Consider the following 57,671-nt stretch of genomic DNA (forward strand, 5'->3'; position numbering starts at 1 on the left):
TGCTCGTTCTTCATCAGACAATCTGTGTGAGCACTGCACATAACACGTATCTCTTAGGTAAGGAGGTGATCCAACCGCAGGTTCCCCTACGGTTACCTTGTTACGACTTCACCCCAGTCATGAATCACAAAGTGGTAAGCGCCCTCCCGAAGGTTAAGCTACCTACTTCTTTTGCAACCCACTCCCATGGTGTGACGGGCGGTGTGTACAAGGCCCGGGAACGTATTCACCGTAGCATTCTGATCTACGATTACTAGCGATTCCGACTTCATGGAGTCGAGTTGCAGACTCCAATCCGGACTACGACAGACTTTATGAGTTCCGCTTGCTCTCGCGAGGTCGCTTCTCTTTGTATCTGCCATTGTAGCACGTGTGTAGCCCTACTCGTAAGGGCCATGATGACTTGACGTCATCCCCACCTTCCTCCGGTTTATCACCGGCAGTCTCCTTTGAGTTCCCGCCATTACGCGCTGGCAACAAAGGATAAGGGTTGCGCTCGTTGCGGGACTTAACCCAACATTTCACAACACGAGCTGACGACAGCCATGCAGCACCTGTCTCAGCGTTCCCGAAGGCACTCCTCTATCTCTAAAGGATTCGCTGGATGTCAAGAGTAGGTAAGGTTCTTCGCGTTGCATCGAATTAAACCACATGCTCCACCGCTTGTGCGGGCCCCCGTCAATTCATTTGAGTTTTAACCTTGCGGCCGTACTCCCCAGGCGGTCGATTTAACGCGTTAGCTCCAGAAGCCACGGTTCAAGACCACAACCTCTAAATCGACATCGTTTACAGCGTGGACTACCAGGGTATCTAATCCTGTTTGCTCCCCACGCTTTCGCACCTGAGCGTCAGTCTTTGTCCAGGGGGCCGCCTTCGCCACCGGTATTCCTCCACATCTCTACGCATTTCACCGCTACACGTGGAATTCTACCCCCCTCTACAAGACTCTAGCCAACCAGTTTCAGATGCAATTCCCAAGTTAAGCTCGGGGCTTTCACATCTGACTTAATTGACCGCCTGCGTGCGCTTTACGCCCAGTAATTCCGATTAACGCTTGCACCCTCCGTATTACCGCGGCTGCTGGCACGGAGTTAGCCGGTGCTTCTTCTGCGGGTAACGTCAATTGATAAAGGTATTAACTTTATCACCTTCCTCCCCGCTGAAAGTACTTTACAACCCTAAGGCCTTCTTCATACACGCGGCATGGCTGCATCAGGCTTGCGCCCATTGTGCAATATTCCCCACTGCTGCCTCCCGTAGGAGTCTGGGCCGTGTCTCAGTCCCAGTGTGGCTGATCATCCTCTCAGACCAGCTAGAGATCGTCGCCTAGGTGAGCCATTACCTCACCTACTAGCTAATCCCATATGGGTTCATCCGATAGCGCAAGGTCCGAAGAGCCCCTGCTTTGGTCCGTAGACGTCATGCGGTATTAGCCACCGTTTCCAGTAGTTATCCCCCTCTATCGGGCAGATCCCCATACATTACTCACCCGTCCGCCGCTCGTCAGCAAGAAAGCAAGCTTTCTTCTGTTACCGCTCGACTTGCATGTGTTAGGCCTGCCGCCAGCGTTCAATCTGAGCCATGATCAAACTCTTCAATTAAAAGTGTTTGATGCTCAAAGAAATCGAAAACTTAGCTATTCATAAATGAATTTACTTTTGTTGTTCACTCTTCAAGACTTGATACATCTAATATTTTAGAAGATATCGTCTCTGCGAGTGCCCACACAGATTGTCTGATAATTTGTTAAAGAGCAGTGCAACATTCGCTGCCGTTTCCGGTCTTCTGCGTTGTTGCGAGGAGGTGCATTCTACATCTTCCTCATTTCGTGTCAAGCGTTTATTTTCAAGGCTTCACACTTTTTTCTTTGTTCTCTCAGTCAGTTCGCTTAGCGCCCTGTTCCGTGACAACGAGGACGCATTATAGGGAGTTTTCTGAGGCTGGCAATAGTTTTTTTAAAAAAAATGATCGTTTGTTGGTAAATTAAACGAAGTGCTTATTTTTTGTGGCTTTTTAACCATTTTGGCAAGTCTGTAAGGCTATCAAGAACAAAATCTGCACACTCTTGTGCCTCTTTTGTTATCTCTTTTCCTGTACGAACTAGAATTTTATGACCTACACCTGCATTTTTTGCTGCCAACATATCTTCTTTTTTATCACCAACCATATAAGAAGAAGCCATATCGATATTCAATTGTGCTTTAGCATCCATAAACATACCAGAGGCAGGTTTACGACAATCACAAGCTTTCTTAAATTCTTTTACAGTTGCATCAGGATGATGAGGGCAATAATAGATACCATCTAAATCAACGCCTCTATCAGCTAAAGACCAATCCATCCATTCTGTTAAGTGTAAAAATTGATCTTCACTATAATAGCCTCGGCCAATACCTGATTGATTGGTTACTAATACTAAGGCATAGCCCATAGCTTTTAATTCAGCCATTGCCTCAATAACGCCATCAATAAATTCAAAGTTATCAATTTCAGATACATAACCATGGTCTATATTAATAGTTCCATCGCGATCTAAGAAAATCGCAGAAATCCCCTTACTCACAGCACATTACTCCATTTAGATATTTTTATTAGTATCGCATGTTTTTTCTTATATAGAGAATGATATCCACGGCTTTCTTTCTTTATTAGCCTTCTACTCTTTTTTATTGACTTAGCCGTCTAGACGCCTTAACATCTATTTTAACTCGGGCAGAATAGTCTTTATGTCCCATATCTACTTATATAAAGAAAAACATGATTAAACTGACGAATATAAACAAAGTATTTAAGCAGGGAGAGCGTTCTATACACGCGCTATCAAATATAAACCTGCACGTGCCACAAGGGCAGATTTTTGGTGTTATCGGATCGTCAGGAGCGGGTAAAAGTACACTTATACGTTGCGTAAATATGTTAGAGAAACCAACTTCAGGTGAAGTATTGGTCGATGGACGAGATCTCACAAAGTTATCAGATAAAGAATTAACGAAAGCACGCCGTGGTATTGGCATGATTTTCCAGCATTTCAATTTACTGTCCTCACGTACCGTATTTGATAATGTCGCATTACCATTAGAGCTTGATAATACGCCTCGTGCTGAGATCAATAAGCGTGTTAATGAATTACTGGAATTAGTAGGTCTGTCTGATAAGAAAGAGTATTACCCCGCTAACTTATCTGGTGGACAAAAACAACGTGTTGCAATTGCACGAGCATTAGCAAACTCACCAAACGTTTTATTATGTGATGAAGCTACCAGCGCACTAGATCCAGCAACAACACGTTCTATTTTAGAGTTACTGAAAGACATTAACCGTCGTTTAGGCCTCACCATTTTATTAATCACTCATGAAATGGATGTTGTAAAACGTATTTGTGACCAAGTTGCCGTTATTAGTGGTGGTGAATTAGTTGAAAGTGATGCTGTTAGTGCGGTTTTCTCTCACCCTAAAACGCCTGTTTCTCAAGCTTTTATTCAATCGACATTACAATTAGATATTCCTGAAGACTATAAAGAGCGCATGAAACCAGAGTGGGAAGAAGGTTTATTCCCATTATTAAAACTTGAATTTAACGGCCAATCTGTCGATGCACCATTAATGTCTATTGTTGCACGTCGTTTTGACGCTGATATTAATATTTTAAGTTCTCAAATGGACTATGCCGGTGGCGTGAAATTTGGCGTGATGTTAGCTGAACTACACGGTAAGAATGGTAACACTGAAAAATCGATTGCGTTTTTAGAAGAGCATCATGTGAAAGTAGAGGTTCTCGGTTATGTCTGAAGGAATGATTTATTTATTAATTAGTGGGATCTGGGAAACCTTAGTCATGACCTTTGTTTCAGGCTTCTTTGGTTTTGTTATCGGCTTACCATTGGGTGTTTTACTTTATGTCACGCGTCCTGAACAAATTATGGCAAATCCACCTGCCTACCGTATTATTTCAGCACTCGTCAATATTTTTAGGGCAATCCCTTTTATTATCTTATTAGTATGGATGATCCCTTTTACACGTATGGTTGTCGGGACTTCAATTGGCTTGCAAGCAGCCATTGTGCCATTAACCGTTGGAGCAGCGCCATTTATTGCACGTATGGTCGAAAATACGCTGTTAGAAATCCCTCAGGGATTAATTGAAGCCTCCCGCTCTATGGGGGCAACACCAATGCAAATTATTAAAAAGATTTTATTACCCGAATCTTTACCTGGCTTGATTAATGCGGCAACCATTACTTTAATTACATTAGTGGGTTACTCCGCAATGGGAGGTGCTGTTGGTGCCGGTGGTTTAGGTCAAATTGGCTACCAATATGGTTACGTTGGCTATAATGCAACAGTTATGAATACAGTCATTGTTCTACTCGTTATTCTTGTTTTTATCATTCAGTTTTTCGGCGATCGCTTAGTAAAGCTGACAACACATAAATAAATAGATTGAAGGTTTCTATTATTAATAACGAAGCCTTTTAATTAACAGATCAAATAAGGGTAAATGTATGTCGTTGAAATTTAAATCACTCGCAGTTGTAAGTGCTTTAGTTGGTGCATTAGCGTTAGCTGGTTGTGGTGAAAAAGAAAAAGATCCAAACCATATCCGTGTCGGTGTTATTTCAGGCTCTGAACAACAAGTCGCAGAAGTAGCAAAACAAGTCGCTAAAGATAAATATGGTCTTGACGTAGAACTCGTCACTTTCAATGACTTTGTCATGCCTAATGAATCATTAAGTCGTGGTGATATCGACATTAATGCATTCCAACATAAACCTTATTTAGACCAACAAATTAAAGATCGCAATTACAAAATAACAGCTGTAGGAAATACTTTTATTTATCCTATCGCGGGTTATTCTAAAAAGATTACAGATTTAGCCGATTTACCTGATGAAGCACAAGTGGCTATTCCTAATGATCCAACAAACTTAGGTCGCTCACTGCTCTTATTAGAAAAAGTTGGGCTAATTAAATTAAAAGATGGCGTAGGTCTGTTACCTACCAAGCTTGATATTATTGAAAACCCTAAAAAATTACAATTAGTTGAATTAGAAGCACCACAATTACCTCGCTCATTAGATGATCAAAAAATCTACTTAGCGGTAATTAACACTACTTATGCAAGCCAAGTTAATTTAACACCAGCAAAAGACGGTATTTTTGTTGAAGATAAAGACTCACCATACGTAAATATCATTGTTGCTCGTGAAGATAATAAAGATAGTGAGAATGTGAAGAAATTTATTCAAGCCTATCAAACTGATGAAGTGGATAGTGCTGCCAATAAAATTTTTAACGGTGGTGCGGTAAAAGGCTGGTAATACGTTAATATTTAACTTAATTATAAAAAAGGCGGACATTTGTTCGCCTTTCTCTTTTTTACTTGGCTAATTTGCATTAAATTAGAGCCGTTTAATTTTTGTATAGACAATAATAAAGAGGATATGACCCATGCACATGCGCTTGCTACTTCTTGGCATCATGGCGCTGTTTATGACAGGCTGTTCAATGCAAAATTCATCTGATGTTGATCAGTCTAAATTTACGGATATGCGTTTAAATAAACCAGGGCAACCACAAAAACCAAGATCACAAACTTTACCTTCAGTGCGTATCGTTGAAAAAACAGAAGACCTTCTGGGTGCTCCGTTTAAAGATCTCGGCGTTGTTGCGGGTGAATCTTGCCGCCAAACATTACAAGATCCGCCAGCAAGTTTGCCTATTGCAAAAAAAAGAATGGCAACAAAAGCAGCTTACAAAAATGCCAATGCTGTTCTATTACATGAATGCCAAATTGTCACTGGTTTAGGTTGCTACCAATCTGCCATTTGTGAAGGCACAGCACTACTCATTACAAAATGAACACCTACCAAATGAATCCTATAGGATATATATCGAGTCCTTATAAAGAAAAATTTGCCGTTCCACGCCAACCTGGATTAATCCAGGATGGCGGTGGCCAACTTATTTTACACTCCCCCTATAATCATCCTGATGCAGTTCGAGGCTTAGAGCAATTTAGTCACCTTTGGTTAATTTTTATTTTTCATCAAACAGCAAAACAAAGCTGGCATCCTCTTGTTCGTCCCCCAAGATTGGGCGGAAACACTAAAATAGGAGTATTTGCAACTCGCTCAACCTTTCGTCCCAATCCAATTGGTATGTCTTTGGTTGAATTAAAAAAAGTAAATATAGAAAATCAATCTGTTACTTTAGAATTAGGTAGTCTTGATTTAATTGATGGCACACCTATTCTTGATATCAAACCTTACTTACCGTTTGCAGAGTCTCGCCCAAATGCGATGGCTGGGTTTGCACAAGAAGCACCAGATAATGAGATGCCTGTTTTCTTTTCACAACGCGCTTTAGAACAGTTACAACATTATGCAAACGAATACCCTCATCTTTCGCGTTTTATTACTCAAGTATTACAACAAGATCCTCGTCCTGCTTATAAAAAAAAGGCGCAAAGTGATAGGATCTATGCGGTGCATTTACTTGAATTTAATGTTCGCTGGCAAGTGAATGGGCAACAGACACTTGTTCTTGGTATAGAACCGCGGTAACTTGCTACTATCTTCATTGATATTGCTATCATGAATTATCCAATCTGAGCGTCATTCTCGTTGTCTTTAAACAAATCAGATTGAAAAAAATGCGTTGCCCCTTTTGGCAGACCTAAGTCACTGGTAGACTAAAGTCTTTCTCTAATTATATTGATATAGACTGGCGTGACAGTCAGCCTAAGTATTTTTGTTCTAATGGAACCTAATAATGCGTACTAGCCACTATTTGCTCTCTACTTTAAAAGAGACACCTGCTGATGCAGAAATTGTCAGCCATCAACTTATGCTTCGCGCGGGCATGATCCGTAAGCTCGCTTCTGGTCTTTATGATTGGATGCCGACAGGGGTTCGTGTTCTGAGAAAAATTGAAAAAATTGTTCGTGAAGAGATGGACAACGCAGGATCACTTGAAATTTCAATGCCCGTTGTTCAACCCGCTGATTTATGGCTAGAAAGTGGTCGTTGGGAACAATATGGTCCTGAATTACTGCGTTTTGCAGACAGAGGCGAGCGTCCATTTGTTTTAGGCCCAACTCATGAAGAAGTTGTCACTGATATTGTTCGTAATGAAATTACTTCTTACAAACAACTTCCACTAAACCTATATCAAATTCAAACTAAATTCCGCGATGAAGTACGCCCTCGTTTCGGCGTTATGCGTTCTCGTGAGTTTATTATGAAAGATGCTTACTCTTTCCATATCTCTCAAGAGTCTTTACAAGAGACTTACGACAGAATGTATGAAGCTTATAGCAAAATCTTCTCACGTATTGGTCTAGATTTCCGTCCAGTACTTGCAGATACGGGTTCTATTGGTGGTAATGCATCTCACGAATTCCAAGTATTAGCCGACAGCGGTGAAGACGATATTGTTTTCTCTACAGGTTCTGACTATGCAGCGAATATCGAATTAGCAGAGGCTGTAATGCCTACTACTCCACGCGCAGCAGCAACAGAAGAATTACGTTTAGTCGATACACCAAATGCTAAAACGATTGCTGAATTAGTTGAACAGTTCAATCTACCTATTGAAAAAACAGTTAAGACACTGATTGTTCATGGCACGAAAGAAAGTGGCCATCAATTAGTTGCGCTATTAGTCCGTGGTGATCACGAACTCAACGAAGTAAAAGCAGAAAAATGCGCTATTGTTGCCGCACCTTTAACTTTTGCTACAGAAGCTGAAATTCGCCAAGCGGTAAATGCAGGCCCAGGTTCATTAGGTCCAGTTAATCTACCACTACCAGTAATTATGGATCGTTCAGTCTCTGTAATGAGTGATTTCGGCGCTGGTGCAAACGTTGATGGTAAACACTACTTTGGCATCAACTGGGAGCGTGATTTACCTGTTGCTGAGATTGCAGATATCCGTAATGTTGTTGAAGGTGACCCAAGTCCTGACGGTAAAGGAACGTTGCTAATTAAGCGTGGTATTGAAGTGGGTCATATTTTCCAACTCGGTACAAAATACTCTGAAGCATTAAAAGCAACGGTACAAAACGAAGAAGGTCATAACCAAATCGTGACTATGGGTTGCTACGGTATTGGGATTACTCGTATTGTTGCGGCTGCTATTGAACAAAATCATGATGCTCGCGGTATTATTTGGCCAGATGCAATTGCCCCATTCCAAGTCGCTATTTTACCAATGAACATGCACCGTTCTTATCGTGTGAAAGAAGTTGCCGACAGACTTTATAACGAATTACGCGCTCAAGGCATCGATGTTCTTTTTGATGATCGTAAAGAGCGTCCAGGAGTGATGTTTGCTGATATGGAACTGATTGGCATTCCACACACTATCGTAATTGGTGATCGTAACTTAGACAACAATCAAATCGAATATAAAGCACGCCGTAGTGATGATAAATCACTGGTCAATGTTGACGATGTTGTTGCCTTTATTAAAGAGCAACTCGCTTAATTATCAAGCCTCTTATCTTCAAGAGGCTTCATTTCGATAAATAAAAAACCGCTTCAAATTCAGCGGTTTTTTATTGAGAAATAGACTAAAACTTAGCTTCTGCCACCACGATGGTTTTCACAGGAGCCATGACGATTAAAACGGGGTTTTTCATCAGTAACAACTAACGCTCTGTCATATTTACCCTCTTCCATGGAAGGGCGAATACTGTAATAACCCTTCACTTCAAGGTAAACGGGTGTTCCCCCCTCAACCCCTGTTGAGAAATAACCTTTTTCTAATTCAATACCATTTGCTGCATAAACACGCCCTGATTGGCAATCTTTAAAGGTTCCAGCATCAGCAAAATAGGTAAACTCGCCAACAAGCTGTTTAGGCTGAACTTTAGCTAATGTATAATTTAGCTCCGAATTAATGACGTTACCATCAATATCAAGCATGACTAATTTATCTTCACGAGGTAAATAATAGCTTTTCTCGCCATAACTATTAGTCAGCGTCAGCTTATCTTTACCTAATACCCAAGTTCCTGATTCAAAAAAACTGCGTTTATCATCCGCTGAACCTTGATAGCTTTGCTCCATAACATAAGAGCCATCTTGATTAACAAGAATTGTGGTGTCGATACCAGAACAATCGGCACACGGCAGAATACTGTTATAAGTTTGGTCTACAATTTTTCCATCAAGCGATAAGCCAATATTATTTTGGCAACCTGATAGCACAAACAACCCGGCAGCAACGGCTGCAAATAAAAGTTTTTTCCCCATCATCGACTCCCTACATTCTGGGTACTTTTTAATAAATCATTCTCAATATGATTCTAACATTTTTTAAAATAAAAGGGGGTAATAAAACGCGCTTTAAGATAAATGCACCTATAATTGCCAGTTATTTCTCAAATCACTTCGAATAAAGCACTATTTCAGAAAATTATTATAATAACTATTGTGCTCACATCGAATAACAGCATAATGATTTTATTCTGAATTATTCACTGGCGGCTATACCGCCACGAAAGAGTGGTGAGGGAATATGTCAACAAATACAGAATATCAACCAATTAACTGTGATGATTACGAGTATCTGGAGCTAGCATGCCAACGTGGTTTAGCGCTCCATATTGAATTGCATGATGGTGAGCTTATTGAAGGCGTTGCTGATGACCTTTTCTTAAGCAAAAAGGTTGAATACCTAAAAATCAAAACGTCTGAAGGCTCAAAAGATTTACGACTGGATATCATTGCCAGTTTTTCTAATCCCGAACTTGGGACTATTGTTATAAAATCGGAATAACCGAATAAGGAACAACCGCCAGCTGGCGGTTGTTCATTCATGAGCCTCTTGCCACTCAATATTAATCACATGTTCTGATGTTGCTTTTCCCTCAAAAGTCACAAATGTATTAATAGCAGTAATTAACGTATCATTATAATAAATCAAAGGAATTCGTGTTCTACGCCAAGGTGCAACTTCAAGTTCTTGCCAAATCTTTTTGCTATGTCGAGCATGCTCTCGCCCCACAATACGTAAAGATGCTTGTGTTAAACCAAAACGAACGGTGACTTTTTCATCATTTGAAGGCGCTCTAACCGTATTTTTTCCTCTTTCTGTTGTGAGTGATAAAACCCCTAACCCACTGGGTAAATACAGTGATTGAGTAAGCGACCATTCAATTATTTTATTAACTGGCTCATCAATTATTGGCACAAGGTAAAGTCGTTGTTTATAACGTCTAACTTCATCTTGATAAAATTGCAATTTAGGCTCAGCATCGGCTTTAGCTAAAGCGACTTCTTGCCACAATCGTAAAATTTGTTCTCTAGATGGCATCATTTTATCATGTTGAGCAAACCAACGTCTCAATAACGCATTGCGTTTTATCATACTACAATGAGCAAGTTGGTTGATGTCTAAACTTCGCTCACTGTCCATTAAAGCATTAAGTTCAGAATCTAACAGCTCATCTAATAAAGCTTCTTGTTCACCACACAGTGCTGCACTGCGAGTCACTGCTTGTGAAAAATGAGGCCAGCGTTGCGTTAATAATGGCATAACACGTAAACGTAAAAAATTGCGATCATAACGATCGTCTTGATTACTATCGTCTTCTATCCAAGTTAGCCCTTGTTCAATCGCATAATACTCAATTTGTTCACGTGTAATATTAAGTAATGGGCGAAGCAAATAGCTATGCTCAAATAGCATTTTAGCTGGCATTGACGAAAGCCCTGCAGGACCACTGCCTCGTTTTAATGCCAGTAAAAAAGTTTCGGCTTGATCATCTTGATGCTGAGCTGTCACTAACACTTGCTGTGGTTGTAAATTACGGCGAAAAGCTTGATAACGCGCTTCTCTAGCACTATTTTCAAGCCCCCCGTCTTTAGGATCTACATTCACTTTTTCACTGATAAAATTTACCTGCCATTGCTGACAGCATTGTGCACAATGCTCAAGCCAATCATCTGCTTTGATATTTAATCCATGATGAATATAGAGAGCCGTCAATTCTAAAGGTAATTGGAATTCATCACGTAAACGAACAAGTCCTTGTAATAAAACGGTGGAATCCACTCCACCACTAAAGCCCACCAAAATTTTGGTGTGGGGAGTAATATGCTGTTTGATCTCTTTTAGAAGTGAACCGTAATCCTGTTTCATCGCTTTATCATTTATCAGTGAATCCAACTGATTATGTTAAGCTTTTCGAGCTGATTTTGCACGAATACAAAGCATTCCTATACATAAGACCAAATGTAACTCTATTGCATAGGCAACACTAGAAAATCAGTGAGAAATAGAAGTAAATCCGAGGTTTTAGAGAAGTTAAAAAAACTAAAAAAGCAGAATAGCGATTATCCTGCTTCCTATTGAAAACAGGATTAAGCGGTAAAACCGCCATCAACCAAATAAGAGGCTCCAGTGACAAACGAAGCCGCGTCGCTAGCTAAAAACGCAACAACGCTGGCCACTTCTTCTGGCGTGCCGAGACGCCCAATAGGATGTAATGCCGCTAACTTTTGCTTATCTAATTCACGGCCATCCAGCAAAGGTGTATCAATATAACCGGGGCAAACCGCATTAACACGAATACCTTTATTTGCATAATCAATGGCAAGTGTTTGTGTCAGTAACTTGACTCCACCTTTTGATGCACAATAGGCAGGAAATTCATGTTGTCCAACAAAAGAACAAATTGAACTGCAATTAACAATCGCACCTGAAAGGTGATTTTTTAGCCAATATTGAATTATTGCTCTATTAATCAAAAAGAGTCCATTTAGATTAACATCCAAAACATCTTTCCATTTTTCATACTCTAATTTATCAGCAAGGTTATCCGTTAAAACCCCCGCATTAGCAAAAACAAAATCTATTCGTCCATATTTATTTACAACATAATCAATAAGTTGTTCATTTTCTTTTTCATTCGTCACATCCATTTGAACGAATTCACCGGAAAATCCTTTCTCTTTTAGGTATTTCTCTGCATTTTGTCCTCGCGCTAAATTACTACCTGTAATAACCACCGATGCACCTAAGGATAAAAATTTTTCTGCAGAAGCTAAACCAATGCCACTATTGCCACCAGTAATAATTCCAACTTTGCCACTAAACGATATCATTAGCTTATCCTCATTAATGAATTAAATGTCCTCATAAAATAATAGATATGACTTATTATTCTTTTAGTGAAAAAGTGAATTAATATTAGTTTTGAGACCAAGTTAACACATTGATATATAATACATTATTGTTAATATCACAGATTCTAATTATTTCGGTAAAAACAGTTTTGAGAAGAAAAATAAAAAAGCCCCATGTCATCAACATGAGGCTTGTCAGAATTCATTCAAATATTAAGAGATCAGCAGTAGCCGTATTCCATTAAACGTTGATAACGACGATTGGTCAGCTCTTCTGAATCAAATGCATCTAATTCTTCTAAATCAGATTGAATTTGTGCTTTTAATGAGGTGGCAATTTCATCATAGTGACGATGTGCACCACCTAAAGGCTCAGGAATAACCGTATCAATTAGCTTAAGCTCTTTTAAACGGTTTGCCGTGATCCCCATTGCTTCAGCCGCTAATGGTGCTTTATCTGCGCTTTTCCAAAGAATAGAAGCACAGCCTTCTGGTGAAATAACGGAATAGGTGCTGTATTGCAACATATTCACTTTATCGCCAACACCAATCGCTAACGCACCACCAGAACCACCTTCGCCAATAACAGTACAAATAATTGGTACGCTAAAACGTGACATTTCACGTAAGTTACGTGCAATTGCTTCTGATTGACCTCGCTCTTCAGCACCAACCCCCGGATAAGCTCCCGGAGTATCAATAAAGGTGATAATAGGAAGATTAAAACGTTGTGCCATTTCCATTAAACGCAGTGCTTTGCGATAACCTTCTGGTGCAGGCATGCCAAAGTTACGGCGGATCTTTTCTTTCGTTTCACGCCCTTTTTGGTGACCAATAACCATAACAGGACGGCCATCTAAACGCGCAATACCACCCACAATCGCTTTATCATCAGCATAAGCGCGATCGCCTGCTAATTCTTGGAAATCAGTAAAGATACGATGAATATAATCTAGCGTGTAAGGTCTTAATGGATGACGTGCAAGTTGTGCAACTTGCCATGCACCAAGATCAGAAAAAATCTTACGCGTTAACTCTAGGCTTTTTTCTCTTAAGCGTGAAACTTCTTCATCGATATTAATATCAATTTTTTCATCATGTTGGCTAACTGCGGTTAGCGAATCAATTTTCGCTTCTAACTCGGCAATCGGCTGTTCAAAATCCAGAAAATTAAGACTCATAACATTCCTATTTTAGTCAAATTCTAATTCTACCTGCTCATTACCCAGCAGAGTTCGCAGATCCGTTAAAAGCATATCTGTTGGCGTTACTCGCCAAGTCGCACCAAATCGTAAACGTGCACAGGCATCATGCTTTTCAAAATAAAGATGAACCGGTATCGTGCCTGAACGATGAGGTTCTAAAACGCCGCGAAGACGATTTAATAATTGCTCATTAATTTGCCTGTCGGATAGCGAGATAGCAAGTCCTCGTGCATATTTTTCACGGGCTTCGTTGATATCCATAAGTTCGCGGACAGTCATTTTAAGCCCACCATTGAAATCATCAAAGCTGACCTGCCCGGTAGCAATTAAAATCTTGTCTTGTTCTAATAAATGTTGGTATTTATCCAATGCATCAGAAAATAACATAATTTCTAAGCGACCTGAACGATCATCTAAAGTACAAACACCAATTCGATTTCCTCGTTTCGTCGTAAATACTTTAGAAGCAAGCACTAAGCCCGCAACTTTCACCATTTGACCACGTGGTGTCGGTACTAAATCTTTTAGACGCGTTCCCGCAGCATATCGTTCAATTTCTTTTAAATAACGTGTAATCGGATGACCTGTTAGATATAAACCTAATGTCTCCCGCTCACCTTCTAAAACGACTTGTTCTGGCCATTTAGGTATATTGGCATAAGAACGCTCAACTTGTTCCGGCGCTTCAGCTAACACGCCAAACATGTCTGATTGCCCTATAGCTTCAGCTTTGGCATGTTGGTCTGCGGCTTTTAATGCATCTTCTAATGAAGACATCAAAGCAGCACGATGAGGCCCTAACTTATCGAATGCGCCTGACATTATCAGTTTTTCCATCACTCGGCGATTCAATTTTTTCGTTTCTGTTCTAGCACAGAGATCAAAAATATCTTTAAAGTGACCGCCTTGCTGACGAGCTTCTACAATTGCTTCAATCGGGCCTTCACCTACCCCTTTAATTGCACCAATACCGTAAACGATTTCACCTTCATCATTGACGTGGAAATGATATAAACCACTATTAATATCAGGAGGAAGAACTTTTAATCCCATTCTCCAACATTCATCAACCAATCCCACCACTTTTTCTGTGTTATCCATATCTGCTGTCATTACAGCAGCCATAAATTCAGCAGGATAGTGGGCTTTTAGCCATAATGTCTGATAGGAAACTAAGGCATAAGCTGCTGAGTGCGATTTATTAAATCCATAACCGGCAAATTTCTCTACCAAGTCAAAGATCTTCATTGCAAGCTCACCATCAATCCCGTTTTTGATAGCTCCTTCTTCAAACACAGAACGCTGTTTTGCCATCTCTTCAGGCTTTTTCTTACCCATTGCGCGTCGTAACATATCCGCGCCACCTAACGTATATCCAGCAAGAACCTGTGCAATTTGCATAACCTGTTCTTGATATAAGATAACGCCATAGGTAGGCTCTAGAACAGGTTGTAAGCTCTCGTGTTGCCATTTAACATCGGGGTAAGAGATCTCTTCAACGCCATGTTTACGATCAATGAAGTTATCCACCATACCTGATTGCAATGGGCCCGGGCGAAATAAGGCCACTAATGCAATCATATCTTCAAAGCAGTCAGGACGTAGACGTTTGATAAGATCTTTCATACCACGAGATTCCAGCTGGAATACCGCAGTAGTTTCAGAACGTTGCAACATATCAAAACTACGCTGATCCGTTAATGGGATCGCAGAGATATCAACAGGTTCAAGTGATTTTTTTGCGCGCCGAGCATTAATCATTTCTAATGCCCAGTTAATGATAGTGAGTGTTCTTAGCCCCAAAAAGTCAAATTTAACAAGACCGGCATATTCAACGTCATTTTTATCAAATTGTGTAACTGGGTTATTTCCCTCTGCATCACAGTAAAGTGGAGCAAAATCAGTGATTTTTGTTGGCGAAATAACAACACCACCCGCATGCTTACCTGCATTACGTGTCACCCCTTCTAATTTACGAGCCATATCAATAAGAGATTTAACCTCTTCATCGGCTTCATAAATTTCAGGTAACTGAGGTTCTGCGGCAAATGCTTTTTCTAGCGTCATCCCAGGATCAGGGGGGACAAGTTTCGAAATTCTATCAACAAAACCGTAAGGATGTCCTAAAACGCGCCCAACATCTCGAATAACCGCTTTTGCAGCCATCGTACCAAATGTAATGATCTGAGATACTGCATCACGACCATACATATCAGCAACGTGATCAATTACTCTATCGCGTTTTTCCATGCAGAAATCGACATCAAAGTCAGGCATTGAAACACGTTCTGGGTTAAGAAAACGTTCGAAAAGTAAGTCAAATTCAAGAGGGTCAAGGTCAGTAATTTTGAGTGAATAAGCAACCAAAGAACCCGCACCAGAGCCTCGCCCAGGCCCCACAGGAACACCGTTATCTTTAGACCACTGAATAAACTCCATCACGATAAGGAAGTAGCCAGGAAATCCCATCTGGTTGATCACTTTTAGCTCGATATCCAGACGTTCGTCGTATTCAGGGCGTCTTTTTTGCCGTTCTTCGGGATCTGGAAACAGAAAAGCTAAACGTTCTTCTAAGCCTTCTCGAGATTTTTTAACGAGGAAATCTTCAGTACTCATATCCCCTGTCGGGAATTGTGGAAGAAAGTATTCCCCTAAACGGATTGTAACATTACAACGTTTGGCTATTTCAACGCTGTTTTCCAATGCCTCTGGTATATCAGCAAATAATTCACACATTTCTTCTTCTGTGCGCATATATTGCTGCGGACTATAATTTTTAGGTCGTTTGGGATCGGAGAGCGTAAATCCATCATGAATTGCAACACGAATTTCATGTGCATCAAAGTCATCACTATCAAGAAAACAGACGTCATTTGTTGCAACAACAGGTAAACCCTTTTCAGAAGCGAGAGTAATAGCTTTATGCAAATAACTCTCTTCATCAGGGCGACCTGTTCGAATAAGTTCTAAATAATAACTATCAGGAAAGTGAGTTTGGTAATACTCAAGACATTGATCAACTAAAGTGCGATTTTCACGAAGCAAGAACTTACCTACATCGCCCATTCTTCCACCCGAAAGCAACAAGAGTCCTTCTTTATAGGTTGTTAGCCACTCTTGTTTAATAATCGGCCCAGCTGCACCATAACCGTGCTTGTATGCTTCAGAAATGAGTAAAGTAAGATTTTGATAACCCACATTATTGCGGGCAAGAATAGTAAGGTGAGCATATTCATCACCTAATAATTCTGTTTCGAGATAAACATCAGCACCAATGATCGGTTTAATGCCAGCACTGTGTGCGGCTCCATAAAACTTCACTAACCCGCATAAGTTAGTGAAATCAGTAATCGCAAAAGCAGGCATTCCCAGGGAAGCCACTTTCTTCACAAGAGGCCCTGTTTTTGCCAATCCATCGATCATTGAATAATCGCTGTGTACCCTAAGATGGATAAAACGAGGATCTGCCATAATATTTAATTACTCTGTGGATTACTTTAAATTTAATGCTCGTTTTACAGGCGCAAAACTTTTTCGATGATAGGGTGTTGCCCCTAATAAGGCCAGTTTTTCCATATGGAAAACCGTTGGATACCCTTTATGTTTAGCAAAACCATAATCAGGGTAGAGCTTATCTAACTCTTCCATTTCTCTATCACGAGTGACTTTAGCAAGAATAGACGCTGCGCTAATTTCTTGAACTAAACTATCCCCTTTTATGACTGCTTGAGAAGCCATTGGCAATTTAGGACAGCGGTTGCCGTCAATCAAAACCATATCAGGCGTAATAGATAATCCAGCAACAGCGCGTTCCATTGCTTTCATCGTTGCCCAAAGAATATTTAACTCATCAATTTCTTCAGGCTCCGCACGACCGATAGCCCAGCATAATGCTTTTTCTTGTATTTCGTCATACAGTGCATTACGTTTTTTTTCTGTTAATTTTTTAGAGTCTGTTAATCCTTTAATCGGGTTTGCCGGATCAAGAATAACAGCGGCCGTTACTACAGCACCAACCAGAGGTCCACGACCGACTTCATCAACTCCAGCAATAAGATTTGCTTTTGGATATACAAATTCCATTATTTCTCTGCCAATTCTAATACTGCATTTGCTGCTTGCTCATCCGCATGACAACGAATAGCACTATGAAGTTGTAAAAATATCTCTTTTAGTTGATGTACTTTTTCTTCATCCGTTAAAAGAGGTAAAAGCTGTTCCGACAATGCCCTTGGCGTACACTCTTCTTGTAATAGCTCTTTGATTATTTCTCGACCTGCTAATAAATTAGGTAACGAAACATAAGGTGTTTTCACTAACCTTTTTGCTAACCAAAAAGTAAAGGGTTTCATACGATATCCAACAACCATAGGGCACTTCGTCAGCATACATTCTAGTGCTGCTGTACCTGATGCTAATAAGGTTGCATCACTTGCTGTCATCGCTTCTCGAGCTTGTCCATCAAGCAACTGAATGTCGAGTTCAGGTGCAATATCTTGATGGATCTGCTCAAATTGAATACGTCGTTTAGCATTTACCAACGGCACAACAATATGAAGCATTGGTATTTGTTGTTTTAGTAACTGTGCTGTTTTTATAAAATCTGCACTCAACATTTCAACTTCTGCATGACGACTACCAGGAAGGAGGGCTAAACAAGAGACATCTTCAGGTATTCCTAAATGTTTACGAGCAGCTTTTTTATCTGGATTTAAGGCGATTGCATCTGCCATTGTATGTCCAATAAAACGGCAAGGAACCTGATATTTATCGTAAAACGCTTTTTCAAAAGGCAGGAATGCTAAAACTAAATCCGTCGCTTTGCCAATTTTGAAAACCCGTTTTTGACGCCAAGCCCATACCGATGGACTGACATAGTGAATCGTTTTGATCCCTTTTTGCTTTAAACGGCCTTCAAGGGTGATATTAAAATCAGGCGCATCAATTCCCACAAAAACATCCGGCTTTAATGCTGAAAATCGTTGAGTGAGATCTTTTCTGATCTTTAATAATCTAGGTAAACGTTCAAGAACTTCAACGATCCCCATAACGGCAAGCTCTTCCATCTCATACCAAGCATCACAACCTTCAGCTTGCATAAGAGGGCCAGCAACACCGACAAAACGGACATTGGGATGCATTTGTTTTAGAGCGCGGATTAATCCCGCGCCCAAGATATCACCGGACGTTTCACCAGCGACTAAGCCGATGACTAACGGACGCTGAACAGTAGATAATTGGCCTGACAAGGTCATATCCTATTAGCGAATGATGCCACGGTTAGATTTTGCTGAGTTTTCCAGAAAATCACTGAACAATTTAACATGCGGATTATTATTATCTGCAACCAATTGTCCAATTTCTTCGCGTGCTTCTTCCAGTGTTTTACCATTACGATAAAGGACTTTATAAGCATTACGAATAGCATGAAGATCTTCTTTAGCAAAACCTCGGCGTTTTAATCCTTCAATATTCAGCCCATAAGGGGTTGCGTGGTTTCCTTGTGCGATAACAAAAGGAGGTACATCTTGTGCCACACCTGAACATCCGCCCACCATAACGTGAGAGCCAATTTGACAAAACTGATGAACCGCACTCATACCACCGATAATCACAAAATCACCTAAAGTGACATGACCACCAAGTGTTCCATTATTGGCAATAATGCAACGATCACCAATAATACAATCATGCGCAACATGTGTATTAATCATCAGTAAGTTGTCATTACCAATTTTTGTGATATTACCACCCTGAGTTGTTCCACGATGGATAGTCACACTTTCACGAATAAGGTTGCGATCACCAATAATGACTTGTGTGGGTTCACCACGATATTTCAGATCTTGATTAACTTCACCAATAGAAGCAAATTGGTAAATCTGATTTTCTCGACCAATACGCGTATGTCCATTGATAACAACGTGAGATTTGATATCAGTACCTTCACCGATTTCCACGTTTGCACCAATAACGCAAAAAGGGCCAATGCGAACATTAGCTCCAATTACCGCACCCTCTTCAATAATTGAGGAAGGGTGAATGACTGCGGATTTATCTATCATAGGCTAGACCTCACGGCGGCGAGCACACATCATTTCAGCTTCGCAGGCAATTTCCCCATCAACTTTAGCGACACCTTTAAAGCGAGCAACACCGCGGCGTTCTTTAATGAATTCTACCTCTAGGATCATTTGATCCCCAGGTAAGACAGGACGTTTAAAGCGAGCACCATCAATAGCAGCAAAATAGTAAAGCTCACCAGGTTCCAGCTTTCCTACACTTTTGAACGCTAAAATACCCGTTGCTTGTGCCATGGCTTCTAGGATCAATACGCCTGGGAAAATAGGTTTTCCTGGGAAGTGACCTTGAAAGAAAGGCTCATTAAAAGATACATTTTTTACTGCTCTTAGAAATTTCTTTTCTTCAAAATCAAGGACACGATCAACCAATAAGAATGGGTAACGGTGTGGAAGTAAATCTAAAATTTCTTCGATTTGCAGAGTATGATTCTCACTCATTGCAATACTCTTCCTGTCTAATAAAACTGCGTCTAATTAATAATGACACGACCTGCTGTGACTCAAAAAAGTGAGTTAACCCGCAGGTCGCAAAATAGGTAACAACCGTCAATGACGTATTTTGTTACTTGTCGCTACTTTCTACTTGACGTTCAAGCGACTTAAGTCTTTTTTGCATTTCATCAATTCGCAACACTAGTGCTGCGGTTTTACGCCATGCTTTATTCGGTTGTAGCGGGATACCTGAAGAATAAACCCCTGGTTCAGTAATAGGACGCATTACCATCCCCATTCCTGTTACCGTGACTTTATCACAGATTTCCATGTGACCATTGATAACACTTGCTCCACCAATCATACAATAGCGCCCTATTTTCAGGCTACCCGCCATGATGACGCCCCCCGCAACAGCGGTGTTGTCACCAATAATGACGTTATGTGCGATTTGACACTGGTTATCAATGATAACACCATTACCGATAACTGTGTTATCTAATGCGCCTCGGTCAATCGTCGTACATGCACCAATTTCCACACGATCACCAATGACGACAGAACCTAATTGTGGAATTTTGATCCAATTACCACGTTCATTAGCATACCCAAAACCATCAGAGCCAATCACTGTTCCTGATTGAATTAAGCAATCTTTACCAATAATAACTTCATGATATATCGATACATTTGCCCATAAACGGCTATTATCACCGATGTGTGCTTTTTTACCAACAAAACATCCTGCACCGATCACAACATTGTCACCAAGGACAACATCGGATTCGATAACGGCATTTGCCCCCACTGACACATTTTTTCCTAATTTAGCATCAGGAGAAATCACAGCGCTTGGATGAATATCTTGTGCGGGTTGTGGGGTTGTATCCATAATCTGCGCCATTTGAGCATAGGCAAGATACGGATTTTTTACCACAAGGGCAGCAACGGGACAAAACGGAAGATCAGCTTCTGTTAATACAACGGCAGCTGCTTGGCATTCAGTTAATTTCTCACGATAACGACTATCAGAAAGAAATGTAATTTGTTCGCTATTTGCTAGGCTCATTGAAGCAAGACCGGCGATAGTGATATCACCATCGCCGTGTAACTGTGCATTCAATTGCTGAGCAAGATCAGCTAATCGAATTGAAAACATCTATTATTTAACCTGTTTTTGAACCTGAGCAGTAATATCTTTACCGTCTGCGAAATAAGGTACGGTGTTAGCATCTAAAATCACATCATAACCTTCTTTCTTCGCTACTGCGTCAACGGCATCTAATACACGTTTCATGATTTTATTACGTTCTTCAGCTTGACGACGACTAAAGTCTTGCTCAAAAGCTTGTGCTTTTTGTGCATATGCTTCACGTTTAGCAACCAGATCTTTCTCTGTATTTGCACGTTGTGTTGCATTCATGGTTGGTGCATCTTTTTGATATTTTTCAACAGCAGTCTGCAATGCTTTACCCAAGTTTTGCAATTCAGTATCACGTGATTTGAATTCATTTTCCAATTGTTTCTCTACCGCATCGCGGTTAGGAATTTGTTGGAGAACTTGACCGATGTTCACAACACCCACTTTATCTGCGGCTTGAACACCTGCTGACATGGTCAATGCCATTCCTAGGGCAGCGGCACATAACAATTTTTTCACGATTAAACTCCTTAAAACCAAAAATAATTTTTTGTCAGAAATCGGATGCCTTTTTCAGCATAGTGAATCAGGCATCAACCTTACTTACATCGCTACCACGTTCTACCAATATTAAACTGGAATTGCTCTGATTTATCCCCTTCGTAATCTTTTATTGGCTTAGCATAAGAGAATACTAACGGGCCTAAAGGGGATAACCATTGTAACGCAACACCGGTCGAAACACGTATATCACTTGCACGACTATAATCTGGCATACCTGCAGTCCAAGCAGAGTTTGTACTACTCCAATTGGTATCCCACACTGTACCCGCATCAACAAACACCGACGTTCTGACTGAAGAGGAATATTTATCATCCACAAATGGGGTTGGTGTAATCAGCTCGAAACTTGCCACAGCCATAGCATTACCACCAATTGCGTCACTCGATGGTTCACCTGGTTTTGGCTTACCATTTTCACCAAGATAAATGGCTTTAGGCCCGATATTATTTGAACGGAAACCACGAACGGTGCCAGCCCCCCCCGCATAGAAGTTTTCATAGAATGGTAATTCTTTACCACCTAAACCATCCCCATAGCCTAAACGACCTTTAAACAGGGTTACCCAAGACTCTTTTTCATCAATTGGGTAGTACGCCATACCGTCCCAAGTTACTTTGTAGTACTTGTTATCAGAGCCAGGTACAGTCACACGCCCACTTAAGTTACTTCTCACACCTGATGTTGGGAAGAAGCCTTTGTTTAAATTATTAAAAGTCCACCCCAGACTAACCGTATAGTCATCGGCACTAAAAGATTCGCGATCTTTAAAATTAGGATGTTCACCCATACTTTCAAGATAACGCCACATAGCAACCTGAGGTTCCATACGTGACAAACCATTATGAGTATAGCCTAAGCCAAGGCGGGCTGAGTTATATTCATTAATTGGGAAACCTAATGTACCATCTACACCATATGATTTATTGGTATAACCTGATAAATCAGCGTCATTTGCACGGAAGTCGTTATAGAAAATACGACCACCTAAGCTTACACCATTAACAGTAAAGTATGGATCAGTAACAGATAATTCTGCATAAGTTGAGTAGTCATTTTTACTCGCATTAATCGCAACTGCGTTACCTGTACCTAACCAGTTATCTTGAGTAACACCCACTTGGAAGCTCACGCCACTTTCAGTACCGAAACCGACACCAAAGTTAAGAGAACCTGTGTTACGCTCTTTTACGCGATAAACAATATCTACCTGATCAGGCGACCCCGGAATACGTTGCGTTTCAGTTTCAACTGTTTCGAAATAACCTAAACGATTTAAACGCTCTTTACCTTGTTCAACTAAATCGCTACCTAACCACGCACCTTCCATTTGACGCATTTCACGACGTAAAACAGAGTCTTTAGTGATATCATTACCTGCAAATCGTACTTGGCGAACATAGAAACGGTTTCCTGCATCGACATTTACATGCAGTTTAACAGTTTTATTTTCATCATTAATTTCAGGGTTTGTCATTACGCGAGGATAAGCATATCCATAACGACCTAACAGATTTTTAATATCATTTTCTGTTTTGGTGACTTGCGCGCCATTATAAAGAGAGCCTGGTGCAATTTGGATAAGATCTTCAATCTCTTTGGTATAGCCAGCCGTATTACCATTGATCTCGGTATTTTCTACCGTGTATTTATCACCTTCTTTCAGGTTAATGGTAATGTAAATCCCTTTTTTGTCTGGCGTTAAGCTGACATTCGTTGATTCAATATCAAAACGGGCATAACCACGATCGAGATAGAAACTTCTTAATGTTTCTAGGTCACCTGCCAATTTTTGTTTTTGATATTTCTCATCAGCGGCTAAGTTCCACCAAGGCACATCATCACGTAATTGGAAGCGGTTAACGAGCTCAGCAGTAGAAAACGCTTTATTACCAACAATGTTGATTTGCTGAATTGTTGCTGATACACCTTCTGCAAACACAAGTTTTAAGTCAACACGGTTGCGGGGAAGAGGCGTAACAACCACTTTTACAGTTGCATTATATTTACCAACACTATAGTAGAAATCTTCAAGCCCTTTCTCGATATTCGCTAGCATTGTACGGTCGAGCGTCTCGCCAATACGAATATTAGAAGCCTCAAGATTCTGCTTTAGCATATCTTCTTTGATTGCTTTGTTACCAGAGAAAGTAATGCTGGCAATAGTTGGACGCTCTTTTACTTGAACAATCAGTGTACTTCCATCACGCAGAACACGAACATCATCAAAGTTTCCTGTCGCAAATAACGAACGGATAGTTCGACTGATATCATCATTGCTAACCGAGTCTCCAACCCGGACTGGCATGTTCAGTAATGCTGCACCAACGGCGACGCGTTGAAGACCTTCGAATTGAATGTCCTGAACTACGAATCCGTCTGAACCGTATGCAGTGGCGCTGCCCAGCAGCAGCGACGCTATAAGCAACTTTTTCATCGCCATCGTTGTTTTGTGTTTTCCTAACCGGTCCCTGCTTACCAATTATAAGCGAGAGAAATCATTGAAAAGTGCAAGCCCCATTAAAAGCATCAGTGCCATAATACCAATGCGATAACAGAAATCTTGTACACGCTCAGATACCGGCCCTCCCTTTATCTTTTCGATAACCAGGAAAAGCAGGTGCCCGCCATCTAAGACAGGCAGGGGAAACAAGTTAATGATCCCCAGATTGACACTAATAAGCGCCATAAACATCAAATAATAAATAAACCCAGAATCAGCAGACATTCCTGCGCCTTTCGCGATAGAAACGGGTCCACTAAGGTTAGTCAATTTGACGTCACCCACCACTAACTTGCCAATCATTTTGACAGTTAAACCCATCAACTGCCATGTTTTATCAGTAGCTTCATATAGTGCTGAAAATGGATTGTATTGTTGCATTATCAAGTATTGCTCATCAGGAGGTAATACTTGTAATTGCGCACCAACTTGCCCTACTTCAGTGCCATCTTTCAGTGCAATAGCTGTCGGTGTAATCGTTAATTCCAACGAAGAGCCATTGCGTTCAACAAGAAGTGCCAATGGTTTATTTGGGCTTTGTCGAACAAAATAAGTAAATGGATGCCATGTATCAATTGGCTGTCCATCAACTGTAACGATACGATCCCCTGCCTGTAAACCTGCTTTTTCGGCAACAGAGCCTACCGTTACTTCAACAATTTTTGAGTCCAATCTCGCGCCAACAGGCATAATCCCTAAAGATAAGATGGGATCTTGTTTTTCAGGATCAAAATTCCAATGTTGTAAATTCAGTATATTCTCACTCTCAGAGAGTGAATTTGGGTCTGACACAACAAATGAAACCTCTTTGGCACCAATTTTACTGACTAATGCTAAACGAACTGAATTCTGATCAGGCGTTTCGATACCTGCAATAGATTTTAGTTCCATTCCAGGCGTTAATTTTGCTTGTTCTGCAATAGAATTCGGACGAATATCTGCAATTATTGGTTTTAATGCAGGAACACCTATCATAAAAACAATCCAATAGGCGACGATTGCTAACAAAAAGTTGGCAATTGGTCCGGCAGCAACAACGGCGGCTCGTTGTCCAACTGTTTTATTATTAAATGCCAGATGACGACGTTCAGGTGAAACCTCACCAACGCGTTCATCTAACATTTTTACATAGCCACCCAAAGGTATCCATGCGATAACAAATTCAGTACCATGTTTATCTATTTTGCGCCAAATAGCTTTTCCAAAACCTATAGAAAAACGCTCAACGTAGATCCCACAGCGCCTAGCTACCCAAAAATGCCCAAACTCATGTACCGTAATCAGAATACCTAAAACGATAATAAATGCGGCAAGATTCCACAGGATACCCATTGCTTACCTTTATAGTTTAAAGCCAGAAGAAATCAGAAAGACCAATCCTGCAAAAACTGGAATAGCCGCAGTTAAACTATCAATTCTATCAAGCACACCACCATGCCCTGGTATTAATTGACTACTGTCTTTAATGCCTGAAACCCGTTTAAACATACTTTCAGCCAAATCACCAAATACAGATACTATGACAACAACACCTGATATTAATAATAAATTATTAGGAACTTCGATGACTGGTGCGAAATAGGTAAATAACCATGAGGCCACGCCAGCGGTAATCAATCCGCCAACTAACCCTTCAAGAGTTTTACCCGGAGACACTTTAGGAGCCATTTTATGTTTCCCCATCAAGCGTCCAAACGCATAAGCACCAGAATCAGCAGCCCAAACTAATATCATGACATACAGTAACCACCATGCGCCGGTGTAAGTGTCAGTGCTATACCCCAACATACGCAATGCCATCATGCCACAATAAAAAGGAACAATCGTCAATATACCGAACAATAGCTTAATAAAAACTGAATTTTTCCACATATTGGCTGAATTAGGATAACTTACAACTAATAAAATTGCGGCTACCCACCAAATTAAACCAGCCCACAAACCATTTTTTATCATTGGAGTGTCGAGTAGGTGGTCAAAATTGGGTAAAGAAAACTGCATAACGAGCAACAATGCAGCAAAACCCACCCCTGTTGCAATACGTTTACCTTGAGAATGCCAACCAATAAATTGAGCCCATTCCCAACCCGCTAAGCCTGATATAGCAATAATCACTAACCCAAAACTCACCGGAGGCAGTAGAAATAGAGCGGCAATAACAATAGGGATTAAAATTAATGCGGTGATGACACGATACTTAAGCAAATTATCCTCCCAGATTTATAGTGTCTGTTTCTGATGTAGTACCACCGAAACGTCTTTCCCGTTTAGCAAAAGCATCAAGTGCATTCTGAAAAACTTGTTCATCAAAATCAGGCCATAAAACCTGTGTAAAATAAAGCTCAGCATAAGCTATTTGCCAAATAAGAAAATTACTTATGCGGTGTTCACCACCAGTCCGGATCACTAGATCAACACCAGGCTGATTATGCAAGCAAAGATGTGAAGATATGGCATTTTCATTAATATCTTCGAGATTAATTTCTCCTTTTGAGAGGGATGTCGCTAATTGTCTTACGCTTTGAGTAATATCCCATCGTCCGCCGTAATTAGCTGCAATATTTAAATTAAGTCCTGTATTATTCGCAGTGAGTGCGACAGAATTTTTTATTCTGTCTTGTAGGCGACGGCTAAAGCGACTGATATCGCCAATCACCGTAAGTTTAACATTATGTTTATGTAAGTTTTTCACTTCATTGTCTAAGGCGAAGACAAATAATTCCATGAGAGAACTGACTTCTTGCTCAGGCCTATTCCAGTTTTCGCTACTAAATGCGTATAACGTTAGTGATTCAATTTTGTGTTTTACGGAAAAGCTAACCGCATCCCGCACTGCTTTAATTCCCGCGCGATGCCCCGTTACTCGGAGTTTCCCTTGCTTTTTAGCCCAGCGTCCATTGCCATCCATGATGATAGCAACATGCTTTGGTTTTGATGCGGATGAATCGTCACTGGATAAGTTCACTCAATTTAACCCTTTGCTAATCTGATACTGATACAGACAGTCCTCTTCGGATACCCCATGCACAAAAAAACCGTGTCACCCACGGCCTTTGGCAAAGCCTCAAAGTTGCTAAAGCAACAGCTTTAGTAATGAACTGTTAATTTTCATTATTGTCTTTAGTGATTCGGCAACTATACCATTAGCCAGAAAGACGAACAAACACCCTATATTAAATATAATCACCATTATACAAATTGGGTGATTATCTGATGAGTTTCTAATCTGGCTAATTTATCAATTTCTAGAACATCATTAATACTTTGAGGCTCTGATAGGTCAAAATGTTCAACGACTTTGCGATTAATTTTAGCAATATCAGTAAACTTCACTTTTTCGTGTAAAAAAGCATCAACAACCACTTCGTTAGCGGCATTTAACACGGTTGTTGCCGCTTGACCACGTTTAGAAGCCTCAATGGCAAGTGCTAAACAAGGGTAACGTTGGTAATCAGGACGAATAAATTCTAGCGATTGAATCTCAAAAAAATCTAATGCTTTTGCACCTGACTGAGTGCGATGAGGATAAGCCATTGAGTACGCAATAGGTGTTCTCATATCTGGCTCGCCAATTTGAGCAATAATACTGCCATCACGGTAGCGAACCATTGAATGAATAACAGATTGAGGATGAATAATTACTTCCATTTCTTCTTCTGATGCATTAAAGAAATAGCGAGCTTCAATATATTCTAGCCCTTTATTCATCATTGTTGCAGAATCAACCGATATTTTACGTCCCATTGACCAATTTGGATGTGCACAAGCTTGGTCTGGCGTCATTGCCTCAAGTTCATCTAACGGGGTATAGCGAAAAGGTCCACCAGATCCCGTTAGTAAAATACTGGTCACGCCTTCATCAGCTAAAGATGCATGGCCTAAATTTTCTTGGATAGTTTTAGGTAAACTTTGATAAATCGCGTTATGTTCACTATCAATCGGCAATACAGTTGCGCCATACTTAGCCACCGCATCAAAAAAAAGACGCCCACTGGTTATCAGTGATTCTTTATTGGCTAATAAAATTCTTTTACCCTTTTCTATGGCTGCAAGTGTTGGTTTGAGTCCGGCAACACCGGTTATCGCAGACATAACTTGATCAGCTTCGTCAAGCGCTGCTATTTCATTAATTGCATGGGAGCCTGATAAGACTTCTGTTTTACAAGATGTATTTGCGAGTAACTGTTTAAGCTGATTTGCGCTTTGTTCATCAGACATCACAGCATATTTAGGTTGGAAGGTGACACATTGTTGCGCCATTTTATTTGTATTTTTTCCTGCAACTAAAGCAAGAACCTGATACTTATCAGGGTTATTTTCAATAACGGAAAGTGTGCTTGTTCCGATAGACCCTGTTGAGCCTAATATAGTTATTTGTTTCATTTATTAATCAATCAGTATGTCTACAACGTTTTAATTAAAGAGAATTATATCAGTATGACAAGATAAATGAGGGAGAAAGATGAAAACTTTAATAAATAATGTGACTAAAAGAAGGTATTAAGCACGAATTTTCAAATAAATAACCAAAAATAATGCCGCTAAAAGCGGCATTATCAAAAAAAGATATAAAAATTAGAATTCCATTAACTCTGCTTCTTTCAGCGCTAATGCATCATCAATTTTTTTAATGAACATATCAGTTAATTTCTGAATGTCATCTTGTGAACGGCGTTCATCATCTTCGCTGATTTCTTTATCTTTCAGTAAGGCTTTTATTTTATCGTTAGCATCACGACGGATATTACGAACAGAAACGCGACCTTGCTCTGCATCACCACGAACAACTTTGATTAAGTCTTTACGACGTTCTTCAGTCAATGGAGGTAGCGGAACACGAATAATTGCCCCAGCAGATGAAGGATTTAAACCTAAATCTGATGCCATAATCGCTTTTTCAACAGCTGGTGCTAAAGTACGGTCAAATACAGTGATTGCCAGTGTACGACCATCTTCTGCAACAACGTTAGCAACTTGATTTAATGGTGTTGGCGCTCCGTAGTATTCCACTACAATACCATCTAAAAGGCTTGGAGACGCACGACCAGTACGAACTTTGTTAATCTGGCTTTTTAGTGCTTCAACGCTTTTATCCATGCGTTCTTGAGCATCTTTTTTGATTTCATTAATCACGTTATAAACCCTTGGGAACTGGTTATCTTCCAGTCGATATAAAATGATATCGACATAAATGAATTGACGTACTCTAGATGTTAACGCCAAATTATACCGTTGTCTCTGTGTATTAAGCGTGAGAAATCAAAGTTCCTTCACTTTCACCCATTACAACCCGACGTAATGCACCCGGTTTATTCATATTGAATACGCGGATAGGTAAATTATGATCTCGGGCTAATGTGAATGCAGCAAGATCCATGACTTTCAATTCACGTTCTAATACATCCTGATAAGTCAGTTTCTCATAAAGTACTGCATCAGGATCTTTGGTTGGATCGGCTGAATAAACGCCATCCACTTTCGTTGCTTTTAATACAACGTCAGCTTCAATTTCAATACCGCGTAAACACGCAGCTGAATCGGTAGTAAAGAATGGATTGCCTGTACCCGCCGAGAAAATAACCACACGGCCATGGCGTAATAAGCTAATTGCTTCCGCCCAACTGTAGTTATCACAGACACCATTTAGTGGAAAGGCTGACATAAGGCGAGCATTAACATAAGCACGATGCAGTGCATCACGCATTGCTAAACCATTCATTACTGTTGCGAGCATTCCCATGTGGTCACCCACAACACGGTTCATACCTGCCGCCGCAAGACCTGCGCCACGGAACAAGTTACCACCGCCAATTACGACACCGACTTGTATACCCAATTCAACGAGTTCTTTGATTTCTTGAGCCATGCGATCAAGTACGCTCGCATCGATACCGAAACCTTCTGCGCCTTGTAGAGCTTCGCCACTCAGCTTTAATAAAATTCGCTGGTATACGGGTTTTGCATTGGTTGCCATGGTGTTCTGTCCTAAGCAGATTAGTCAATTGGAGGTTTTAGATAGCTTCTCTTTTTAACAAAAAAAAGCAAACGGTCAGTGGAGATTGTAACAAAACAGAACCGCCATAAGGCGGCTCTGTTAACGCATAGCGTTATTATTTGCTCATTGCAGCAACTTCAGCTGCGAAATCAGCTTCAACTTTCTCAATACCTTCACCCACTTCGAAACGAACGAAGTTGATAACATCAGCATTGTTTTCTTTCAGCAGTTCACCAACAGTTTTGCTTGGATCCATTACGAAATGCTGGCCAGTCAGAGAAATCTCACCGGTGAATTTGTTCATGCGACCAATAACCATTTTTTCTGCGATTTCGCGTGGTTTACCTGATTGCATTGCGATATCCATCTGAATTTGGTGTTCATGCTCAACAACGTCAGCAGGAACATCTTCAGGACGAACATATTCTGGTTTGCTTGCAGCAACGTGCATAGCAATGTGTTTGATCAGTTCTTCGTTAGCGCCTTTAGCTGAAACTAAAACACCGATACGAGCACCGTGCAGATAAGTACCTAATTCTTCAGCTTCTAATACAGCAACACGACGAATGTTGATGTTTTCACCGATTTTAGCAACTAATGCAGTACGTGCTTCTTCGAATTTAGCTTTCAGAGCTTCGATATCATCAGTTTTGTCTGCTAATACAGTAGCCATAACTTCTTTACCGAAAGCGATGAAACCAGCATCTTTAGCAACGAAGTCTGTTTCACAGTTCAATTCAACCAGCGCACCGAATTTACCATCAGTAGCAACTTCTGCAAGGATGATACCTTCAGCTGCAACACGGCCTGCTTTTTTAGCCGCTTTTGCTTGACCTGATTTACGCATGTTGTCAATTGCTAATTCGATATCACCATTAGCTTCAACTAGCGCTTTTTTACATTCCATCATGCCTGCGCCAGTACGTTCACGCAGTTCTTTTACCAATGCAGCGGTAATTCCAGACATTTGTTTCTTCCTCGACTTTTCTATGGACTCGCCATAGATGTTCTCATAGCAGATGTGTAAAGGGGGCCTATTGAGGCCCCCTAACCAATATATAGCAATACCTGGTTAAATAAGGGCTCTTACGAGCATGCCTTATTATTCAGCTTCGACTAAGCCTTCTTCAGCCTGAACAGCCAGATCTTGAGAACGACCTTCACGAACAGCTGTAGCTGCAGCGGTCAGATATAATTTAACCGCACGGATTGCATCGTCATTACCAGGGATAATGAAGTCGATACCATCTGGATCAGAGTTAGTATCTACGATAGCAAATACTGGGATACCCAGGTTGTTTGCTTCTTTGATAGCAATGTGTTCGTGTTCAGCATCGATAACAAACAGAGCGTCAGGTAAACCGCCCATGTCTTTGATACCACCCAGGCTGTTTTCTAACTTACCAAGTTCACGAGAACGCATTAACGCTTCTTTCTTGGTCAGTTTGTCAAAAGTACCGTCCTGAGACTGAGATTCTAAATCTTTCAGGCGTTTGATTGACTGACGAACTGTTTTCCAGTTAGTCAGCATACCGCCTAACCAGCGGTGGTTTACAAAAAACTGGTCACAGCTTTCAGCTGCTTCTTTAACAGCTTCAACGGCAGAGCGCTTAGTACCAACAAACAGGATTTTGCCTTTACGAGAAGCAATTTTGTTCAGTTCAACCAGAGCTTCATTGAACATTGGAACCGTTTTTTCCAAGTTAATGATATGAACTTTGTTACGCGCACCAAAGATGAAAGGTTTCATTTTTGGATTCCAGTAACGAGTTTGGTGACCGAAGTGAACACCGGCTTGCAGCATATCGCGCATTGAAACAGTTGCCATTTTAGACCTCTATAAATTTAAATTTGGGGTTATTTCGTCCACAAATCCCATACGACCGACTCATCAGCTGTAAAGGTTTAAACCTTTACATAAGAGCACCCCGGCGTTATGTGTCGATTTGTGTGTGTAATTAACACAATTGAATATTCAGATTTACTGTTACTACTCTGGATATGATGCAATAACAGAACTCCGGCGCGCTTTATACCATAAATAACCTTAAGAAACCACTATTACTTGTGTTTGATAACGGCTTATTTGAGATAAAGTTAGGGATATTAACCAAAGAAAAAAGAGATTATTAAAACAATTACGGTGGATCTTGTTCTACTATCAAATCGCTAAGAAACACCAGAGAGAAAAGCGCAATAAGGAAAGACAACAAGATAAAGAAGGCGTAATGTGCGTGATTATTCTCGATATCAGACAGATTGCAAGCACCCTCTTTATTGGCATGCCTACTTTCTACTGATATCATAAATAGTAATCAGAATTATTTCTCATCATCATTCATTTAACCTGCAATACAAAATATGAAGCAACCCAATTGTGTTATCTCATACGTATTGTGGTTTTTAATCTAGACGAAGAACTCAAATGGCTATTGTAATCAAGACAGAAGAAGATATTCAAAAAATGCGCGTCGCGGGTCGTCTTGCGGCAGAAGTTCTTGAAATTATCGCACCTTTCGTAAAACCTGGCGTAAATACCGCTGAATTAGACCGTATTTGTCATGAACATATTGTTAATGTACAACAGGCAATCCCTGCTTGTCTAAACTATCACGGTTTCCCTAAATCAGTCTGTATTTCTGTTAACGATGTTATTTGCCACGGTATTCCTAGCGAAGAAAAAATCCTTAAAGATGGCGATATTGTTAATATTGATGTCACTGTCATTAAAGAAGGTTTTCATGGTGATACCTCAAAAATGTTTATCGTAGGGAAACCAACCATTCAAGGTGAGCGTTTGTGTCGTATCACCCAAGAAAGCCTATATTTAGCAATTAAAATGGTTAAACCAGGCATCCGTTTACGTGAATTAGGTAAAGCGATTCAAAAATTTGTTGAAGGCCATGATTTCTCTGTTGTTCGTGAATACTGTGGCCATGGTATCGGCGAAGGATTCCATGAAGAGCCACAAGTTCTGCACTACGATGCAGATGATAGCGGTGTTGTGTTACAAAAAGGCATGGCATTCACTATTGAACCTATGGTCAACACAGGCGATTACCGTATTCGCACAATGAAAGATGGCTGGACTGTTAAAACCAAAGACAGAGGCTGGTCTGCGCAATATGAACACACCTTGGTGGTTACTGATAACGGCTGTGAAATCATGACGTTACGTAAAGAAGAAGAGCCGTTTATTTCGGCGGTATTAATTAACGAATAACGCACTTCAATTTACAATGTAAAAGCGACATATTTTTTCGAGATATGTCGCTTTTTTTATTTTATTTGCAATGAAATAACAGAATTGCTAGTCAGGTTATCGTTTTAACATTAGTCTTACTATCATAGGCAAACATTGAGTAAGAAGATGAATGATGACTACTAAAAACGCATTTCAAACACAGCCCCCTTCCCCTTTTTTGCTGACGAAAAACACACAAAATCACACTGAATTAAAACAATCTATCGAACAATTTCAGTCTTGGTTAGCGGATGCTTTTTACCACGATGTTGATGTAACTTTATTACTTCAAGCGCGTAGTCATTTTATCGACCAACTCTTAACTCAATTATGGCGTTACACTCAATTATCTGATTATCCTGATCTTAGTATTATTGCTGTGGGGGGCTATGGTAGACAAGAATTACATCCCCTTTCTGATATTGATCTTCTTTTTTTAAGTGATTCGCCTTTATCACCAGAAGTCTCTGATAAAGTGAGTAAATTAATTACCTTACTTTGGGATGTACGCCTTGAAATCGGTGCCAGCGTTAGAACAATGGAAGAGTGCCTTTTAGAAGGTCTCTCTGATTTAACAGTAGCGACAAATTTACTAGAAGCTCGTCTTGTTTGCGGTAATCAGTCACTTTATCAACAATTAATCAATCATATTTTCAGCCAAGGATTTTGGCCATCACCTGATTTTTTTGCTGCCAAAATCGAAGAACAAAAACAGAGACATCAACGATTTCATAGCACCAGTTATAATCTTGAACCTGATATTAAAAATAGCCCTGGCGGCCTTCGCGATATTCACACTTTAATTTGGGTTGCTCATCGTCATTTTGGTGCAGCTTCTGTCTCTGAGATGGTAAATTTTGGCTTTTTAACTCCTGCAGAAGGGCAAGAACTACTGGAATGCCAATACACACTATGGAAAATTCGCTTTGCATTACACCTCGTACTTTCTCGCTACGATAATCGCCTACTGTTTGATAGACAACTTAACGTTGCTCAATGCTTAAATTATCAAGGAGAAGCTAATCAGCCAGTTGAAAAAATGATGAAGGATTATTATCGGGTCACTCGCCGTGTCAGTGAGTTAAACGATATGCTACTTCAATTATTTGATGAAGCTATTCTTGCTTTACAACCTAATGTAAAACCTCGACCATTAGACAATGAATTTCAGCTAAGAGGCTCGCTAATTGATGTTGTCGACGATAGCTGCTTTCTTGATGATCCTATCGCTATTATGCGTCTATTTTTACGTATGGCAGAACATAAAGAGATCACGGGAATTTATTCTACAACACTACGTCATTTACGTTATGCACGTCGTCATTTAGTCCAACCTTTATGTGAGTACCCACTAGCACGCAAAATTTTTATGCAGATCTTGCGTCATCCTCACGCCGTTTCCGGTGCGTTCGTTCCTATGCACAAACACAGTGTCTTAGCAGCTTATTTCCCGCAATGGAACAATATTGTCGGTCAAATGCAGTTTGATTTATTCCATGCCTATACCGTTGATGAACACACTATTCGTGTTTTGCAAAAGCTGGAAAGCTTTGGTTTCTCTGAGAATCATGAAAAACACCCACTTTGTGTTGAAATTTACCCAACACTTCCACAACTTGAATTACTTCGTTTAGCTGCACTTTTTCATGACATTGCTAAAGGTCGCCATGGTGATCACTCAGAGCTAGGAGCACAAGATGTTGTTCTCTTTGCTCAACAACATGGTTTAAATCAGAGAGAATCTGCTTTAGTTGAATGGCTGGTTAGTCATCACTTACTTATGTCTGTCACAGCACAACGACGAGATATTCAAGATCCCGACATCATTTTTCAGTTTGCATCAGAAGTCAAAAATGAAAGCCGATTACGCTACCTTTTATGTTTAACTGTTGCTGATATCTGCGCGACCAACAGTAGTCTATGGAATAGTTGGAAACAGAGCTTATTACGTGAGCTTTTTCTGTCGACAGAAACTCAATTACGCCAAGGTATGCATTCTATTCCTGATTTACGTGAACGCATCCGTCATCATCGTTTGCAAGCACTAACTATTTTACGTACAGAGCATGTTGATGAAGAAAAATTACAAGCAATTTGGGGGCGTTGTCACGCCGATTACTTTTTACGGCACACACCAGAACAAATTGCATGGCATGCCCTTGCTTTAATTGAACATAATAGTGCTGATCCCATGGTATTAATCAGCCAACAAACAGAACATGGTGGCACGGAAATATTTATTTGGTGCGCAGATAGGCCCTCTCTTTTTGCTTCCGTGGCAGGTGAACTTGATAGACGTAATTTAAATATTCATAACGCACAGATATTTACCAATCGCGATAATATGGCTATGGATACCTTTATTGTACTTGAGCCTAATGGCAAGCCCCTTGCTCTTGATAGGTATAATGCTATCCGCAAAGCACTCATTCAAGTTGTATCAGCACCTTATAACGCCAATGCAAAAACACGTTTATTACCTGCAAAATTACGCCATTTTGACGTTCCGACAAAAATTAATTTTGTCGCTTCTAATCATAATAAACGTACTTATATGGAATTATTTGCGCGTGACCGCCCAGGATTACTAGCGATTATTGGTAAAGTTTTTGCTGATCTTTCATTGTCATTACATGGTGCAAGAATAACCACAATAGGTGAGCGTGTTGAAGACTTTTTCGTATTAACCGATAGCGAAAATAAGGCGTTAAACCAAAAAATGAAGGATGAAGTCGTAGAAAGGTTGACAAAAGCCCTAGTTTCAAAGGATAAAATATAGGAACCCACGACAATACATATAGGAAATACTATTGATGCAAGCATTACAATCTATTATTGATAACGCCTTTGAACATCGTGCAGATATCACCCCAAACAACGTTGAGCCTCATATCCGTGATGCGATTAATAACGTTATTGAACAGCTAGACAGCGGAAAATTGCGGGTGGCAGAAAAAATTGACGGTCAGTGGGTGACCCATCAATGGTTAAAAAAAGCGGTTCTACTCTCTTTTCGTATTAATCACAATCAAGTGATGGACGGCGGTGAAAGTCGCTATTTTGATAAAGTACCTATGAAATTTGCTGATTATGATCAAGCACGTTTTGAAAAAGAAGGCTTTCGTGTTGTCCCACCTGCAGCCGTTAGACAAGGTGCTTATATCGCTCGTAATACTGTTTTAATGCCTTCTTACGTTAATATCGGTGCTTACGTTGATGAAGGTAGCATGGTTGATACATGGGCAACGGTAGGCTCATGTGCCCAAATAGGCAAAAATGTTCACCTCTCTGGCGGTGTAGGAATTGGCGGTGTCTTAGAACCACTACAAGCAAACCCTACGATTATTGAAGATAACTGTTTTATTGGTGCTCGTTCTGAAATTGTTGAAGGTGTTATTGTTGAAGAAGGCGCAGTTATTTCAATGGGCGTTTATATTGGTCAAAGTACCAAGATTTATGACAGAGAAACAGGCGAAGTGCATTATGGTCGAGTTCCCGCAGGTTCTGTTGTTGTATCTGGTAATTTACCGTCGAAAGATGGACGCTACAGTCTTTACTGTGCCGTGATCGTGAAAAAAGTTGATGCTAAAACACGTGGAAAAGTTGGTATTAATGAATTGTTAAGAACTATCGACTAATATAAGAACAGCGGATAGAATTAATTCTGTTCGCTATTCTTTCATTCATCTTTCTATCAGGTGCCAATATATGTACGATAATTTAAAAAATTTAGGGATCCCGCATCCTGAAGATATTGACCGCTATACCCTACGCCAAGAAGCTAACAACGATATTTTAAAAATCTATTTCCGCAAAGACAAAGGTGAATTCTTTGCAAAAAGCGTAAAATTTAAATATCCACGCCAACGTAAAACAATTTCTGATGGTCAATCAGGACAAGGTTTTAAAGAAGTAAATGAAATCAATACTAACTTACGTTATGTAATTGAAGAATTAGATCAAATTTGCCAACAAGACCAAGTAGAAGTCGATTTAAAACATAAAATCCTAGATGACTTGCGCCACCTTGAACATGTTGTAGCAAATAAAATTGCTGAAATTGAAGCTGATTTAGAAAAGCTGACTCGCCGTTAATAACAGGCAATTTTAGCCAATATAGGTTAGATTTATAAAAAACACCGCTTACTTACTGTATAAAGCAGAAAAAAGCGGTGTTTTAAAATCAAAAATATTATTCATTATTTTGTTAACCAACTAATTATTGGGTTATTTTTTATTTAATCTAATAGATTGACCCAGTTTTCAAGCCAATCTATTGCAAATACTTCTGGCTCTGCGACATCCATTCCGTCTATTTTCAATATTTCACCGATACGTTTTGCTTGGTGCTCCTGTAACAACTCATCAAACTTCATCCCCGCACCACAAAAGTAGTCATAGCTACTGTCACCTAACGCAATTAGACCGTAACTTAGGTTTGGCTGATATCCCACATTATCACGTAATTCATGAAATAAAGATGCGATAGTATCAGGTAAATCCCCTTGCCCTGTACTCGACGTTATCACTAATACGGTCGAATATTTTTTCCAATCCACAAGAGTTCCTTCTTCATAAACATTAGCTTGGTGTTTATGCTCAAGTAAAATACGTTGAGCCTCTGCAGCAACCGCTAATGCATTTCCGTAAACTGTACCTACAAAAATACCAATTTTAGCCATAATGATTACCTACTTTATGCGGTTTAAAATTCAATAAACTTAGTTTGCCTAACATATAGAAATTTAATCTTTATCTCAAGCTTCAGTGTCTTTAATTACTTAATCTCATCCTTAAACTCATTAGAATAAATAAAATACTTATTATATTTTCATTAACAACATCTTAGTTATCAATAACTCCTTTATGCCTTTATTTAACAATAAGCATGTTGAAAATTTTATTCCATTCTTTTCTTTCTTTTGAAAAAAGCCAAAGAATATCATTTTTAGGTTTTGATTCTTTTAAAGTTTTTGTTATTAGTTTATTAGCCCACTCAGGTAGTTTTCCATCTTTAAAATTATCGCTATTCAATATGACATTTAAATTCTCGTGCATTAGCATTATATTACCATGCGCTTTATTATTGATATCTAGTCGTTTTTGATATGATTTAGGAAAAAGAATCTTATATATTTTAGAAAAAAAACCATTATAATTCTCTCGATCATTATTATTAATAAAAAGTACTGAAGCAATTTTATTAATATCCAATAAAATATTTTCTTTTGGTATTTCACTATTAATCCCAGCAGTGTATTTTTTCAATTTATTATCTAAACTTCTTAATAGTGAAATTTGTCTACCATTAACCGATTCAACAAAAATAAAATATTTATTTTTTATACATTTTATTTTTTCCAAGCTAGATTTTAATTCCTTTAATTTATCAACCCCATCTATTTTCTCCATTAAATTTAATCTACTAACAATAATTACCTCATTATTAAATTCCTCTTCCTTTGCAATTAATATATCAACATTTATTTTAGATAAATCATTATATTCTAAAAGATCAACAAGTTTATTTATTGCTAAGGTTGTATCAATTATTTTTTTATTATTAATTCTTATTTTAGAAGATAATTCATTTTCAAGTAATTTAATTTCATCTTGAATTTCTTTAATTTCATCTTGAATTTCTTTAATTTCATCTTGAATTTCTTTAATTTCCTCTTCCATTTTCATAATAGACATATTACATCCATAAAAACCAACATTATTATTTTTAGATGAAGATAACTTAACCTTATGATTTATGAAACTATTTATAATTGGATTTTTATCATTGAAGACCACTCCCTCAAAAGAGTTCGTATTATAAATACTCTTTCTCACTTTAGTACAAACACTTTCCTCTTTTTTATAAGAAAGTAATCCATCAAATATTTTTCTAACATCACCAATATCATTAATGTTTTTCACACTAATTATTTTATCTTTATTATCAAAAAAAAACTTAACACCTCCTAAGTTAATCCTTTTTTTTAGTTTTTCTATACGATTTTTATTTTCACCGTGATTAGTATATTTATCAATTGAATTGTCTAATTCTTTTTTTATATTGCTTAATAAGAACTTTTTATCTTTATTGGCAATAAAAACATCATCATTTCCTTTTTTTAAAAAAAGTGAAATACTATTTTTATCAAACTCAATACTCTTTCTATCTGTTTTATCATTTATATCTGTTATGGATAATAAAAAACTTCTATGACTATCTATGAAGGTTGGCATGATATTTCTCCATTCTGTTTAATACTTAACAGAATGCCATACCCAGTATCAATATTATTGCAATAAAAAAGCACTCCCTATTTTTATATGGGAGTGCTTTATGATTTGATATTACAATCAATAAGTTATTTATTCAGCACTATCCAAAGACCGAATATATTCATCCATTTCAGTTTTTAGATTATCTGACTTAGGACCAAAAATCGCTTGGATACCCGAGCCGACAACGACTACACCAGCAGCGCCCAATCTTTTCAATTCATCACGATCAACTTTATCAATCTCTTTTACACCAATACGTAAACGTGTGATACAGGCATCTAAACTACTGATATTGTCTTTACCACCAAACGCAGCGACTAAAGATTGTCCCATGGCACTTTTATCAGCTTGTTTCGCGTTTTTATCTTCCACTTCGCGGCCTGGAGTTTTCAGGTTTAGTTTCACGATTAAGAAACGGAAAATAGAGTAATATGTTATCGCATACAGTAAGCCAATAATTGGGAACAGATACAGCTTGCTACTATTACCACTTAATACGATAAAGTCGATCAAACCATGAGAGAAACTTGTACCATCACGCATTCCTAACAAAATACAAATGACAAATGCTAAGCCTGCCAAAATAGCGTGAATGACATAAAGGATTGGTGCGACGAACATAAATGAGAATTCAATAGGTTCAGTGATCCCTGTTAAGAAGGCTGTTAATGCCGCAGAAATCATGATACCACCCACTTTTACACGATTCTCAGGGCGTGCTGAATGCCAAATTGCAATTGCAGCAGCAGGCAAACCAAACATCTTAAATAGAAAACCACCCGATAACATACCCGCAGTTGGATCACCTGCCATATAGCGAGGAATATCACCGTGGAATACTTGCCCAGCACTATTGACATATTCACCCACTTGCATTTGGAACGGTACATTCCAGATATGGTGCAAACCAAATGGTACTAATGCACGCTCTACAACACCGTAAATACCAAAAGCAACAGCAGGGTTTTGATAGGCCGCCCATTCAGAAAAACGTTGGATAGCCGTACCGATAGGAGGCCAAATAAAAGATAAGATAATCCCAACAAAAATAGCAATTAAGCCTGAAATGATAGGAACAAAACGCTTACCCGCAAAGAATCCTAAATACTCAGGTAATTTAATACGATAAAAACGGTTAAACATAGAGGCTGCAATAATACCTGCAATAATTCCTCCTAGCACACCAGTATCAGTAAGGTGTTGAGCCTCAATTTCCGCAGTCGAGAGTCCTAAAACCCAAGGAGCAACCACTATCATGGTTTTAGACATGATACCGTAAGCGACTACAGAGGCCAGCGCAGATACCCCATCATTATTGGTAAAGCCTAACGCAACACCAATAGCAAAAATAAGTGGCATATTAGAGAAAACTGAACCCCCCGCTTCTGCCATTACTTGAGAAACAGAAGAAGGGATCCATGAAAGATCAGCGGAACCAACCCCTAATAAAATACCGGCAATAGGTAGTACAGATACCGGTAACATCAAGGACTTTCCGATTTTTTGTAAAACAACAAATAGGTTTTTAAACATCAAGCAGACTCCCGGAATGTGGGTTTTATATGTTGTAGGTTTTTTATTTGTTTAAAGTTATGTGGTTTTTTATTTCATAAACTTATCTAATGATAAGCCTTATTTATTTTACATCATAAAATAAATCGCCAAATGAATACATGATAGCTGTCACGTTTCAATACATGTGATCAGATCAATTTGTAGAATTATATATTTTACAAATAGTTAATAGAAACTATGAATTTGCGCAAACCATCAAGACTTAAGTAAAAAAGCCTTGATAGTCACATATTGAAAGCAATATTCAAATAAGAAAGGAATTAAAAATGATGAGCTAAATCGTCACCATACTGCTCTAATTCAGGTCTTAATCCACGCCAATCAAACTGATTAATAAGGTGTTGCCAAGGTAGATCCCACTTAGCCGTTAAACTAAGCGGTTGTAATGTTATTGGATGAATTAAGTTTAGATGGCTTGCATGTAACATCAAGCGATGAGATTGAAAATGATTTACCACACCGCGATTTTGACGTAAATCACCATGAGCAGTATCACCAATAATAGGATGACGAATATGAGACATATGGCGGCGTAATTGGTGTTTACGACCTGTTTCAGGACGCAATTCTAATAAGCTAAATCGAGATGTAGGATAACGCCCTATAGCAACCTCTTTTTCAACGGTTGCTAATGGCTGACAATGTGTTACACACGCTTGAATTTGTGGTGGCTGAGTTGCAAATTTATCAGCAATTTTATCTAACTCTTCCACTAAAGGGCTATCAATTACTAATGCTTCTTCAACATACCCTCTTACTACAGCATGGTAAATTTTTTCTGTTTTATGTTGTTCAAAAGATTGGGAAAGGGCTCTTGCAACATCAGAGGAAAGCGCCATTAATAAAACCCCTGATGTAGGTCTATCTAAGCGGTGTACAGGAAAAACATGTTGCCCTATTTGGTCTCTTAGTGTTTGCATAACAAACACAGTTTCATGCCTATCAAGCCAACTACGGTGAACAAGCCAACCTGCCGGTTTATTCACCGCAACAAGATATTCATCTTGATAAATAATATCTAGCATGATCGGCCTTATGATTTAAACATTGCGTCAAGTTCACGCAAATGGTTGAGTAAATCAGTAAAGTCGCGACTTTCATCATCTTTAAATGCTTCTTCGTAATAAGGAGCGATTGAGAATGCATGAGGTAATGGCATATTGTTTTCAATCATTGATGACAATCGTGGAATTAATACCCACTGTAACCATTCGTGTGCACTCATTGTGTCAATACAAAAAGGTTCAATGCTTTCAAATGCCTGTTCAGTTGGTGACCCTAATTGCCATAGCTCAATGTTCTTCATCTCTTCTTCGATTAAGAGTAATTTCGCTAAAATGCGTTGTTCTGGTGTCATCATATATTCCTTATATAAAACCTACGAATAAGGATAACATTGGGATGGAATAGCAGAAAACAAATAAAAAAATAAAAGGAGCCGAAACTCCTTTTAGACAAGAAAAATAACTGTCTGTACAACACATGCATCCAAGCAAGACCGTTTTATCTATCCCTGTGATTAAGTCTGTATCCACATTAATGGAAATATCCTATTTCCTGTGCCCTTGATTACTTTACATTATATCGGTCACCAAACAGTCCCTTCGTTGGTGGACGTAGAATGCCAATAATTGATTAGTTAAACAACCCACAAAATAAATGTAATTAAATAGATATAACCATAAGCAAAAACAATAGGTTAATAAGTTATTGCTCTACTTAAATAAATTAAATTTACTCTTATACAAGAGCCTATTTACTAAAAAAACAGACTCTTTTTTGTAAGATATATCTCACACAGAAAATAGTTTAAAGACTACATCAGTCACTATACACCACGGCTAATTCTGATAAAAAAACAGATAAGTTTTCAGCTAGAACTTCTCTTTTCTTTTGGCCAAACGTTTCAAGAATAACTTCACCAGAAACATTACAGACAGAAATGATCTCATTTTCTGAATCCGTTGTGCCAATAAATAAAGTTGGCGTTAATTTCAGTCTCTTTTGCGTCACTAAATGCCCAATAATATTTTCTTGTAGGCGAATAAAATCTTCTTCACTCCAGACTTGGATCAAACTTAGATGAGTATTTCTAAAGCGAACTTGCATATCCCCCGCATACTGAGTAGTAAAGTAATTATGCAATTCAGGGCGAATGATAATCCCCATCGCTTTTTCAACTTTTTCCAGTTTGTCCGTTCCTACAAAAGGTTGAGGTAACCAATAAACGACTTCATCACCCGTTCTTGATATGCAAACTGAAGGAACACCATAGAGCTCTTCACTCGCAGGAGGTAAACCTGATTTTTCTTGCCACAAGTCAACATATTTTTGCGTGAAAGCTTTTAATTCAGAGGAGATGTTTTCAATCATGGTTATTAACTTTATTATTAAATAAAAATTAGCCCTTATGTTACCTGATTATGTTACTAATTCAGAGTATCAAAAATAAAGCATTCGTATACTATTGATGTTTCAATAGTATAATTAGCCTTCTTTTATTCTCAGTTAAAGTTAGGATGTAAGTTATGTCTTTATATCAAGGTGATAAATCTCTTGAAACATTATCTTTAGGCAAAGAGACTCAATATCATACGCAATATGATGCTAAATTATTGCAGGGTGTACCACGTAGCCTAAATCGAGATTCACTCTCTTTAACTGCTGAAAATTTACCTTTTCATGGTGGCGACATTTGGACTATGTATGAGCTCTCATGGCTTAATAGCAAAGGACTACCGCAAGTCGCGATTGGCCATGTTGAATTAGATGCAACCACTGAAAATCTCATTGAATCTAAAAGCTTTAAACTGTACCTCAACAGCTTTAATCAAACTCGCTTTGAAAACTGGGATATCGTTGAAAAAACCTTACTTAAAGATTTAACCTCTTGTGCTAAAGGTAAAGTGAATCTAACTATCTATCCACTTTCGCATTTTACATCACAGCCTATTGTTGATTTTGCTGGAGAGTGTATTGATGAACAAGATATTGAAATTGATAATTATCAGTTTGATGCACAATGGTTAAACGGATCGACAACCGATACACGGGTTGAAGAAACGCTGGTCAGTCATCTGTTAAAATCAAACTGCCTTATTACCCATCAACCCGATTGGGGATCTGTCGCTATCCAATATAAAGGTAAAAAAATTGATCGTGAAAAATTGCTACGTTATTTAGTCTCATTTAGGCAACATAATGAATTTCATGAACAATGTGTTGAGCGAATTTTCCACGATATCATGCAATTTTGTACGCCAGAAACATTAACTGTTTACGCAAGATATACACGAAGGGGGGGATTAGATATCAATCCTTGGCGTAGTAATTGTGAGTTTGTTCCAAAAATCAGTCGATTAGCCAGACAATAATAGGAATAATGCCTGTATGTTAATATGATCTGTGTTATACCAAGATCAATTGCACTTCAGTTTGTTATTTCAGGAGAAAAAGGAGTCCTACGTGATAACTCATGTCAGCCCATTAGGTTCCATGGATCTGCTTTCACAGCTAGAAGTTGATATGCTTAAAAGAACCGCAAGCAGTGATCTTTACCAGCTGTTTCGCAATTGTTCTCTTGCTGTCCTCAACTCTGGTAGCCTTACTGATAGTAGTAAAGAACTGTTATCTAAATACCAAGATTTTGATATTAACGTACTGCGCCGTGAACGTGGCGTGAAATTAGAGTTAGTCAATCCTCCTGAAGACGCCTTTGTTGACGGAAAAATTATTCGTTCACTACAAGCTAACTTATTCGCTGTACTTCGTGACATTTTGTTTGTTCATGGACAGATCACTACAGCCAAACGTGACCTCCACCTTAATTTAGAAAATAGCTCTCACATCACTAACACCATATTCTCCATTTTACGTAATGCAAGAGCCCTTCATATTGATGAAGATCCTAATATGATTGTGTGCTGGGGAGGCCACTCTATCAATGAAACTGAGTATCTTTATGGCCGAAAAGTGGGTAACGAATTAGGGCTACGAGAACTTAATATTTGTACAGGTTGTGGCCCGGGTGCGATGGAAGCGCCAATGAAAGGTGCCGCGGTTGGTCATGCTCAACAACGTTATAAAAATAGCCGTTTTATTGGCATGACAGAACCATCTATCATTGCGGCAGAGCCACCCAATCCATTAGTTAACGAACTCATTATCATGCCAGACATTGAAAAACGTCTAGAATCTTTCGTTCGTATTGGACACGGTATTATTATTTTTCCGGGAGGTGTGGGAACAGCAGAAGAATTGCTGTACCTACTTGGTATTCTTATGTCGCCAGAAAACCAAGATCAAGTATTACCACTGATTTTAACTGGTCCGAAAGAGAGTGCTGATTACTTCAATGTACTAGACGATTTTATTGCAAATACATTGGGTGACGAAGCACGACGCCATTACCAAATCATTATTGATGATGCGCCAGAAGTGGCTCGTATTATGAAAAAATATATGCCATTGGTGAAAGATAATCGTCGTAGCACAGGTGATGCCTATAGCTTTAACTGGTCAATGAAAATCAATGCTGACTTACAGCATCCTTTTGAACCTACCCATGAAAATATGGCATCCCTTAACCTAAGCACCAATCAGTCTCCTGAAAAATTAGCAGCAGACTTACGTCGTGCATTTTCAGGTATTGTTGCGGGTAACGTAAAAGAAGTGGGAATGAAAGCGATTGAAGCTCATGGCCCTTATAAAATTCATGGCGACAGCGAGATTATGCGTCGTATGGATATTTTATTAGCCGGCTTTGTTGAGCAACATCGTATGAAACTTCCTGGTGGTACTGCTTACCAACCATGTTACGAAATAATCAGTTAATTTATGATGATACATTTGCTGATTATTGATGCTTTAAACCTGATCCGTCGCATTCATGCGGCATCAGGTTCTTCCTGCCTGACGGTGTGTGAACAAAGTGTCAATCAGCTACTCGGACATACACACCCTACTCATGCTGTTGCTGTCTTTGATGAAGATGACCGAGAAGGGAGTTGGCGACACCAACTCCTTCCTGATTATAAAGCAGGTCGCACACCAATGCCTGATGAATTGCGACAACAATTGCCAGTAATTAAAGCAATGTTACTCAATTTAGGAATACAAAGCTGGCATTCTGGTGGAGATGAAGCAGATGACGTTGCCGCAACATTAGCCACAAAAGTAGCAAATGCAGGTTTTCGTGTCACTATTATTTCAACTGATAAAGGATACTGTCAGTTACTTTCTCCCTCTATTCGTATTCGAGATTATTTTCAACGACGTTGGTTAGATTTAGAATTTATTAGGGCCGAGTTTGGTGTCGAACCATCTCAACTTACTGATTATTGGGGATTAACAGGTGTAAGTAGCAGTAAAATTACAGGTGTTCCAGGTATTGGCCCTAAAAGCGCTGCAGAACTCTTACAAATTTATCCTGATTTAGAATCACTGTATCAGCACATTGATAACGTCCCTACAAAATGGCGAAACAAGCTGATTACTCACAAAGAGTCTGCATTTATTAGTCGGAAAATCACAACATTACGCACTGATATCCAATTAAACGGTAATTTACAACAATTACGTTTAAACAACTATAATCTAAATAATTCAGCTCCAACCTGCTGATAATTTAGTATCATTATATAAAGTAAAAAAGGCTAAGCCTATAAATAGAAGCTTAGCCTTTTTATTGTCATCAATAATGCATTGATGAGTGTTTACCATACTTCTTAGAATTCGCGATCTGGGCGATACGCAGCCCAAATATTTTGGATATGAACCGTTATTTCTTCTCTATCATGATAAAGATGTTTTGCTTGGATTTTAGCATTAATGCCTTTTTCGGCTAACTCTGTCTTTATTTTTTCAAGAATATGAGAAACTTCTTCATAACGCTTTTTCATTGGTAATTTCAGGTTAAAAATCGCTTCACGACACCACTCATTAGCAACCCATGTTGTCATTAAAGCTGCAACTTTTGCTGGTTTTTCAACCATATCACAAACAAGCCATGTGATATTTTTAGAGGTTGGCTCGAATTTAAACCCATCAACTTGGTGATGACGAACTTGCCCTGTATCCATTAAAGATTGTGCCATTGGGCCATTATCGACCGCATGTACCATCATGCTACGTTTCACTAATTGATAAGTCCAACCACCAGGGCAAGCACCTAAATCAACCGCTTTCATTCCACTGGCTAAGCGCTCTTCCCATTCTTCGTACGGAATGAAAATATGAAACGCTTCTTCAAGTTTCAACGTAGAGCGACTTGGTGCATCGGATGGAAATTTTAATCGAGGAATACCCATATAGAATGCAGAATTATTGAAGCTATAAGAATAGCCAACATAACAACATCCTGGTGCAATGAAAAATACATGAATAATAGGACGGCTATAATTCTCCACTTTCAGTAAAATTTTTTCATTACGTAAATGATTACGTAATGGTACCGTAAATTTACGGCAGAATTTTAATAATTCCTTGCTTTCATTCGTATCTGCAACTTCAACTCGAAGTTCACCCGCTTTTTCAACAACACCTTTTAGCATTCCAACAATAGGTGTAATTCTATCTTCTGGAGGTAAATCTTTAAGTAACTCACCTGTCACAAACATCTGACGAGCAAAAATTAATTCACGGAAATTAACTTCACGCGCAATCTTGTCTGCGTCACCTTCTTGGTAGCATTCAAAAATCACATAACCACTTCCCTCTTTAACACGAGGAAAGCCATAAACACCGATTTGACCTGCTTTATCCGTAATCTCAGCCGCGCACTCTTTTTCAAAACCTTGGCGACAATATAATGCAACTTTATTCATGGCGAGACGCCGGTGCCCTTAGACGCAAAGCGCCAATAAAAATTAAAGTCCAACCAATAAGAAAACTAAATCCACCAATTGGCGTAAAATAAGATAATAATCTAACTTGTGTTAGCGCCATACAATAAAGGCTACCACTGAAAAGTAAAATACCAACACTAAAGAAAATACCAGCCCAATAAAACCATAAAATGGTTTTTCGCATTAATATTGTCGCGATCCCGACAAGTATCAAGGTATGTACAATCTGGTAGCGCATCGCTAACTGAATGTATTCCCAATGTTGTGGCGATAAATGAGGTGCTAGCTTATGCGTTGCAAATGCACCAAAAGCGACATAAAAAAAGCCACTAATCGCGGAAAACATAAGCAATGTACGACTATTCACTATTTATTCCTTCCTAATTTAGAAGATATTTTGCCAATCATAATATTAAGATGACGCTAGTAAACCCAGCTTTTCTTGTTCGTTTGCTGCTTGTGATAAAATCCATTGGCGAAAAGCCGCAATTTTACCCAACTCAGCCTGACTATCTTGGCAAACTAAATAAAATGCATTTTTACTGACAAGGACATCTGGAAAAGGTCTCACGAGCCGACCAGATTCTATTTCACTACGTGCCATAACATTATTAACTAATGCAACCCCTTGCCCATGTACAGCGGCCTGGATCACCATTGAGCTATGGCTAAAAATGGGGCCTTGCTGCACATTGATCTGATTTTGTATCTCTAATTGGCGAACATAAGCTTGCCAATCTCGACGAGATGTATCATGTAGTAGTGTATGATAAATCAGATCGGAGGGGGTTTTTAGTGGTTTTTCGCCTGTAAGTAAAGATGGCGCACAAACAGGAATTAAATATTCTGCATAAAGGCGGTCTGTGCGTAACCCAGTCCAGTTCCCTCGACCATAAAAAATAGCCACATCAACGTCATCAGCAAGTTTATCTTCTTCTCTATCGACAGCCTGAATTCGTACATCAATCCCTGGATAAGCTTGATTAAATCCAGACAATCTTGGCACTAACCATTGGATCGCAAAACTCGGAGAAAGACTAACTGTTAGTGCACCTTTCGCGCTTCTCGCTAATAATTTGCGAGTTGCTTCGTTAATTGATGAAAAAATTTCCTTTATATCAAGATAATAGCTCTGTCCTTCTTCTGTTAGCAAAAGTGAGCGATTGCGTCTTCTAAATAATTTTAGCCCAAGAAATTCTTCTAGTGTTTTAATTTGATGGCTCACCGCCGCTTGTGTCACAAATAATTCTTCAGCCGCTTTAGTAAAACTTAAATGACGTGCAGCTGAATCAAAAACCCTAAGCGCATTTAATGGTGGTAAACGTTTAGACATATTCGGTTCTTAAACCCCTATTTTGGCTATTAGTAGACCCTAACTTTCATCATTAGTTTTTTTTATGCGAAGCATTATAATTTGTCCCTTGATGATTAGCCAGTAAATACCTATAGTAAGCGCACTTCCTAAGCCGGAACGAAAAGTTGTGTAGTAGTAATACTGCAAGACTTTTGGCTTTGTGGTTGTGATGTTGTGTTTGCAAGTTGTCTGGAAATTCCAGACTTAGTAGCTGATGCTACTGTTTTTTTTCACTTCCTGTACATTTACCCTGTCTGTCCATAGTGATTTTATAGTGCACCGCCAAGGCGGTGCTTTTTTTATTCCCTATTTTTATCTAACTTTTCATCTGCTATACACCCACTTTTGATGTTTTTATCTTTTCTTTACAAGAAATTTATTGTCATTGTTCTAAAAAACACATCATATTCTCTTTAAGATAATTAAATTAAAGAAAAAAACACGTGTTCAATCTACTATCTGTGACTTTTTATTGAGTGAACTTTCGCCATCTTTATCGTGCTATGATGGACGCACTATCATGTTACAAACGGATGTTCCTAGTTTTTCATTATAAATAAATATAATTAACCGTATAATCCATACGCCCTATTTTTACTACAAATCACGAAACGTTATTCATCTACTAATACAGCATAATTATGAACGTATTTTCCCCTAAATTATTTCGACAACAATTTCCCGCTCTCGAAGCAGATACGATTTATCTTGATAGCGCAGCCACGGCACTAAAGCCCCTCGCCATGATAGAAGTCTCCGATGCCTTTTATCGCCATAATTTTGCAACGGTTCATCGTAGCCAATACCAGCATGCTAAAGAAACCACACAACAGTATGAGGCGACGCGTCAACAAATTGCTAAATTAATCAACAGTGCCGATAGAGATACAATTATTTGGACAAAAGGCACAACAGAATCACTCAATTTTATTGCTCAAGGTTATTTTCGTCCTCGTTTACAACCAGGTGATGAAATTATTGTTAGTGAGCAAGAACATCATGCAAACCTTATCCCTTGGTTGATACTGGCAGAACAAACAGGTGCACGGGTGATCCCTTGGGTAATAGAAGATGATTTTTTACCTTCAATTGACAGCTTAAATGCTTTAATCAACAAACGAACACGAATTGTCGCTATTAGCCAAATGTCGAATGTGACAGGTGCTCAAATCGCATTAGACAAAGTGTCTCAATGCGTTCATCAATATGATAATTGCTTACTCATTGTCGATGGTGCACAAGGTATTGCACATCATCCAACAGATGTCACAGCACTTGATATCGATTTCTATGTCTTTTCTGCCCATAAACTTTATGGTCCTAATGGATTAGGTATTTGTTATGGCAAACGAAAACATTTAGAGAATATGGCACCTTGGCATGGTGGCGGAAAGATGCTAACGAACGCAACATTTGATGGTTTTACCCCAGCTCCTATCCCTCAGCGTTTTGAAGCTGGAACACCTAATGTTGCAGGTGTTATTGCTTTCTCCGCCATATTAACATGGTTAGAAACACAAGATATGTATCAGGCTAACCAATACACATTAGAGCTTGCTGATGAAGCTGAAAAACGTCTAAGTGAGTTAGATGGGTTTATCAGCTATCGCGCGCCAAATTCATCCATCATCTCTTTTAATTTTTTAGGCATTCATCATAGTGATTTAGCAACATTAATCGCAGAGAAAGGTATTGCATTACGTACAGGACAGCACTGCGCGCAACCTCTTATTGATTCATTAAATATTTCAGGCTGTTTACGCATTTCTTTTATGCCTTATAATCAATATTCTGATATTGATGCTTTTATTAATGCCGTTAAATTTGCGCTAACACTCTTAAAAGACGAATAATGATAATGAACAACACACATCACCTCACTACTCAACACCCTTTTGGCCATGAAATTACTTTAGAGACCTTGCTTAAGGATTTTCAAAAATCAAAAGCATGGGAAGATAAATATCGTCAATTAATTCAACTTTCACGAAAACTACCTGCATTACCAGATACATTAAAAACAACAGAAAAAGAGATCCAGGGTTGTGAAAATAGAGTGTGGCTTGGGGTTGAATTAAACAATGAGGGCAAATATCACGTTTATGGTGATAGTGATGGACGGATTGTAAAAGGCTTACTTACTATTATTTTAACAATAGTTGAAAATAAAACGGCACAGGAAATAGCTGATATCGATATATTAGCGATTTTTGATCAATTAGGATTGGCTAATCAAATTAGCCAATCCCGCACTGATGGAGTGAATGCAATTATCGCGCGGTTAAAATCACTCACTTCTCAATCTTAGCCTTAACTTAGGCTCAAAATCTCAATATATAATACAAATATATACTATAAATAATACGAGGTGCAGCCAGGCGATAAGTGAATGAGTCACTAGGAGCATACATCAGTATGTGACTAGTGCGAATGAGCATAGTCAACAACGCTGCAACTTGAAGTATGACGAGTATTATAGTCGGCCTTCTCGTTGTGCCTTAGCCAACATCTTCTTCAACGCATGAGACACCGCGATAAAACCAAAAGAAGCCGTTACCATCGTTACAGCCCCAAATCCTGCGGAACAATCCATTCGTTTTACGCCATCAGCAGTGCTTTTCGCTGCACAAACCGTCCCATCTCCCTGCGGGTAAACCAGTTGTTCAGTTGAGAAAACACAATCTATTCCTAGCTTACCTTTGCTATTTTTTACAACATTAAAATCAGATTTCAAGCGCTCTCTTAGTTTAGCAGCTAAAGGATCTTGAATTGTTTTTGCTAAATCAACGACCTGAATTTGGGTTGGATCAGTTTGGCCTCCAGCCCCTCCTGTTGTGATCACAGGAATTTTATAACGACGACAATAAGCTAATAACGCCGCTTTGGGCCTAACACTATCAATCGCATCAACCACATAATCAAAATTGTTATTCATCATCTCATCGACATTATCAACCGTGACAAAATCATCAATACTAGTGACATTACATTCTGGATTTATTTCCAAAATACGCTGTTTCATAACATCGCATTTAGGCTGCCCCACATTTTCTTTTAATGCATGTATTTGCCGATTCGTATTAGTTACACAAACATCATCCATATCAATTAAGGTGATAGCACCAATACCACTACGTGCTAGTGCTTCTGCAGCCCAACTGCCTACCCCACCTATACCCACGACACAAATATGAGCCTGAGCAAAATAAAACAACGCTTTTTGCCCATAAAGTCGTCCTATTCCAGAAAAGCGTTGTAAATATGAATCTGATAATGAATTTTGCATAATGCGATAACAACCTAAATAACAAAAGGTATCATGGCTATTAATATCAATAGCCATGTCGTTTACGTGATTTTACCGTTAATAATAACTCGATGAATAGTAAATCGTTTTATGACGCAGGATTTAGTAAGTTAAGTTGTGATTTTTTTAATACCCAAACACGGCCATAATGATTATAAAAACCAGCCATATGACCTGCATCTTTGCCAATTCCATGATAAATATCGAAATGATGTCCTTTGATTGCACCGCCCACATCTAATGCTACCATCAAACGCATCTGATATTCACCGGTAAACTTACCAGTATTATCAAGTACAGGAATTTCAGCCAATAATACAGTTCCCGCTGGAATAATACTTCTATCAGAAGCAACAGATGCAAGTGCAACCAATGGAATAGCACTAGCACCTCTTACTGGTGTAAAAGGTTCGGGTTTAAAAAAGACAAATGAAGGATTTTCTTCTAACAATTTTCTTACTTCAGCATCGCTATGTTTATCAGCCCATTCCCTGATAGCAAGCATCGACATATCTTTTCTTTCTACTTCACCATTATCGATAAGCACTTTACCAATGCTTCGATAAGCATGCCCATTTTTTCCTGCATAACCAAAGAACGTAAGCGGTTTTCCATCACCAAAATCAACATAGCCACTCCCTTGAACTTCCATCATAAAGTTATCCATAATGGAATTACTGTAAGCAGCAATCAAAGATTGGCTTAATGCGCCATTATAGATAGCTGCGCGTGAAGGAAGCTTAGAACGGCTATTCGCGGGCATTTTATAAAGAGGGTATTGGAATTCGCCTTGTCGTGTTAAACGAGCTTCAAGAACTGGCGTATAATAGCCAGTAAATTGAACGTTACCGTAATTATCAACACCTTCCATTTGAAATGCAGAAAGATTAAATTGGCGTAATTGGCGAGTATCTGCCCCTGAACGTAACCAGTTTTCAACAGCTTGATAAGTCTCTTGATGGCTATTATACAAGCGAGATGATGTTTGACTTATCTGATTAATTTGTTGCAGATAATCTGGGCCATTAATCGGTGTACCTTGTGTATTTGGCGAGCTGACTTCGATCAAGTCCTGTTTAAGCTTTCCATCTTTATATTGCTGACCTTGCTCTGTGGGACGGTGACATCCTGTTAAGGCAAGCGCTAACATACCTAAAATTAACGATTTTCGCCAAGTAACCATTTTTTACTCGCTTAATGATTAAATTTGAGAGTTGATTTTGAATGAGAAAGATACCAAAGCCAAATCAATAAAGATATGAATGTCCCCCATTGCTAATGTCTTCTATTATCAACTAACCAATACGACTTTTAAACATTAAATATATGCTCTAAATAATTCGAGATACAGGTAGATAACAAATGAAAAAAGGTAAAGTGCATAGATAAACTATATATGACTCAACTCACAGAATTGTACTATAACTCGAAGCATGACAAGTATAACTGCCTAAAATTGCATCTCCATGTATTATTTCTGACCGTTTTTAAAAGAAAACGATAAAAATTTCATAAAAAACTTGCAACTCACCAGATCCTGAGTATAGTGCCCCTCTGTGGAGACGCGGGGTGGAGCAGCTTGGTAGCTCGTCGGGCTCATAACCCGAAGGTCGTCAGTTCAAATCTGGCCCCCGCAACCAATTCACAAAGTAGTCAGTTATAGTATCAGTCGCGGGATGGAGCAGCATGGTAGCTCGTCGGGCTCATAACCCGAAGGTCGTTGGTTCAAATCCAGCTCCCGCAACCAATTCTATAAATAACAATTCAGTCGCGGGATGGAGCAGCATGGTAGCTCGTCGGGCTCATAACCCGAAGGTCGTTGGTTCAAATCCAGCTCCCGCAACCAATTTTCTTTCAAGATATCTCTCTCATTTTTTACCCTCTTCCTAAATTAATTCAATTTTATTCCCTACTCTGTCCATATATTTATTCTATTAGTTATCTTTTTTGTAATAAAGTCATGATGTTAAATAAGGTTATTTTATTGAAAAGTAATAAGAAACCCCAATAGAAAGCAATGTTTACTTTCTACTGGAATATAAAAGATAAGAGGAAAACACTAGCTACGATCAGCTAAGGTTAACTCACCACCATTAGCAAAATAAGCTTTGATACCTTTAAAAATAGATTCTGCAATTTGTTGCTGGAATTTAGCCGTTTTCAGTTTTTTCTCTTCTTCGATATTACTGATAAAGGCAGTTTCTACTAAAATAGAAGGGATTTCAGGCGCTTTTAATACAGCGAATCCTGCCTGATCGACTTTATTTTTATGCAGTTTATTAATCCCTCCTAACAATTTAAGCACCTCACTACCAAATTTCAAACTGTCATTGATAGTCGCTGTTTGCACAAGATCAAGCATGGCATGATCAACATAACGGTCACCACTTTTGCTCACACCACCAATTAAATCAGACTCATTTTGAGTTTGCGCAAGATAACGTGCCGTATTACTGGTCGCACCTGTTTTTGACAACGCAAAAACAGATGAGCCTCTGGCAGAACGATTAGTAAATGCATCTGCATGAATAGAGACAAACAGGTCTGCTTGCATTTTTCGTGCTTTAGCAACACGCACTGTTAATGGAATAAACACATCTTCATTACGTGTCATATACGCCTTCATTTTGGCGTCTTTATCGATTAATGTTCTTAAGCGACGTGCTATTTGTAATACCACATCTTTTTCACGCGTTTTATATTTCCCAACGGCACCGGGATCTTCCCCGCCATGCCCAGGATCGATCATAATGATAATTGGCCTATCTCGTCCCGCCCGACCCGGTTTACGTGTATCTGTTTGTGCGGGTACCGCTTGTTGTAAATCGCCATCATTATATTCACGTAACAGTGCTAAGAGTGGGTCATCTTCAGTGTCTGAGCCGTGACTTGGGTAGAAATCTAACACTAAACGGTTTTTAAATTCCGCAACAGGCTTTAGAGTAAACATTTGTGGCTGCACTGCTGTTTTTACCTCAAATACCAGTCGCACTGTTTTGGGCGTATTTTGACCAACACGGATCAATTTCAAATAAGGATCGCTAGTCTGCACCTGATTAGCAACCCCTTTTAGTACGCTATTAAGTTGAATACCTTCTAAATCCACCACAATACGTTCAGGGTTTGATAATGCAAACTGACGATATTTAAGTGGTGTACTTGATTCTATAGTCACGCGAGTATAAGTCGAGGCAGGCCAGACCCTGACGGCCACAATAGATGCTGTCGCAGCCAAGCCAACAGGGCTAACACTTAACAATAATAACGCGCCAATTCCTTTAATAAGACGACGACGAGTTTGATTGTGCTCAGAATGACTCATGAAAATATTCCAAAAAAACGATTAACGTCAATAAACTCTAAAAAGAGATAAAAAAAGTTAAGAACGAAAAACTTTACCCAATCCACACTTCACTGTCACTTAAAAACAGCACAATTACTCACTTTTACACGAATATTCTGCCCTTATGCAAAACAATAAGATAGGATTTTACTTGCCATTTCTCACCAAAAAGAATAAAAATACATAAAATGCGAATAAAAATTCATTTGAGAGGGCTTTATGAAAGAGCGTAGCACCGAATTGGTCGATGGATTCCGCCACTCGGTTCCGTATATTAATGCACATAGAGGCAAAACATTTGTCATTATGTTGGGTGGCGAAGCTATTGCACATGAAAATTTCCCATCCATCATTAACGATATTGGATTACTACACAGTTTAGGTATCCGTTTAGTGGTTGTTTATGGCGCAAGACCACAAATTGATATGGCACTTGAAGTGCAAAAAGTCTCTCCGATTTATCATAAATATACCCGTATTACAGATAGTAAAACCTTAGAAATTGTTAAACAAGCTGCGGGTACATTACAGCTCGATATTACCGCACGTTTATCAATGAGTTTAAGTAATACACCATTACAAGGCGCGCATATTAATGTGGTTAGTGGCAACTTTGTCATCGCGCAACCTTTAGGAGTTGATGATGGTGTTGATTATTGTCACAGCGGAAAAATTCGCCGTATTGATGAAGAAGCAATTCATCGTCAATTAGACAGTAATGCCATTGTATTAATTGGCCCTGTAGCCGTGTCTGTTACAGGTGAAAGTTTTAATCTCACATCAGAAGAAGTGGCAACACAACTTGCTATAAAACTTAAAGCGCAAAAAATGATTGGTTTTTGCTCTTTCCAGGGAGTGGTTGATGAAGATGGTCACATTGTGTCTGAATTACTACCTAATCAAGCAGAAGACAAAATTCAAGAACTACAAACAGAAGGTGATTACCACTCAGGTACAGTTAGATTCTTGCGAGGCGCTGTTAAAGCCTGTCGTCGGGGGGTAGAACGCAGTCATCTATTAAGTTATCAATCTGATGGTGCGCTTATTCAAGAGCTATTTTCTCGAGATGGTATTGGGACTCAAATTGTGATGGAAAGCGCAGAAAAAGTTCGCAGAGCCAATATCAATGATATTGGTGGCATACTCGAACTTATTCGCCCATTAGAACAACAAGGTATTTTAGTCAGACGTTCAAGAGAACAATTAGAAATAGAGATAGACCAATTTACTATTATTGAACGCGATAATATGACTATTGCCTGTGCCGCGCTTTATCCTTATCAATCAGAAAAAATTGGTGAAATGGCCTGTGTTGCCGTACATCCTGATTATCGTAGTTCTTGCCGTGGTGAAGTATTACTGCAACGTATTTCTACTCATGCTAAGCAATTGGGACTAGAGAAACTATTTGTTTTAACAACGAGAAGTATTCACTGGTTTCAAGAGAAAGGATTTGAACCTGCTGAAATTGATAAGTTACCCATTGAAAAACAAGCGCTCTACAATTATCAGCGTCGCTCTAAGATCTTGATTTTAGATTTACATAAAGAGTAATATTTAACACAACCCCAAAGACAGGTATCCCTCTCAATGCCTGTCTTTTATTGTTTTTATCTTATTAGGTAAATATTAATAACGTAATTTATCGACTAACCCACTTCGACGCTGA

51 protein-coding genes, 3 tRNA genes and 1 rRNA gene (1 of these 55 running past the window's edge) are annotated in these 57,671 nt (G+C 39.0%); 20 read left to right on the forward strand and 35 right to left on the reverse strand.

The window, feature by feature from the left end; genetic code table 11:
* Positions 1-58 precede the first annotated feature (58 nt).
* Positions 59-1,601 (reverse strand): 16S ribosomal RNA (locus GWJ05_RS02535).
* Positions 1,602-1,996: 395 nt separating this feature from the next.
* Complete coding sequence (gene gmhB / locus GWJ05_RS02540; protein WP_036933985.1) at positions 1,997-2,563, reverse strand: D-glycero-beta-D-manno-heptose 1,7-bisphosphate 7-phosphatase; 567 nt, start codon at positions 2,561-2,563, stop codon at positions 1,997-1,999.
* 194 nt (positions 2,564-2,757) lie between these two features.
* Between gmhB and metN the strand changes: the two genes are divergently transcribed.
* The 6 genes from metN (at position 2,758) to proS (ending at position 8,487) form a co-directional block, all read left to right on the forward strand.
* The gene (gene metN, locus GWJ05_RS02545; protein ID WP_036933987.1) at positions 2,758-3,789 is read left to right on the forward strand and encodes a methionine ABC transporter ATP-binding protein MetN; all 1,032 of its coding nucleotides are present in this window, start codon (positions 2,758-2,760) and stop codon (positions 3,787-3,789) included.
* Positions 3,782-4,435, forward strand: coding sequence for a methionine ABC transporter permease MetI (locus GWJ05_RS02550; RefSeq protein WP_036933988.1), 654 nt, complete (start codon positions 3,782-3,784; stop codon positions 4,433-4,435). Before metN ends, GWJ05_RS02550 begins: the two co-directional genes overlap by 8 nt.
* 67 nt (positions 4,436-4,502) lie before the next feature.
* Positions 4,503-5,318, forward strand: a complete 816-nt coding sequence (locus GWJ05_RS02555) for a MetQ/NlpA family lipoprotein (RefSeq protein WP_036933990.1) — start codon at positions 4,503-4,505, stop codon at positions 5,316-5,318.
* Between the two features lie 130 nt (positions 5,319-5,448).
* Positions 5,449-5,859, forward strand: coding sequence for an Rcs stress response system protein RcsF (rcsF, locus tag GWJ05_RS02560; RefSeq protein WP_082239436.1), 411 nt, complete (start codon positions 5,449-5,451; stop codon positions 5,857-5,859).
* On the forward strand, positions 5,856-6,563 hold the full coding sequence (gene tsaA / locus GWJ05_RS02565; RefSeq protein WP_036933992.1) for a tRNA (N6-threonylcarbamoyladenosine(37)-N6)-methyltransferase TrmO: 708 nt from the start codon (positions 5,856-5,858) through the stop codon (positions 6,561-6,563). The genes rcsF and tsaA overlap by 4 nt, the downstream gene beginning before the upstream one ends.
* A gap of 208 nt (positions 6,564-6,771) precedes the next feature.
* Positions 6,772-8,487, forward strand: coding sequence for a proline--tRNA ligase (gene proS, locus GWJ05_RS02570; protein ID WP_036933994.1), 1,716 nt, complete (start codon positions 6,772-6,774; stop codon positions 8,485-8,487).
* A gap of 92 nt (positions 8,488-8,579) precedes the next feature.
* Here proS and nlpE read toward each other — a convergent pair whose 3' ends face one another.
* Positions 8,580-9,260 (reverse strand): envelope stress response activation lipoprotein NlpE, encoded by a 681-nt coding sequence (gene nlpE, locus GWJ05_RS02575; RefSeq protein WP_082239437.1) that lies wholly within the window; start codon positions 9,258-9,260, stop codon positions 8,580-8,582.
* A gap of 262 nt (positions 9,261-9,522) precedes the next feature.
* On the opposite strand from nlpE, the gene rof reads away from it, so the two are divergent.
* Positions 9,523-9,783: a Rho-binding antiterminator gene (gene rof / locus GWJ05_RS02580; RefSeq protein WP_036933998.1), complete on the forward strand. Its 261-nt coding sequence runs from the start codon at positions 9,523-9,525 to the stop codon at positions 9,781-9,783.
* A 33-nt stretch (positions 9,784-9,816) separates the two neighbouring features.
* Here rof and tilS read toward each other — a convergent pair whose 3' ends face one another.
* The 19 genes from tilS to rpsB all read right to left on the reverse strand — a co-directional run bounded on the left by tilS (position 9,817) and on the right by rpsB (position 31,883).
* On the reverse strand, positions 9,817-11,148 hold the full coding sequence (gene tilS / locus GWJ05_RS02585) for a tRNA lysidine(34) synthetase TilS (RefSeq protein WP_036934000.1): 1,332 nt from the start codon (positions 11,146-11,148) through the stop codon (positions 9,817-9,819).
* 221 nt (positions 11,149-11,369) lie between these two features.
* On the reverse strand, positions 11,370-12,113 hold the full coding sequence (locus GWJ05_RS02590) for an SDR family NAD(P)-dependent oxidoreductase (protein WP_036934002.1): 744 nt from the start codon (positions 12,111-12,113) through the stop codon (positions 11,370-11,372).
* Positions 12,114-12,355: 242 nt separating this feature from the next.
* Positions 12,356-13,315, reverse strand: a complete 960-nt coding sequence (accA, locus tag GWJ05_RS02595; RefSeq protein WP_036934005.1) for an acetyl-CoA carboxylase carboxyl transferase subunit alpha — start codon at positions 13,313-13,315, stop codon at positions 12,356-12,358.
* Between the two features lie 12 nt (positions 13,316-13,327).
* Positions 13,328-16,810 carry a DNA polymerase III subunit alpha gene (gene dnaE / locus GWJ05_RS02600; protein WP_161681037.1) on the reverse strand — a complete coding sequence of 1,161 codons (3,483 nt, stop codon included), beginning with the start codon at positions 16,808-16,810 and terminating at the stop codon, positions 13,328-13,330.
* A 21-nt stretch (positions 16,811-16,831) separates the two neighbouring features.
* A complete protein-coding gene (rnhB, locus tag GWJ05_RS02605; RefSeq protein WP_036934008.1) occupies positions 16,832-17,422 on the reverse strand; it encodes a ribonuclease HII in 591 nt (196 codons plus the stop codon).
* Entirely contained in the window at positions 17,422-18,594 is a 1,173-nt protein-coding gene (lpxB, locus tag GWJ05_RS02610; RefSeq protein WP_087803524.1) for a lipid-A-disaccharide synthase, read from the reverse strand. Before lpxB ends, rnhB begins: the two co-directional genes overlap by 1 nt.
* 6 nt (positions 18,595-18,600) lie before the next feature.
* Positions 18,601-19,404, reverse strand: coding sequence for an acyl-ACP--UDP-N-acetylglucosamine O-acyltransferase (gene lpxA / locus GWJ05_RS02615; protein ID WP_123822374.1), 804 nt, complete (start codon positions 19,402-19,404; stop codon positions 18,601-18,603).
* Between the two features lie 3 nt (positions 19,405-19,407).
* The gene (gene fabZ, locus GWJ05_RS02620; protein WP_006535887.1) at positions 19,408-19,860 is read right to left on the reverse strand and encodes a 3-hydroxyacyl-ACP dehydratase FabZ; all 453 of its coding nucleotides are present in this window, start codon (positions 19,858-19,860) and stop codon (positions 19,408-19,410) included.
* A 124-nt stretch (positions 19,861-19,984) separates the two neighbouring features.
* Positions 19,985-21,013, reverse strand: coding sequence for a UDP-3-O-(3-hydroxymyristoyl)glucosamine N-acyltransferase (gene lpxD, locus GWJ05_RS02625; protein ID WP_036934016.1), 1,029 nt, complete (start codon positions 21,011-21,013; stop codon positions 19,985-19,987).
* A 3-nt stretch (positions 21,014-21,016) separates the two neighbouring features.
* Positions 21,017-21,514, reverse strand: a complete 498-nt coding sequence (locus tag GWJ05_RS02630; protein WP_036934019.1) for an OmpH family outer membrane protein — start codon at positions 21,512-21,514, stop codon at positions 21,017-21,019.
* Between the two features lie 92 nt (positions 21,515-21,606).
* Positions 21,607-24,000 (reverse strand): outer membrane protein assembly factor BamA, encoded by a 2,394-nt coding sequence (gene bamA, locus GWJ05_RS02635; RefSeq protein WP_123822375.1) that lies wholly within the window; start codon positions 23,998-24,000, stop codon positions 21,607-21,609.
* A gap of 39 nt (positions 24,001-24,039) precedes the next feature.
* Positions 24,040-25,392, reverse strand: a complete 1,353-nt coding sequence (gene rseP / locus GWJ05_RS02640; protein ID WP_036934025.1) for a sigma E protease regulator RseP — start codon at positions 25,390-25,392, stop codon at positions 24,040-24,042.
* A gap of 9 nt (positions 25,393-25,401) precedes the next feature.
* Complete coding sequence (gene cdsA, locus GWJ05_RS02645; RefSeq protein WP_036934027.1) at positions 25,402-26,265, reverse strand: phosphatidate cytidylyltransferase; 864 nt, start codon at positions 26,263-26,265, stop codon at positions 25,402-25,404.
* Between the two features lies 1 nt (position 26,266).
* The gene (uppS, locus tag GWJ05_RS02650; protein WP_197733630.1) at positions 26,267-26,968 is read right to left on the reverse strand and encodes a polyprenyl diphosphate synthase; all 702 of its coding nucleotides are present in this window, start codon (positions 26,966-26,968) and stop codon (positions 26,267-26,269) included.
* Between the two features lie 281 nt (positions 26,969-27,249).
* A complete protein-coding gene (gene ispC, locus GWJ05_RS02655) occupies positions 27,250-28,443 on the reverse strand; it encodes a 1-deoxy-D-xylulose-5-phosphate reductoisomerase (protein ID WP_036934032.1) in 1,194 nt (397 codons plus the stop codon).
* Between the two features lie 192 nt (positions 28,444-28,635).
* Positions 28,636-29,193, reverse strand: coding sequence for a ribosome recycling factor (gene frr, locus GWJ05_RS02660; protein WP_036934034.1), 558 nt, complete (start codon positions 29,191-29,193; stop codon positions 28,636-28,638).
* A gap of 112 nt (positions 29,194-29,305) precedes the next feature.
* Positions 29,306-30,034 (reverse strand): UMP kinase, encoded by a 729-nt coding sequence (gene pyrH / locus GWJ05_RS02665; RefSeq protein WP_036934036.1) that lies wholly within the window; start codon positions 30,032-30,034, stop codon positions 29,306-29,308.
* 136 nt (positions 30,035-30,170) lie between these two features.
* Positions 30,171-31,022 carry a translation elongation factor Ts gene (gene tsf, locus GWJ05_RS02670; protein WP_036934038.1) on the reverse strand — a complete coding sequence of 284 codons (852 nt, stop codon included), beginning with the start codon at positions 31,020-31,022 and terminating at the stop codon, positions 30,171-30,173.
* 135 nt (positions 31,023-31,157) lie between these two features.
* Positions 31,158-31,883, reverse strand: coding sequence for a 30S ribosomal protein S2 (gene rpsB / locus GWJ05_RS02675; protein WP_036934040.1), 726 nt, complete (start codon positions 31,881-31,883; stop codon positions 31,158-31,160).
* A 597-nt stretch (positions 31,884-32,480) separates the two neighbouring features.
* On the opposite strand from rpsB, the gene map reads away from it, so the two are divergent.
* The 4 genes from map (at position 32,481) to GWJ05_RS02695 (ending at position 37,394) form a co-directional block, all read left to right on the forward strand.
* Positions 32,481-33,278, forward strand: coding sequence for a type I methionyl aminopeptidase (gene map / locus GWJ05_RS02680; protein ID WP_036934043.1), 798 nt, complete (start codon positions 32,481-32,483; stop codon positions 33,276-33,278).
* Between the two features lie 154 nt (positions 33,279-33,432).
* Positions 33,433-36,078 (forward strand): bifunctional uridylyltransferase/uridylyl-removing protein GlnD, encoded by a 2,646-nt coding sequence (glnD, locus tag GWJ05_RS02685; RefSeq protein ID WP_115370966.1) that lies wholly within the window; start codon positions 33,433-33,435, stop codon positions 36,076-36,078.
* Between the two features lie 34 nt (positions 36,079-36,112).
* A complete protein-coding gene (gene dapD, locus GWJ05_RS02690; protein ID WP_036934045.1) occupies positions 36,113-36,937 on the forward strand; it encodes a 2,3,4,5-tetrahydropyridine-2,6-dicarboxylate N-succinyltransferase in 825 nt (274 codons plus the stop codon).
* 70 nt (positions 36,938-37,007) lie between these two features.
* Positions 37,008-37,394, forward strand: a complete 387-nt coding sequence (locus GWJ05_RS02695; protein WP_006535910.1) for a DUF3461 family protein — start codon at positions 37,008-37,010, stop codon at positions 37,392-37,394.
* Between the two features lie 143 nt (positions 37,395-37,537).
* On the opposite strand, the gene GWJ05_RS02700 is transcribed toward GWJ05_RS02695, so the two are convergent.
* From GWJ05_RS02700 to syd, 6 genes are all read right to left on the reverse strand, one after another.
* A complete protein-coding gene (locus tag GWJ05_RS02700; RefSeq protein WP_115370699.1) occupies positions 37,538-37,981 on the reverse strand; it encodes a flavodoxin in 444 nt (147 codons plus the stop codon).
* Positions 37,982-38,171: 190 nt separating this feature from the next.
* Positions 38,172-39,536, reverse strand: coding sequence for a coiled-coil domain-containing protein (locus tag GWJ05_RS02705; RefSeq protein WP_036934051.1), 1,365 nt, complete (start codon positions 39,534-39,536; stop codon positions 38,172-38,174).
* Between the two features lie 129 nt (positions 39,537-39,665).
* Positions 39,666-41,111, reverse strand: a complete 1,446-nt coding sequence (gene ptsG / locus GWJ05_RS02710) for a PTS glucose transporter subunit IIBC (protein WP_036934053.1) — start codon at positions 41,109-41,111, stop codon at positions 39,666-39,668.
* 302 nt (positions 41,112-41,413) lie between these two features.
* Positions 41,414-42,178, reverse strand: coding sequence for a tRNA pseudouridine(65) synthase TruC (truC, locus tag GWJ05_RS02715; protein WP_087803514.1), 765 nt, complete (start codon positions 42,176-42,178; stop codon positions 41,414-41,416).
* An 8-nt stretch (positions 42,179-42,186) separates the two neighbouring features.
* Positions 42,187-42,510 carry a YqcC family protein gene (locus tag GWJ05_RS02720; protein WP_036934058.1) on the reverse strand — a complete coding sequence of 108 codons (324 nt, stop codon included), beginning with the start codon at positions 42,508-42,510 and terminating at the stop codon, positions 42,187-42,189.
* Between the two features lie 464 nt (positions 42,511-42,974).
* Complete coding sequence (gene syd, locus GWJ05_RS02725; RefSeq protein ID WP_036934060.1) at positions 42,975-43,526, reverse strand: SecY-interacting protein; 552 nt, start codon at positions 43,524-43,526, stop codon at positions 42,975-42,977.
* 155 nt (positions 43,527-43,681) lie between these two features.
* Between syd and queF the strand changes: the two genes are divergently transcribed.
* From queF to xni, 3 genes are all read left to right on the forward strand, one after another.
* Positions 43,682-44,527: an NADPH-dependent 7-cyano-7-deazaguanine reductase QueF gene (gene queF / locus GWJ05_RS02730; protein ID WP_036934062.1), complete on the forward strand. Its 846-nt coding sequence runs from the start codon at positions 43,682-43,684 to the stop codon at positions 44,525-44,527.
* A 91-nt stretch (positions 44,528-44,618) separates the two neighbouring features.
* Positions 44,619-45,986, forward strand: coding sequence for a nucleotide 5'-monophosphate nucleosidase PpnN (ppnN, locus tag GWJ05_RS02735; RefSeq protein WP_036934064.1), 1,368 nt, complete (start codon positions 44,619-44,621; stop codon positions 45,984-45,986).
* A 6-nt stretch (positions 45,987-45,992) separates the two neighbouring features.
* Positions 45,993-46,775, forward strand: coding sequence for a flap endonuclease Xni (xni, locus tag GWJ05_RS02740; protein WP_036938771.1), 783 nt, complete (start codon positions 45,993-45,995; stop codon positions 46,773-46,775).
* A gap of 104 nt (positions 46,776-46,879) precedes the next feature.
* Here the strand turns inward: xni and rlmM are convergent, their stop codons facing one another.
* The 3 genes from rlmM to GWJ05_RS02755 are packed head-to-tail and all read right to left on the reverse strand — an operon-like array spanning position 46,880 to position 49,331.
* Positions 46,880-47,977 (reverse strand): 23S rRNA (cytidine(2498)-2'-O)-methyltransferase RlmM, encoded by a 1,098-nt coding sequence (rlmM, locus tag GWJ05_RS02745; RefSeq protein WP_087803512.1) that lies wholly within the window; start codon positions 47,975-47,977, stop codon positions 46,880-46,882.
* A complete protein-coding gene (locus GWJ05_RS02750) occupies positions 47,970-48,365 on the reverse strand; it encodes a DUF423 domain-containing protein (RefSeq protein WP_087803510.1) in 396 nt (131 codons plus the stop codon). Before GWJ05_RS02750 ends, rlmM begins: the two co-directional genes overlap by 8 nt.
* A gap of 45 nt (positions 48,366-48,410) precedes the next feature.
* Positions 48,411-49,331 carry a transcriptional regulator GcvA gene (locus GWJ05_RS02755; protein WP_036934070.1) on the reverse strand — a complete coding sequence of 307 codons (921 nt, stop codon included), beginning with the start codon at positions 49,329-49,331 and terminating at the stop codon, positions 48,411-48,413.
* 662 nt (positions 49,332-49,993) lie between these two features.
* Here GWJ05_RS02755 and csdA point away from each other — a divergent pair.
* Both csdA and csdE read left to right on the forward strand, forming a co-directional pair.
* On the forward strand, positions 49,994-51,205 hold the full coding sequence (gene csdA, locus GWJ05_RS02760) for a cysteine desulfurase CsdA (protein WP_123822380.1): 1,212 nt from the start codon (positions 49,994-49,996) through the stop codon (positions 51,203-51,205).
* 5 nt (positions 51,206-51,210) lie between these two features.
* Entirely contained in the window at positions 51,211-51,660 is a 450-nt protein-coding gene (gene csdE / locus GWJ05_RS02765; protein ID WP_103005148.1) for a cysteine desulfurase sulfur acceptor subunit CsdE, read from the forward strand.
* 165 nt (positions 51,661-51,825) lie between these two features.
* Here csdE and tcdA read toward each other — a convergent pair whose 3' ends face one another.
* A complete protein-coding gene (tcdA, locus tag GWJ05_RS02770) occupies positions 51,826-52,638 on the reverse strand; it encodes a tRNA cyclic N6-threonylcarbamoyladenosine(37) synthase TcdA (RefSeq protein WP_036938775.1) in 813 nt (270 codons plus the stop codon).
* A 109-nt stretch (positions 52,639-52,747) separates the two neighbouring features.
* Positions 52,748-53,842 (reverse strand): murein transglycosylase A, encoded by a 1,095-nt coding sequence (gene mltA / locus GWJ05_RS02775; protein WP_036934074.1) that lies wholly within the window; start codon positions 53,840-53,842, stop codon positions 52,748-52,750.
* A 380-nt stretch (positions 53,843-54,222) separates the two neighbouring features.
* Here mltA and GWJ05_RS02780 point away from each other — a divergent pair.
* From GWJ05_RS02780 to GWJ05_RS02790, 3 genes are all read left to right on the forward strand, one after another.
* Positions 54,223-54,299, forward strand: a tRNA-Met gene (locus GWJ05_RS02780).
* A gap of 30 nt (positions 54,300-54,329) precedes the next feature.
* Positions 54,330-54,406: transfer RNA gene (locus tag GWJ05_RS02785), tRNA-Met, on the forward strand.
* Positions 54,407-54,428: 22 nt separating this feature from the next.
* Positions 54,429-54,505 (forward strand) — tRNA-Met (locus GWJ05_RS02790).
* A 213-nt stretch (positions 54,506-54,718) separates the two neighbouring features.
* Here GWJ05_RS02790 and amiC read toward each other — a convergent pair.
* On the reverse strand, positions 54,719-55,981 hold the full coding sequence (amiC, locus tag GWJ05_RS02795) for an N-acetylmuramoyl-L-alanine amidase AmiC (protein WP_087803508.1): 1,263 nt from the start codon (positions 55,979-55,981) through the stop codon (positions 54,719-54,721).
* A gap of 240 nt (positions 55,982-56,221) precedes the next feature.
* Between amiC and argA the strand changes: the two genes are divergently transcribed.
* The gene (gene argA / locus GWJ05_RS02800) at positions 56,222-57,556 is read left to right on the forward strand and encodes an amino-acid N-acetyltransferase (RefSeq protein WP_036934080.1); all 1,335 of its coding nucleotides are present in this window, start codon (positions 56,222-56,224) and stop codon (positions 57,554-57,556) included.
* A 75-nt stretch (positions 57,557-57,631) separates the two neighbouring features.
* Here the strand turns inward: argA and recD are convergent, their stop codons facing one another.
* Positions 57,632-57,671: the 3' end of an exodeoxyribonuclease V subunit alpha gene (gene recD, locus GWJ05_RS02805; protein ID WP_036934082.1), read on the reverse strand. It continues 1,871 nt past the right edge of the window; only the last 40 of its 1,911 coding nucleotides appear in the window; the start codon falls outside the window, past its right edge; the stop codon is at positions 57,632-57,634.

Origin of the sequence: Proteus sp. G2626 (assembly GCF_009915985.1) — a bacterium.
In the GTDB taxonomy this organism is placed as follows: domain Bacteria; phylum Pseudomonadota; class Gammaproteobacteria; order Enterobacterales; family Enterobacteriaceae; genus Proteus; species Proteus vulgaris.

Bases quoted from the DNA above. Each gene is read 5' to 3' on its own strand.
- tsf (WP_036934038.1), bottom strand. From the start codon at position 31,022: ATGTCTGGAATTACCGCTGCATTGGTAAAAGAACTGCGTGAACGTACT.
- xni (WP_036938771.1), top strand. From the start codon at position 45,993: ATGATACATTTGCTGATTATTGATGCTTTAAACCTGATCCGTCGCATT.
- ptsG (WP_036934053.1), bottom strand. From the start codon at position 41,111: ATGTTTAAAAACCTATTTGTTGTTTTACAAAAAATCGGAAAGTCCTTG.
- lpxA (WP_123822374.1), bottom strand. From the start codon at position 19,404: ATGATAGATAAATCCGCAGTCATTCACCCTTCCTCAATTATTGAAGAG.
- GWJ05_RS02555 (WP_036933990.1), top strand. From the start codon at position 4,503: ATGTCGTTGAAATTTAAATCACTCGCAGTTGTAAGTGCTTTAGTTGGT.
- mltA (WP_036934074.1), bottom strand. From the start codon at position 53,842: ATGGTTACTTGGCGAAAATCGTTAATTTTAGGTATGTTAGCGCTTGCC.
- dapD (WP_036934045.1), top strand. From the start codon at position 36,113: ATGCAAGCATTACAATCTATTATTGATAACGCCTTTGAACATCGTGCA.
- rseP (WP_036934025.1), bottom strand. From the start codon at position 25,392: ATGGGTATCCTGTGGAATCTTGCCGCATTTATTATCGTTTTAGGTATT.
- nlpE (WP_082239437.1), bottom strand. From the start codon at position 9,260: ATGATGGGGAAAAAACTTTTATTTGCAGCCGTTGCTGCCGGGTTGTTT.
- GWJ05_RS02550 (WP_036933988.1), top strand. From the start codon at position 3,782: ATGTCTGAAGGAATGATTTATTTATTAATTAGTGGGATCTGGGAAACC.
- lpxB (WP_087803524.1), bottom strand. From the start codon at position 18,594: ATGACCTTGTCAGGCCAATTATCTACTGTTCAGCGTCCGTTAGTCATC.
- GWJ05_RS02705 (WP_036934051.1), bottom strand. From the start codon at position 39,536: ATGCCAACCTTCATAGATAGTCATAGAAGTTTTTTATTATCCATAACA.
- rpsB (WP_036934040.1), bottom strand. From the start codon at position 31,883: ATGGCAACTGTTTCAATGCGCGATATGCTGCAAGCCGGTGTTCACTTC.
- GWJ05_RS02720 (WP_036934058.1), bottom strand. From the start codon at position 42,510: ATGACACCAGAACAACGCATTTTAGCGAAATTACTCTTAATCGAAGAA.
- csdA (WP_123822380.1), top strand. From the start codon at position 49,994: ATGAACGTATTTTCCCCTAAATTATTTCGACAACAATTTCCCGCTCTC.
- dnaE (WP_161681037.1), bottom strand. From the start codon at position 16,810: ATGGCAGATCCTCGTTTTATCCATCTTAGGGTACACAGCGATTATTCA.
- fabZ (WP_006535887.1), bottom strand. From the start codon at position 19,860: ATGAGTGAGAATCATACTCTGCAAATCGAAGAAATTTTAGATTTACTT.
- proS (WP_036933994.1), top strand. From the start codon at position 6,772: ATGCGTACTAGCCACTATTTGCTCTCTACTTTAAAAGAGACACCTGCT.
- GWJ05_RS02590 (WP_036934002.1), bottom strand. From the start codon at position 12,113: ATGATATCGTTTAGTGGCAAAGTTGGAATTATTACTGGTGGCAATAGT.
- queF (WP_036934062.1), top strand. From the start codon at position 43,682: ATGTCTTTATATCAAGGTGATAAATCTCTTGAAACATTATCTTTAGGC.
- bamA (WP_123822375.1), bottom strand. From the start codon at position 24,000: ATGGCGATGAAAAAGTTGCTTATAGCGTCGCTGCTGCTGGGCAGCGCC.
- amiC (WP_087803508.1), bottom strand. From the start codon at position 55,981: ATGAGTCATTCTGAGCACAATCAAACTCGTCGTCGTCTTATTAAAGGA.
- rcsF (WP_082239436.1), top strand. From the start codon at position 5,449: ATGCACATGCGCTTGCTACTTCTTGGCATCATGGCGCTGTTTATGACA.
- glnD (WP_115370966.1), top strand. From the start codon at position 33,433: ATGACTACTAAAAACGCATTTCAAACACAGCCCCCTTCCCCTTTTTTG.
- rnhB (WP_036934008.1), bottom strand. From the start codon at position 17,422: ATGGAATTTGTATATCCAAAAGCAAATCTTATTGCTGGAGTTGATGAA.
- tcdA (WP_036938775.1), bottom strand. From the start codon at position 52,638: ATGCAAAATTCATTATCAGATTCATATTTACAACGCTTTTCTGGAATA.
- csdE (WP_103005148.1), top strand. From the start codon at position 51,211: ATGAACAACACACATCACCTCACTACTCAACACCCTTTTGGCCATGAA.
- accA (WP_036934005.1), bottom strand. From the start codon at position 13,315: ATGAGTCTTAATTTTCTGGATTTTGAACAGCCGATTGCCGAGTTAGAA.
- syd (WP_036934060.1), bottom strand. From the start codon at position 43,526: ATGATTGAAAACATCTCCTCTGAATTAAAAGCTTTCACGCAAAAATAT.
- ispC (WP_036934032.1), bottom strand. From the start codon at position 28,443: ATGAAACAAATAACTATATTAGGCTCAACAGGGTCTATCGGAACAAGC.
- tsaA (WP_036933992.1), top strand. From the start codon at position 5,856: ATGAACACCTACCAAATGAATCCTATAGGATATATATCGAGTCCTTAT.
- argA (WP_036934080.1), top strand. From the start codon at position 56,222: ATGAAAGAGCGTAGCACCGAATTGGTCGATGGATTCCGCCACTCGGTT.
- rlmM (WP_087803512.1), bottom strand. From the start codon at position 47,977: ATGAATAAAGTTGCATTATATTGTCGCCAAGGTTTTGAAAAAGAGTGC.
- uppS (WP_197733630.1), bottom strand. From the start codon at position 26,968: ATGGATGGCAATGGACGCTGGGCTAAAAAGCAAGGGAAACTCCGAGTA.
- rof (WP_036933998.1), top strand. From the start codon at position 9,523: ATGTCAACAAATACAGAATATCAACCAATTAACTGTGATGATTACGAG.
- GWJ05_RS02755 (WP_036934070.1), bottom strand. From the start codon at position 49,331: ATGTCTAAACGTTTACCACCATTAAATGCGCTTAGGGTTTTTGATTCA.
- truC (WP_087803514.1), bottom strand. From the start codon at position 42,178: ATGCTAGATATTATTTATCAAGATGAATATCTTGTTGCGGTGAATAAA.
- GWJ05_RS02700 (WP_115370699.1), bottom strand. From the start codon at position 37,981: ATGGCTAAAATTGGTATTTTTGTAGGTACAGTTTACGGAAATGCATTA.
- map (WP_036934043.1), top strand. From the start codon at position 32,481: ATGGCTATTGTAATCAAGACAGAAGAAGATATTCAAAAAATGCGCGTC.
- lpxD (WP_036934016.1), bottom strand. From the start codon at position 21,013: ATGTTTTCAATTCGATTAGCTGATCTTGCTCAGCAATTGAATGCACAG.
- GWJ05_RS02695 (WP_006535910.1), top strand. From the start codon at position 37,008: ATGTACGATAATTTAAAAAATTTAGGGATCCCGCATCCTGAAGATATT.
- pyrH (WP_036934036.1), bottom strand. From the start codon at position 30,034: ATGGCAACCAATGCAAAACCCGTATACCAGCGAATTTTATTAAAGCTG.
- tilS (WP_036934000.1), bottom strand. From the start codon at position 11,148: ATGAAACAGGATTACGGTTCACTTCTAAAAGAGATCAAACAGCATATT.
- metN (WP_036933987.1), top strand. From the start codon at position 2,758: ATGATTAAACTGACGAATATAAACAAAGTATTTAAGCAGGGAGAGCGT.